The following is a 44,609-nucleotide window of genomic DNA, read 5'->3' on the forward strand; positions in this document are numbered from 1 at the left end:
CGCCCGCCAGGCAAAAATACGACGCAGTCAGCTTGCAGGACAAACACATGCACAAGAAAACTTATTCGAAACAGTCATATAGACAGATGGGTGTTGTGAAGCAGGATTGTACAATGCCGTCGGGCCCCACACCAGCCTCAATGGCATGACGCCGGAGGCTTTCGCCCAACACGCCGGCAAGGCATACAACAACCTACAGACCCTAACTCAGAACTGAGGGCACGTTGGGGGCAGGGTCACTTGCAAAGCAAGGAAGTTGCCGCACGTTTGGGCATGCATGAACACACGGTCGGCAAGTGGCGACGGCGGTTCGTCGAGAGTGGCGTTGAAGGTCTGACCGACGAATACGCGCCACGATGTCAGCCAGTCAAAAATATCTGCATTACCCAATTCAGAAGCGTCGGCGGAAGCGTCGCTATCTTCCTCCCGCAGCTTGTCCCTGCGGCTCGAAGTTATAATAACTGCATAGTCAGGCTGGCGCTTCGAAAAGCGCTGTCGTCCTGCGCTTCGTGTCCTCCCTTGTCGATACTGACCTGACAGCCGGAAGCCGTTAACGCGCCTGCCGCGACCTCAATAAAGAAGTGCCGAAACCAGGCCAGGCGTCTGTCCGCGTGATCAACCCGACGATAGAGCATCGAGATCGGCTCCACAGGCAGTTTCAGTGGCGGTGCACATACCTGGAGGCCATAGAGGCGCGCCATGCACCGGGCGACCGTCTCCGGGACGGTCGCGACGGCCGGGACGGCCTGGAGCACCGGCGCAACCGCCGCGAAGCGCGAGACACTGGCGACGATCTCGCGGCGCAGCCCCAGATTGTCGAGCAAGGCATCTATGCCCGTTGTCACATTTCCTTCTGACGACACCACGACATGCTGCGCCTGCGAGTAATCAGCCAGACTCAAGGGTGTCGCCACGCGGACTTGTTCAGGGTCATAGAGGCACAGCAGGTGTTGATCGAACAGAAACTCGCGCATGTGCCAAGACGCGGGCTCATCGTGAACTGCAACGCTGAAGTCATAAGCGCCATTTTCGAGGAACTGCACGGAATCCCGTTTCGTCGAGGCGACCGCGACGACGCGTGCGCGAGGCGCCGCCTTACGAAGGCGCGCCGTCAACGCACCGAAGAACGCCATCTCCAGATTATCGCACATTCCGATACGAAATTCGCCACACCATGTCGCCGGGTCAAAGGCTTCGGGCGCGCGAACGGCGCGTTCGATATTGGCGAGCGCATCCTCGATCGCCGGGGCAATCTCGAGCGCTCGTGGGGTTGGCTGCAATCCGCGCCCGACACGCACGAACAGTTCGTCTCCAAGCGCGTCCCGCATTCGTCGGAGCGCGCTCGAAAGACCAGGCTGACCGATCAGGAGCCGCTCGGCGGCGCGGCTGACGTTCTGCTCCTCCATCAGCACCGAGAAAGCGTGCAGGAGATTGAGGTCGAGGTTCCGGAGCGTGACGTCTCTTATCTTCATGAGAGATAGTTACCATTCTTACTATCAATTTGCAAATATATACCGACCGATCCATATTTTTCGGTGGAAAGCCTATGTTCAGGCAATCATGCGTGGGCGAGATCGGATTGCGATAATGACTCGAATTGCAGTGCTGGATGATTATCAGAGCGTGGCCCTTCAAAGCGCCGATTGGTCGGCTGTTCAAGCGCGAGCGGAAGTGGTCGTATTTGAGGATCATCTGGAGAATTCCGAGGCATTGATCGAACGGCTTCTGCCTTTCGACGCAGTGTGCGTGATGCGCGAGCGCACGCCGCTCACTGCGGAAATTCTGGAACGTCTACCCAATCTCAAATTCATCGGTTCCAATGCCTCACATAATGCGTCCATCGCCCTTGCCGCAGCAACGAAGCGCGGCATCGTCGTCAGCTTCACCGGCGGACGGGGGAATGGTGCGCCGGAACTGACCTGGACGCTGATTCTTGCCGCTGCACGCAATATGCAGGCGGAAACGGAATCCTTCCGGTCAGGCGGGTGGCAGACTGGTCTGGGTTCCGATCTCGAAGGGGCAACCCTTGGCATCATGGGGCTGGGGAAAATCGGCTCTCGCATGGCTGCCGTTGGCTGCGCCTTCGGTATGAAGGTCATCGCCTGGAGCGAGAACCTGACTGCCGAGACAGCGCAGGCGGCTGGCGCGACGCTGGTCGACAAAGCGACGCTACTTAGGGAGGCGGATTGGCTCACGCTTCATCTGGTCCTCTCCGAACGTAGTAGAGGCATCATAGGCGTCGAGGAATTGCGCCAGATGAAGCCAACCGCATGGCTTGTGAACACATCGCGCGGCCCCTTGGTCGATGAAGAGGCGCTCATCGACGCGCTTGCTCGTCGTGTCATCGCTGGGGCGGCGCTCGATGTCTACGATACCGAACCGCTGCCGCCGAACCATAAGCTACGCCGCCTCGACAACGTCGTGGCGACCCCGCATGTCGGTTTCGTCACCAAAGGCACCTACGAGGCGTTCTATGGCGAGACTGTGGAAAATCTTCTGGCGTGGATGGACGGTTCTCCAATCCGCGTCATGACCTGACCTCGCAGTTTCCTAACTCACGCACTCCCATCTCGCTCATGTTCACGCTCTTTGCTGGGTGGAAAGGAATGGTCATGCTTTCATTTTGCGTGATGCTTCGATTGCGGCATATCATCGGCAAGGCCATCCGATGACAGTCACGCGCACTGGCTCTCCATCTGCGCTGTCGCATTCCAATCAGCTCGGCCGTGGCCTGGTTGCGACCATGTCGGTCGCAACCGGCCTTGCTGCCGCCAGTCAATATTACAACCAGCCTGTGCTTGGGCTGATTGGTGACGGCTTCGCCGTCGGCGCCCATGTCAGCATCGTCGCGACAGCAACCCAGATTGGCTACGCGCTGGGGCTGCTTCTTCTGGTTCCGCTCGGCGATCGGGTCGATCGACGCCGGTTGATATTGCTGCAGTGCCTGGGCCTGACTCTCACGATGCTCGCCGCAAGCGCGGCTACTGAACTGAGCGCTCTCACGGTAGCCTCGGTGATGATTGGCGTCTTTGCGACGATCGCCCAGCAGATCCTTCCATTCGCCGCAGAACTCGCCCCGGCCGACGAACGCGAACGCGTGCTGGGAACGATTACAAGCGGATTACTGATTGGCGTTCTTCTGGCGCGCACCCTGAGTGGCTTTGTCGGCGCCTGGCTTGGTTGGAGGGCGGTGTTCGCAGTGGGCGCCGTCATCGCCGCATTGATGTTCGCAGGACTGGCCGCCCAGTTGCCGCGCAGTCGCCCGGAAACAAGCGAGCCCTACACGCAATTGCTGCTCTCTCTGCTTCGCGCGGCGCGGAATTCCCGCGTACTCCGACGCGCCACATTGACACAGAGCCTGCTGTTTTTTGGTTTCAGCGCATTTTGGACAATTCTGGCGCTGTTGCTGCAAGGGCCACGTTTCAATCTGGGAAGTGGTATCGCGGGACTGTTTGGCGCCCCGGCATTGCTTGGCGTCATCCTTGCTCCGCCCGCCATCAGAATCGCGGGGAAGAACGCTGTCCCTGTGGGTGTTGCGCTGGTCATTCTGAGCTTCATCAACATGGGTTTCCTAGCGAATCTCATCAGCATAGGCGTCGGCGTCGTCCTGCTGGTCGCCGGACTTCAGATCGCGCTGATCAGCAATCAGTCCCGCGTGTTCGCCGTCGCTGGCGCCGCGCGCGGCCGCTTCAATACCGTGTTCATGGCGACGCAATTCACCTTCGGCGCCGCAGGTTCAGCGGCGGCAAGCATTGCCTGGGAGGCCAGCGGATGGTCCGCCGTCATGATCATGGCCGCCGTGTCGGCAGCATTGGCGCTTCTCATGCAGATCGGGTCGCGTGCCTGATACCCCGCTTACCACTCAAGCCAACTTCCTTCACATGTCTGTTCCGACTCTCGAAGTCGCCATCTATGAACTGCGCAATCACGGAAAAAAAGATGATAGACAACATTCAGATCGGCGATTTTACATTCGCAACGCTGTTGGATGGCGTTTTTCCCTGCGGGCCGGAACTGATCCAGGCTGCCGCCTCCACGGAGGGAGAGCAGCTTTTTCTGGGCGCAGGTCTGCCTCCGATCGGACCATCTCCCGAACCGATCAATGCTTTTGTGCTGAAACGCGGAAACCGGCTCTGGTTGATTGACGCAGGGTGTGGCCGTCAGCTTGGGCCGGATTTTGGGAAGACGCACGCGGCCCTGGAAGCCTTGGGTTATAAAGCAGAGGACGTCGAGGCGATCGTCCTCACCCATCTGCATGAGGATCATATCGGCGGCCTGTTGACCGATGATGGCGCGGCCGCGTTCCCGAACGCCCGGATCATCGTGGTCAGTGAAGAGTTGGCGTTCTGGACTGACCCGACGTCACCAGCCAAAAATCCGGACGAAGCCCAAGCCAAGTTCGACGTGGTACAATCAGCGCTCAAGCCTTATGAGGGAAAAATAGAAAGCGTGCCTGCAGACTCCGCCATCGAGCCCGGGGTGCGGTTCGTTGCGCTCTTTGGTCATTCGCCGGGTCATTGCGGGGTCTTGATCGAGGGTGGAGGGCAGAAACTGCTCATGTGGGGTGACATTGCTCATTCAACGCTGTTGCAACTCGCCTATCCCCACTGGAGCATCGTGTTCGACTTCGACGAGGGTATGGCCGCCACCACCCGCAGGAAACTTCTGGCGCAGCTTGCCAAGGAAGATACGCTGATCGCCGGATCGCATGTTCGAGGCATCGGCAGAATCCGCAGCAAGGAAGACGGATATGTTCTGCAATTGATAGAGCCTGGCATCGCTTGATCTCAGGGCGTTCTGCTTCTGTCGGGTATCGGTCAATCCATATGTTATTGACTTATTGTTGCGCTCAGAGTTATTGATTGATCGATACATGGGTTGGTGCAAAATGCAGGCTCGCCATTATTGGCAACCGGATCGTACGCCTTTCATCCCGTTCCCAATGAGGTCCTCTAGTGACTGATCCCGACGGCAAATCAATCCTCGTAATTGGCGGTAGCCGTGGTATCGGGGCCGCTATCGTGCATCGCTTCGTTGCGGACGGCGCACAGGTTACCTTTACCTACGTCTCATCCCGCGTTGCCGCTGAGACATTGACCACCGAGACGGGCAGCAAAGCCCTGCAGGCGGACAGCGCCGACCGGGACGCCCTTATTGAGCTTATCACCGCACACGGTCCTTATCGATGTGTTGGTCGTCAATTCCGGGCTCCTTGGAGCAGGCGATCCGCTGGAAGTGGCGCCAGACGATATCGACCCGCCTGTTTCGTATCAACATTCACGCTCCCTACCACGCGGCCGTCGCTGCCGCCCGGCATATGCCGGACGGTGGTCGCATCATCTTCATTGGCTCGACGAATGCTGACCGCACGCCGATGAGCGGCCTCGCCGCCTATGGCGCCAGCAAGGCTGGCTCGAAAGGGAATGGCCAAAGGATTGGCGCGTGATTTCGGGGCGCGCGGCATCACCGTGAATGTCGTTCAGCCTGGACCGACCGATACTGACATGAACCCTTCGGACGGCCCTCTGAAAGACGTGATGCACAGCTTCATGGCGATCAAGCGCCACGCCACCGGCGCAGAGATCGCAGGTCTGGTGGCTTATCTCGCGGGCCCCGAGGCCAGCATCATAACAGGCGCCGCATACAGCATCGATGGCGGTTTTGCTGCGTGACTTCTTATTATTGGCGCAACAATTTTCTCAACTGGACGTAAAGCATGACCAATCCATCCAATAGCGCCGTAAAGTTCGGCACATTCAAGATAGGCGACGATATCGAGATCAATCGTCTCGGTTATGGAGCGATGCAGATCACCGGAAAGGGTATCTGGGGATCACCTGCCGACCCAGAGGAAGCTATTCGAACACTAAAGCGCGTTCCAGAGCTGGGCATCAACTTCATCGATACAGCTGACTCCTACGGACCAGACATTTCGGAGTGGTTGATCAAGGATGCGCTACATCCTTATGCCAAGGGCCTCGTCATCGCGACGAAGGGCGGATTGACCCGTAGCGGTCCCGATATCTGGCAACCGGTTGGACGACCGGAGTACCTCATCCAGCAGGTGCACAAGAGTTTGCGCAATCTGGGCGTCGAACAGATCGATCTTTGGCAATTGCACCGCATTGATCCCAAAGTTCCCGCTGATGAACAATTTGACGCCATCAAATCGATGATCGGTGACAAGCTCATCCGTAATGCCGGCCTGAGCGAAGTCTCTGTGCCTGACATCAAGGCGGCGTCGAAGTTCTTTGACGTCGTTACTGTTCAGAACAGGTATAATCTGATTGATCGCACGAACGAGTCGGTCCTCGATTATTGCACAGAGCAGGGCATCGGATTTATCCCATGGTTCCCGCTTGCCGCAGGCGATCTTGCAAGACCGGGCTCATTGCTTGACGCCATTGCTGCGAAATACGGCGCCACGCCGAGCCAAATCGCGCTGTCCTGGGTGCTGAAGCGCAGTCCCGTCATGCTGCCGATTCCCGGAACGTCCAAAGTCACGCATCTCGAACAAAATGTCGCCACAGCTAATATCGTACTGTCGGATGCGGATTTCGCTGCGCTCGACAGTGAAGGCCTGAAGGCATTCGAGGCTGCCGCCTGATATGTAGCGCTTCCCACCAAACCGATTACAGGAGCAGCAGAGATGACAGGTCGTTCAACTGACAAGGTTGCCATTGTTACGGGTGGATCACGAGGAATCGGTCGCGCGATCTGCCTTCGTCTGGCGCAGGAAGGCTGGTCCGTCGCAGTGGGTTATGTAACGCAGAAAGAGGCCGCCGACGAGGTTGTCGAGACGATACAGGCGTCAGGCGGACGAGCGGCGGCCATTCAGTCCGATATCGGCGATCCAGACGCGATCCCGCAACTGTTCGACCGTGCGGCCGAGGCGCTCGGCCCGCTCGGCCTCTTCGTCGCCAACGCCGGTATGACTGGAGATGCGATCCGCATTGACGAACAGACGCCTGAGAAACTTCGGCGACTGATCGATGTCAATCTGCTTGGCGCGATGCTGGGGGCTGGCGAAGCCGTCCGGCGTCTTTCGACCCGTCACGGCGGTGCGGGCGGCGCCATTATCCTGCTGTCGTCCGTGTCGGCGCGGCTCGGCGGGCTCTCGGGGCAAGTGGCCTACGCCACTACGAAGGGTGCAATCGAGACGTTCACCCGCGGCCTCGCCAATGAGGTTGGACCCGAAGGCATTCGTGTCGTCGCAGTGGCTCCAGGGCTGACGGCTACTGACATGCTGCCTGATGGCGCAGAGGCTATTGCACGGACGAGCGTGCCTCTGCGCCGGGTCGGGGAGGCGTCGGAAGTGGCGGAAGCAGTCGCCTGGGCTGCGTCGTCCGCTGCTTCCTATGTGACGGGCACGACAATCACAGTGTCCGGTGGACGTTAGATTCTCAACATTCGGCAAACAGGACGGTGACAAGAATGAGTCTGAAAGACAAGCGAGTTGTCGTGCTCGGCGGTACGTCTGGTATCGGTTTTGCGGTCGCCGCCGCAGCGGCGCGCGAGGGCGCGAGGGTGGTCATCGGATCGAGCCGCAGGCAGCGAGTTGACGCCGCCCTGTCAGAGCTGCCGGACGGCAGCGAAGGTCATGTCGTCGACTTGACTGATCACGGAGCGGTCGAGCGGTTTTTTAACGAACTGGGTGCGTACGATCATCTGGTTTACACCGCAGGTGAGCCCCTCTTGCTTCGCAGCCTCGCCACGATTGATCTGTCTGAGGCAAGGCGATTCTTTGAAACCCGTTACTGGGGCGCTTATGCGGCTGCCAAATTCGGAAGCGCAGGCGTCAGGCCGGGCGGATCAATCGTGTTGACGTCCGGAACCGCGAGCCAACGACCTGGCCCCGGTTGGTCGGCTGTCGCAGGTGCGCTGGCCGCAATGGAAGGACTATGTCGCGCTCTAGCGATAGAGCTTGCGCCTATCCGAGTGAACGTTGTCACGCCGGGCCTCGTCCGAACTGAGCTCTGGCGAGAGATGGATGAACTCGAACGCGACCAACTCTACAAAGGCGCATCCGAGAATCTGCTGGTCCGCCATGTCGGTGAGGTGCATGAGATCGCGCAAACCTATATATATCTCATGAATCAAACCTATGTCACCGGACAGACTATGATCACGGATGGCGGCGCCTCACTGGTGTGACGCGCCAACGACGGGTCGCTACCTCACAGTTAGGGGGGAGGGATTTCGGCCAGCGACGGTGCAGCCACAGCCAGGTGCCGGGGCGGGCGCGGACCCAGTGTTCCAGCCGGTCGTTGACCGCCTGCGTCAGGGCCAGGATGTCGGCCTGCCGGTCGCCGCTGTCGGGCAGGTCCAGCTTGGGTTCGACATGGATGCGCAGGCGGGCCGGGCCCAGCCGTTCGACATAGCCGGGGATGACGGGGCAGCGATAGCGCAGGGCCATGGCGGCCAGGGCCGGGGCGGTCATGGCCGGGAGGCCGAACAGCCGGGCCTCGATCCCGTCATTCATCTTTTGGTCCACCAGCATGCCCAGGCGGCCGCCCCGGGCGATATGGGCCAGCGCGCCGCGTGCGCCGCGTGCACCCTTGGTGAACATGGGTACCGGTTCGCCCCCCGTTGCCTTGTTCATGGCCGCCTCGCGCAGGGTGCGGATCATGTCGTCGACCAGCGGATTGCCGGCGGCGCGGTAGAACGAGGCGAAGGGCAGCCCGTGGCGGGCCACGCCGGGGGGCAGCATTTCCCAGTTGCCGATATGGCCGGACATGAAGATCACCGGGCCGTCGCATGCCACCTGTTCGGCCAGATGCTCGGCACCGACGACATCCCAGCCGGGGCCGGAGGCCGGATTTTCCGGCAGGGCGGCGAGATGCGGAAACTCGCCCACCGTGCGGCCCAGATTGTCCCAGACCGCGCGGATGACCGCCCGGCGGGCTGGGGCGTCGAGTTCCGGCATGGCCAGCCGCAGGTTGGCGTCGGCCACGCGCGAGACCGGCAGGAGCGGGCCGATGGCGCGGCAGAGCGCGCCGCCGGCATTCGAGGCCCGCACCGGACCCAGGCGGCGCAGCAGGGCCAGGGCGGCGCGTGCGGCGAAGGCTTCGATCCGCATCAGGCGGGTGATGGGGCGGGTTTCGTCGCGGGGCTGGGTCATCGGGGGGCGCTTTCCAGCCATTGGTCCAGCAGGCGTTCCGGTGCGGCGGGGTCGGCCCATGAGAGGCCGACGCCGACGGTGCGGATCCGGGCTCGGAATGCCTGGGGCAGGCGGGCTGCGTCCTTTGGGGTGGTCAGCAGTGCCGCGCCGTGGGTCGCGGCCAGCGCCAGCAGGCGCTTCAGGTCGCGGGGCGTGTAGGGGTGATGGTCGGCGAAGGGGACGCAGGCTGCCGGCGTGATGCCCTGGGCGCGCAACCCGTCGAAGAATTTCTCGGGCCGGCCGATGCCGGCGAAGGCGATGGCCGGCTGGCCGGCCAGCAGCGGGGTGGCGTCCTGCATGGCCAGGTCGGCGCGCAGGACCGGCAGGTGGCCCGGCAGGCGGGCGAGGGCGCGGGTGCGGTCGTCGCCGATCAGGATGGCGGCGTGGGCGCGGGCGGCGCCGGTCGCGACCGGTTCGCGCAGCGGGCCGGCGGGGATGACGCGGCCGTTGCCGAAGCCGCTGGCACCGTCGATGACCAGCAGCTTCATGTCCTGGTGGAGGCCGGGATTCTGGAACCCGTCATCCATCACCAGGCAATCCGCGCCCTCGGCGATCGCGGCCCGGGCGCCGGCGGCGCGATCGGCCGAGACATGGGTGGGGGCGAGGGACGCCAGCAGCAGGGCCTCGTCCCCGACATCGGCGGCGGTGTGGCGGGTGGGATCGACCCGCAGCAGGCCGGCGCGGCGGCGGCCATAGCCACGCGTGAGCACATGCACCTGCCGGCCGCGTGCGACCAGCCGTGCCACCAGATCGAGCGCCAATGTCGTCTTGCCCGCGCCGCCGGCTGTCAGGTTGCCGCAGCACAGGACCGGGATGGGCGCATGCCAGCCCGGCTGGCGGACTCGCCGGGCGGTGGCGTGGGCGTAGAGGGTGGCGGCGGGGGCCAGAAACCGGGCCGGCCAGTCGCCATCGCTATCGGACCAGAAGCGGGGCGCGCGCATCAGCGTGCGTCCATCAGGGCCAGCAGGCGCGTGGCCAGACGGGTGGGGAGGGTGGAATCGGCGCGGGTGGCGGCCTCTGCCCGGTGTCCGGCTTCGGCGCGGCGGGCGGGGTCGGCCAGCATGATGTGGATCCATTCGGCCAGCGCGCCGGCGTCGGGCACCACGCGTACCGCGTCTCCCAGCCGGGCGAAGGCGTCGAGGAAATTTTCCGTCAGGGGGCCGGTGGCCAGGGCAGTGCCGAAGCGGGCGGGTTCCAGCGGGTTGTGGCCGCCGCGCCGGCCGGGGCCGGGCAGGCTGTTGCCGATGAAGACGATCGGCACGACGCGATAGAACAGGCCGAGTTCGCCCAGTGTGTCGCAGATCCAGAAGCTGTCGTTCGGGCCGGGTTCCTGACCGGCCGCGCGGCGGGGGGCGTTGCCCAAAGTTTCGGCAATGGCCGGGCCGCGTTCGGGGTGGCGGGGGACGATGATGGTCAGCAGGTCGGGATGGCGCGCGCGGAGCTGCCGGGCGGCGTCGGCCACCTGCTCTTCCTCGCCCTCATGGGTTGCGGCGGCCAGCCAGACCGGGCGGTCGGCCAGCAGGGTGCGTAGTTGGTCGATCGTGTCCGGGTCGGCCGGCAGGGGTGGGGCGGCGTTCTTCAGGTCACCCGGTATGTCGATCCGCGTGGCGCCCAGTGCCCGGAGGCGGGCGGCGTCGAGGTCCGAGCGGGCGGCGATCCACGTGAAACGGCCCAGCATGCGGTCGGCCAGGCCGGGCAGGCGGCTCCACCCGGCGCGCGCGCGGTCGGACAGGCGGGCATTCAGCAGGGCCAGCGGGATGCCCGCGCGGTGGCAGGCCTCGATCAGGTTGGGCCAGAGTTCGCTTTCGGTCAGCGCGACGGCGTGGGGGCGCCAGTGGCGGAGGAAGCGGCCGATCCAGCGGGGGACATCCAGCGGCACGAACTGGTGGATCACTCGCGCGCCCTCCGCCGTGCCGGCCAGTCGCTGCTCCAGCAGGTTGGCGGCGGTGACGGTGGCGGTGGTGACCAGCACGTGCAGGTCGGGCGCGCGGGCCAGCAGCTCCGTGATCACGGGCAGGATCGACAGGGTTTCGCCCACGCTGGCGGCATGCAGCCAGACCAGCCTGCCGGCTGGACGGGGGCGGGCGGTCAGGCCCATGCGCTCGCGCTGGCGCCCGCGCACTTCCTTGCCCCGTGCCAGGCGGCGGTGCAGCAGCAGGGTCAGGGCCGGGGCGAGCAGGGTGGCCAGGCCGGCCCATACATGTTGGATTGCGCACGCGCGGGTGGGGGTGGCGGCGTGCATGGCGGCGTCGAGCGCGGTGGCGAGGTGGGCGGGGGCGGTGTCCTGATCCTCGCGGGTGACGGCGATCGGTGCGCCGCAGACGATCCGGCCGCGCCCGAAGGGCAGGGGGATCATCATGCGGTCCCAGCCGCCCAGCCGCCAGCTTGCGCACCAGCCGCCCACCGGTACGATCGGCGCGCCGGACAGGCGGGCCAGGCCGATGACCCCCTGTTCGACCTGCCGGCGTGGGCCCCGCGGGCCGTCGGGGGTGATGACGATCGGGTCGCCGCCCCGGATCAGGGCCAGCAGCTGGCGCAGTGCCGCCGCCCCGCCCTTGTCCTTGCCCTTGCGGTCGGTGGAACCGGCGATGGTGCCGGCGCCCCATGGTGCGATGATGTCGGCGATCAGCCGGCCGTCGCGGTTGCGGCTGATCAGGACATGGGGCCGGAGTGTCGGATTGCGGGCGGTGGACCACCAGAGCAGCGCCGGGGTCAGGGCCAGCGCTTCATGCCAGAACGCGACCAGAACGGAGTGTTCACCCTGCCCGGTCAGCAGCGGATAGGCGTCGGGGTGGATGTCGAACGTCCAGCGCGTGGTGCCGATCGCCAGCCGCAGATAGGAGCGCAGCAGGCCGATCGCCGCCGCGCGGGCCGCGCCCGTCGCCGTCAGGCGTTTCAGCATGGCGCGTCGTGTCATGGGTTCGGCGGTAGCATGCGCGACTGTTGGGCGGAAGGGGTGCGCGGGGGATGAGCGTTTCTTCTTTTTCTGAAGAAAAAGAAGCAAAAAGACTTTGATTCGTTCAGGAGCCTTGTGCCGGGGGCACACGATGTCCCTGAACGAAGAGAAGTTTTTTGGTTCTTTTTTCAAAAAAGAACAGAGAGATCAGAGCACTCGGCGCAATGTCGCGCCTTCGGCGCGCTCGCCCAGCACCGAGGGCTGGTAGGCGGTGCGGAAGCGTGTGTGGGCGCGGGCCCAGACTTCCGGATCGCTGCCGGGAGGCAGGTCGACGGTCGAGACGCCGCAGCGGAGCAGGAACTCGTACTGGTCGGGCAGGGGCTTGCCGGTGGCGCGGATTTCGCCGGTGAAGTGCAGGTGTTCGCGCAGGGCGCGGGCCTGGCTGAAGGCGCGGCCGTCGCGGAAGATCGGGAAGGTGACGGCCACCAGCGACAGGCGGGGCAGGACGGTGCGCAGCGTGTCGATTTCCGTGTCCTGCGGGATCGCGACGCCCAGTTTCTCGCCGGGCGCGCGGGCTAGCCCTTCTTCCAGCCGGGAGAGCGGCACGATGACCGGGCCGGTGGCGGGGAGGGGGGATTCGGCGTCGAGGGTGGTCCAGGCGTCGGGGACGAGCCGTCCGTTTTCAAGCAGTGGCCCATTTTCATGCAGTGGCATAGACGGCATCCTTGAACAGGGCGGCGCCCAGGCGCCGGTAGGTATCCAGGAAGCGCTCGCCCCCGGTGCGGTGGACCAGATAGGCATCGACCAGGCGGGCGATGGCGTCCACGGTCGCGTCCTCGGGCAGGGCTGGGCCGAGGATCTGGCCGACCGAGGCGTCGCTGCCTGGCGAGCCGCCCAGCGTGAGCTGGAAATATTCCTCGCCCTTCTTGTCCACGCCCAGGATGCCGATATGGCCGGCATGGTGGTGGCCGCAGGCATTGATGCAGCCCGAGATCTTGATCTCGATCGGGCCGATCGTCTCCTGCAGTTCGGGGCTGGCGAAGCGGGCGCTGAGCTTCTGGGCGATCGGGATCGAGCGCGCATTGGCCAGCGAGCAGTAATCGAGCCCCGGGCAGGCGATGATGTCGCCGATCAGGCCGATATTGGCCGCGGCGAGGTCGGCCCCGCGCAGGGCCTGCCAGACGGCATAAAGTTCGTCCTGCCGCACATGGCCCAGCACGAGGTTCTGCATGTGGGTGACGCGGATTTCGCCGAACGCGTAGCGGTCGGCGAGGTCGGCGATGAGGTCCATCTGCGCTGACGTGGCGTCGCCGGGGATGCCGCCGGCGGGCTTGAGCGAGATGACGGCCGAGATGTAGCCGGGCGCGCGGTGCGGATGCGTGTTGGTGCGGACCCAGCGGTCGAAGGCCGGGTCGGCGCGGCGGGCGCGGTCGAACTGGGCGGCCGCATCGTCGGGCGCATGCAGGTCGGGCGTGCCGAAGCGGGCGCGGATGGCGGCGACGGTTTCGGGCGGCAGGCGGTAGCGGGCGCGGTTCATGGCTGCGAATTCGGCATCGACGCGGGCGCGGTAGCCTTCGGTGCCCAGCGCCTGGACCAGGATCTTGATCCGCGCCTTGTAGATGTTATCGCGGCGGCCGTACTCGTTATAGACGCGGACCATGGCCTCCAGATAGGCCAGCAGGTCTTCTTCCGGCAGGTCGTCGCGCAGATGCACGCCGACGATGGGGGTGCGGCCCATGCCGCCGCCCACGAAGACGTCGAACTGCGTGCCGCCGTCCGGCGCCGGCTTGGCGACCAGGCCGATATCGTGGAAGCGGGCGGCCACGCGGTCGTTCGGGCTGCCGCTGATCGCGATCTTGAACTTGCGCGGCAGGAAGGTGAATTCCGGGTGCAGGGTGGACCATTGCCGCAGGATTTCGGCATGGACGCGCGGATCGACCAGTTCGTCCTTTGCGGCGCCCGCGAACTGGTCGCAGGTCACGTTGCGGATGCAATTGCCGCTGGTCTGGATGGCGTGCATGTCGACATCGGCCAGGCGGGCCAGGATGTCGGGCGTGTCTTCCAGCTTGATCCAGTTGAACTGGAGATTCTGGCGAGTGGTGAAATGGCCGTAATCGCGGTCGTAGGTGCGGGCGATATGGGCCAGTTCGCGCAGCTGGCGGGAATCCAGCACGCCATAGGGAACGGCGATGCGCAGCATGTAGGCGTGGAGCTGCAGATACAGGCCGTTCATCAGGCGCAGGGGCTTGAACTCGTCCTCGGACAGGGTGCCGGCGATGCGGCGGGCCACCTGGTCGCGGAACTGCTCGACCCGGTCGGCCAGGAAGGCGCGGTCGACCTGATCGTAGCCGTAATGCCCGACGGGCAGCGCGGGTGCTGGGATGGTGTCAGGCATGGGCTTCGAGCTCGGCTGCGGGCGTGAAATCGGGATGGACGGTGGGGCCGAAGGCGCGGATGCGCTCGCGCACCGTCACGGGAGTCGGCGTTGCGGCCTCGGGATCCACCTGCACGCCATAGACGCCGACCAGCCCGTCGGCCTGCTGGCGGCCGGCGGCGTGGGCGATCGCGGCCTCGATCTCATCATTGGGGATGATCCCGGCGTCGTCGATCAGCGTCGACCATGTGCCCTCTTCCACCTGCCAGACGATGCGCCCGTCCAGCAGCCGGTTGGCGGTGATCACGCTTGAACCGCCCGCCTCGCGGCGGTTGTTCCTGACATCGCTCACTGGTCAGTCCTCTTTTACCCGATCCGGCCGGTGCCGACAGGATGTCGCCCTGTTCTACAGGGTCATTAGGGGTTTCGTGGGGCCAATACAAGAGGAATGCACGATTATTAATCGTGCATTACACTCTTCGTATGGGGCCGCCCTCCGGCTAGGAGCGGCGGCGGGTGCCCTCGGCCAGCACGACGCTGTCGGCCACGTAGGCGGCCAGACGATCCGCGACCTCGCCCACGCTGCCCGTGCCGGTGGGCAGGTGCAGGTCGGGGCTGGCGGGGGTGTCGTACGGGGCGTCGATCCCGGTGAAGCCGGTGATGCGGCCGGCGCGGGCGGCCTGGTACAGGCCCTTGGGGTCGCGGGCCTCGCAGGTCGCCTGGTCGGCATCGACGAAGATTTCGTGGAAGCCTTCGCCCACCACCTGGCGCGCCAGCTCGCGGTCGGCGGCGCGCGGCGAGATCAGCGCCACCAGCACCACCTGGCCGGTTTCGGCCAGGATGCGGGCGACGGCGGCGGCGCGGCGCACATTCTCGGTGCGGTCGGCCTCGGAGAAGCCCAGATCGGCGCACAGGCCGGCGCGCAGCGTGTCGCCGTCCAGCACCGAGACGTCGATCTTCTGCCCGAACAGGCGGGATTCCGCCGCGCGGGCGATGGTGCTCTTGCCGGCGCCGGGCAGGCCGGTCATCCAGAATACGCCGCCGCGATGGCCGCGTGCCTGTGCGCGGTCCCACAGCGAGACGGTGCTGTCGGTGGGGTGGATGGCCTTGGTGCCGCTGGCGATGTCTGCCGGGCCGATCAGCGGCGCGCCGCCGACGATGCGCTGGTGACGGTCGACCAGGACGCCGCGCCCGTCGGTGGTGCCGGGGGTGAAGGCGTCGAACAGGATGCTTTCCGACGCCGCCAGGGTGATCTCGGCGAAGCCTTCGGGCGGGACGTGATCGGAGGCGTGTTCCGTCAGATCGTCCAGCCGCACCACGGAGTCGATGGAGGCGATTGTGACCTGATGCTCGGCGGTGGCCAGGCGCAGGCGGAAGCTTTCGCCCACGCGCAGCGGCTCCTGGCGCAGCCAGAACAGGCGCGAGCGGATGCGCGCGGTGCGGATCGGCGCTTCTTCCGGCCGATGCAGCAGGTCGCCGCGATCGGGGATCACGTCCGGTTCCAGCGTGATGGCGACCGACTGGCCGGCCACGGCGGAGATCTGCGGCGCGGTGTGCCAGCTTTCGATCGAGGCGACGCGGGCGGTGGTGCCGTGGGTGCCGATGACCAGCGTGTCGCCGACCGTGATGCGGCCGCGCTCGATGCGGCCGGCGACCACGCGCTTGCTGTCGAAGCGATAGACATCCTGCACCGGCAGGCGCAGCGGCAGGTCGGCGCGGCCGGCGGGCGAGGGCACCAGGGCCAGGGCCTCGGTCAGGGTCGGGCCCTTGTACCATGCCATCTGCGGCGAGCGGGAGGCGATATTGTCGCCCTCGCGCGCCGAGGCGGGGATGAACAGGCTGGGTTCGATTTCGAGCTGCTTCAGCAGTTCGGCGACCGACTGTTCGGAGGCGGCGATCTTCTGCTCGTCATAGTCCAGCAGATCCACCTTGTTCATCAGCACGATGACGTGGCGGATGCCGATCAGGCGCAGCAGCATGGCATGGCGGCGTGTCTGTTCCTGTGCGCCCTCGGCGGCGTCGACCACCAGCACGGCGGCTTCGGCATCGGCGGCGCCGGTGATCATGTTGCGCAGGAACTGGCGGTGGCCCGGCGCATCGACGATCACGAACTGCCGGTTGCCCAGCAGGAACGGGATGCGGGTGGAATCGACGGTGACGCCCTGGTCGCGCTCGATCTGCAGGCTGTCGAGCAGGAAGCTCCATTCCACCTTCAGCCCGCGCTTGCGGCTGGATTCGATGATCTGCGCCACCCGGCCTTCGGGCAGGTTGTCGGTGTCATGCAGCAGGCGGCCGATCAGGGTGGATTTGCCGTGATCGACATGGCCGACGATGACGATGGGAGTGGCCGCGTCCTGGCGGAGGATATCGTTGCTCATGGTGTGTCTCGATCCGTCCGCTGGGTTCACAGATAGCCGGCGACGCGCAGCCGCTCGAACGCATCTTCCGATTCATGGTCCATGGCGCGGCCGGCGCGCTCGGACGTGCGAGTGGTCTGCAGTTCGGCGATCACTTCGGCCACCGTCGCGGCGTCGCTCTCGATCGGGCTGGTGATGTCCTGGTCGCCCAGCGAGCGGTAGCGCTTGCCGTTCCTGGAGAAATACAGGTCGACCAGCGGGATGCCCTCGCGCTCGATATAGCGCCAGATGTCGATCTCGCGCCAGGACAGCAGCGGGTGGACGCGGATATGCACGCCCTCTTCATGCGGGGTGGCGTACTGGTCCCAGAATTCGGGGGGCTGGTTGCGGACGTCCCATTTATGGCTCGACCCGCGCGGGCTGAAGACGCGTTCCTTGGCGCGGGTGGCCTGCTCGTCGCGGCGGATGCCGGCGATGACGCCTTCCAGCTTGTATTTCTCGATCATCGTCGCCAGCCCTGCGGTCTTGCGCGCGGCGGAGCGCGCGGCCGGGGGCAGGGTCGGGTCGATCTCTTCGACCGGCGGGCAGTCGCCCAGCAGCAGTTCAAGCTCCCACTTGCGGGTATATTCGTCGCGGAAGCGGTACATCTCGGGGAATTTCTTGCCGGTATCGACATGCATCACCGGGAAGGGCACCCGGCCGAGGAACGCCTTGCGCGCCAGCCACACCATGACGTTGGAATCCTTGCCCAGCGACCACAGCATCGCCAGCGGCTTCAGCTTCCGGTACGCCTCGCGCAGGATGTAGATGCTCTGGGCTTCGAGTTGGTCGAGATCGTCCATGGTGGGCGCTACCTTGCAGGTTCGGCAGAAAAGGGTTCGGGGTCGTCGCGGCTGGGCTCAGACGTGGATGCCGCATTCGGTCTTGGCCATGCCGGCCCAGCGGCCGGCGCGAGGGTCCTCGCCCTCGCCGACCGGACGCGTGCAGGGCGCGCAGCCGATCGAGCGATAGCCCAGGTGGCTGAGCGGGTGGCGGGGCAGGTCGCGGCGCGTCATTTCCGCATCCAGTTCCGCCGCCGTCCAGCGTGCCAGGGGGTTGATCTTGAAGCGGCCATCCGCCTGGGGCTCGAGCACCGGCAGGTGGCTGCGCGTGGCAGCCTGGCCGCGCTTGCGGCCGGTGATCCAGGCGTCGAAGGGGATGATCGCCTCGTCCAGCGGCTCGACCTTGCGCAGGGCGCAGCAGGCATCGGGGTCGAAGGCCCAGAGCTGGCCCTGCGGGTCGCGGGCTGCGATCTGCGCCGGGTCGGGGTGGATGTTGCGCACGCCGGTCAGGCCCAGCCGTTCGATGAGCTGGTCACGATAGGCCAGCGTCTCGGGGAAATGCTGGCCGGTTTCCAGGAACAGCACGGGGACCGACGGGTCGATCTCGGCCGCCAGGGCCAGCAGCACGGCGGATTCGGTGCCGAAGGAGGAGACGAGGCCGATCCGCCCATGCGGGATGCCGGTCAGCGCCGCGCGCAGGATCGCCGGCGCGTCTTCGCCGGCAGCTTGGATAGCATGGATGATCGTCGGCTCGATATGCACGGTGCAGACCCATATCCTCGGAGGCTGCTTGCAAAGTCACCCTGCCGGCGATCCGACGCGCATTTGCGGCACTTCGGTGCTCACGGCCATCAAGGCCGCTCCGCTCCGATGCTCAAAAATGCACGCCGGCCGTGCCGCCATGCGGCACTCTCGCTCGGCAGGCCGACTTTGCAAGCAGCCTCTCAATGCACGAGAGGTTATCGTGCTTTGAGGAGGGATCTAACCATTCTTCGATCGATATTCAAGTGAAATATACGTCTTATTGGCGTGGTATTTTTGGCATGGCACCTATGATGAGGAGGATCAGCGGCTCATCAGCACCGGGATTTCGGCATTCTCCAGAACATGGCGTGTGACACCGCCCAGGATCAATTGACGCAGGCGGGAGTGGGAATAGGCGCCCATGGCCAGCATGTCGGCACCGAAATCGCGGCAGGCCGCCAGCAGGCTGGCGCCCACCGTCTCGTCCGGGTCGCCGAATTCCACCAGGTCGGCGTGGATGCCGTGGATGGTCAGGTAGTCGGCGGCATCGCGGGCTTCGGGGCCCCGGCGCTGATAATCGCCGGAATAGAGGATGCGCACCGCCTCGGCCTCGGCCGCCCAGGGCAGGATGTGATGCAGGGCCGCCGTGGCTTCCGACGTGCCGTTCCAGGCGATGCAGATGCGCCGCCCGGCTGTGGTGGGGGCACGGCGGGGGGCGATGACGACCGGGCGGCCGCTGTCGAACAGGATGGCGTGCAGGGTCTCGGACGACGAGATTTCCTCGCCCGAATCCGGATGGGGGACCACGGTGACGTCGGACAGGCGGGCGCGGTAGGTCACGACCTCGTGCTCGCGGCCCATCATGGTGACGAGGCTGGCCGAGGCGCTGCCGATCGGGTTGCCGTGGAAGGGCGGGATGGCGTCGGTGACCGTCACGCCGTTATCGGTGGTGAACTGCGCGAACACCTCGCGCACGGCCAGCGCCCGGCGTGCGCCCTCGCGCTCGGCGGCGGACATCATGTCCTCGACCATCGCGCCGGACAGGCCCTCGCCGGCCAGGGGGGCGACGTCGCGGCTGTCGGCGCGCACATGCAGGGCGGCGATATGGCCGCCGAACTGCCGCGCGAAGAGCAGGCCGGTGGCCAGGGCGGCCTCGGCATTGGACGTCCCGTTCAGGGGTAGAAGGATTTTCTGTATATTCTTCAATGTTATTCTCCAGAATCCCAGGAACGTCGTCAGCGGGAAGGGTCAGGGGTAGAGGCGCGTCGTCTCCCACCCCGCATCCTTGCCCGTGCGGCGCCATACCGCCCGGTCGTGCAGTCGGTGCGCGCGGTTCTGCCAGAATTCGATCCGCTCCGGAATCAGGCGGAAGCCGGACCAGTCGGCCGGTCGCGGAATCGGCGTGCCTTCCGGATAGCGGGCCTCTTCCTCGGCCAGCCTCTGTTCGAACACTGCCCGGTCGGCCAGGGGGCGGGACTGGTCGGAGGCGATGGCGCCCAGCCGCGAGAGGCGCGAGCGGCTGGCGAAATAGGCGTCCGCTTCCTCGTTGGTGACGGGTTCGACCGGTCCCTCGATCCGGATCTGCCGCATCAGGCTCTTCCAGTGGAACAGCAGCGCGGCCTGCGGGTTTTCCAGCAATTCGCCGGCCTTGCGGCTTTCAAGGTTGGTATAGAAGACGAAGCCGCGCCGGTCGGCGCCCTTGAGCAGGATCATCCGCACCGAGGGCTTGCCGTCGGGCGTGGCGGTGGCCAGCGCCATGGCATTGGCATCGTTGGGTTCGGCGGCTTCGGCCGCGCGCATCCAGTGGGCGAACAGGGCGAAGGGATCGGACCCCAGGTCGATCAGTGGCGTGGTCATAGCGGTCGGTCCCATTCTGGCCGGGCGGGGGGTGGAAACATGGCCGGCATGCCACGCATTCGGTGAAACCGGGGCTGCTTCGCCGCTCGGATCTTGTCCGACGCGCGCGCTTGTGCAACCACGGCGCCATTCCGATCATGCCATATTCCATCCATTCCGAGGATTCTATCATGTCAGACGGCGCGTCCAAAGCCCCGGCCACCGGTACCCTGATGAAGGGCAAGCGCGGACTTGTGATGGGTGTGGCCAATGACCGCTCGATCGCCTGGGGCATTGCCAACGCCGTGGCGGCGCAGGGCGGCGAGCTGGCCTTTACCTATCAGGGCGAGGCGCTGGGCAAGCGCGTCCGTCCGCTGGCCGAGCGTGTGGGCTCGTCGCTGGTGCTGCCGTGCGATGTGTCGGACGACGCCGCGATGGACGAGGCCTTCGCCCGCATCGAGGAAGAGTGGGGCACGCTCGACTTCCTGGTCCATGCCATCGGCTGGGCGGACAAGCAGTTCCTGCGCGGGCGCTATGTGGACACGCCGCGCGATGCGTTCCTGACCGCGATGGACATTTCCTGCTACTCGTTCACCGCCGTTGCCCGCCGGGCGGCGCGGCTGATGACGAATGGCGGGTCGATGCTGACCCTGTCCTATCTCGGCGCCGAGAAGGTGATGCCGCATTACAATGTCATGGGCGTGGCCAAGGCGGCGCTGGAGGCCTCGGTGCGCTATATGGCGGCCGATCTGGGCCGGGACGGGATTCGCGTCAATGGTATCTCTGCCGGGCCGGTCATGACGCTGGCGGCCAACGGGATCGGCGATTTCCGCTATATCCTGAAATGGAACCAGTACAATGCGCCGCTGGAGCGCAATGTGGCGCTGGAGGAAGTCGGCGGGGCGGGGCTGTATATGCTCTCCGACCTGTCGGGCGGTGTGACCGGCGAGATCCATCATGTGGATTGCGGCTATAATATCGTGGGCATGAAGAACCCCACGGCGCCAGACATCAGCGTCGCCAGCGACTGAAAACCTGCCCGGAGATGCGCGCTGGTGGCGATCCGGCGCGCGTTTCCTGTGCTCCGATGCTCACGGCCATCAAGGCCGCTCCGCTTCGGTGCTCGGAAACACACGACGGGCGCGGCCCGTTGGGCCGCTCTCGCTCACCAGCCCACATCTCCGGGCAGGTTTTGCGGGCGGGTTGGGTGGTAGTGAAGGGATTATCGGGTCATGTCGGATAACAGTTTCGGGCATCTGTTCCGGGTGACGACCTGGGGGGAGAGTCATGGGCCGGCGATTGGCTGTGTGGTCGATGGCTGCCCGCCGCGCATCGCGCTGTCCGAGGCCGATATCCAGCCCTGGCTGGACCAGCGGCGGCCCGGCCAGTCGAAATTCACCACCCAGCGGCAGGAGCCCGATTCCGTCGAGATCCTGTCCGGTGTGTTCGAGGGACAGACGACCGGCACCCCGATCTCGCTGCTGATTCGCAATGTGGACCAGCGGTCGCGCGATTATGGCGATATCGCCGAGCGCTATCGGCCGGGCCATGCCGATGTGGCCTATGACCTGAAATATGGCATTCGCGACTATCGCGGCGGTGGGCGGTCTTCGGCCCGGGAGACCGCGATGCGGGTGGCGGCGGGTGCCGTGGCGCGGCAGGTGCTTGGCGCGGGCGTGCGCATTCGCGGCGCGCTGGTGAAGATCGGCACGCATGACGTCGACCGGGCGCGCTGGGACTGGGACGCGGTTGGGGACAATCCGTTCTTCTGCCCCGATCCGGAGATGGTGCCGGTGTGGGAAGAGTATCTGGGCGCCGTGCGCAAGGCCGGGTCTTCGGTCGGTGCGGTGGTCGAGATCGTGGCTGAGGGCGTGCCGCCGGGGCTGGGGGCGCCGATTTACGGCAAGCTCGATTCCGATCTGGCGATGGCGCTGATGAGCATCAATGCCGTGAAGGGGGTCGAGATCGGTGACGGGTTCGCTGCTGCTGCCCTGACCGGCGAGGAAAATGCCGACCCGATGCGGATGGAAGATGGGCGGCTGATCTTCGGCGCCAACCATGCGGGTGGTGTGCTGGGTGGGATTTCCACCGGCCAGCCTTTGGTGGCGCGGTTTGCGGTGAAGCCGACCAGTTCGATTCTCACGCCCGTTCCCTCGGTGACGCGGAGTGGGGAGAATGTCGAGGTCTCGACGCGCGGGCGGCATGATCCGTGCGTGGGGATTCGGGCTGTGCCGGTCGGTGAGGCGATGATGGCGTGTGTGCTGGCCGATCATCTGCTGCGTCACAGAGGACAGACCGGGCACGATCCGCGCGCCTGACCCAAAATGCGCGCTGGTGGCGATCAGGCGCTCACCAGCGCGTTTTTGGTCAGGCCTTCAGCGTCGCTTCCAGCGTGATTTCGGCCTTGAGCAGTTTGGAGATCGGGCAGCCGGCCTTGGCCTTGGCGGCGAGGTCCTGGAACTGTTCCTCGGTCGCGCCGGGGATGGTGGCCGTGAGGGTCAGGTGGGCGGCGGTGACCGCGAAGCCGTCGGGCTGCTTTTCCAGCGAGATGACCGATTTGGCGTCCAGCGCGGTGGCGGTGAGGCCGGCGCCGCCGAGGATGCCCGACAGGGCCATGGCGAAGCAGGCGGCATGGGATGCGCCGATCAGTTCCTCGGGGTTGGTGCCGGCCACGCCTTCGAAGCGGGTGTTGAAGCCGTAGGGCAGGGCGGACAATGCGCCGCTTTCGGTTGAAATGGTGCCCTTGCCGTCCTTCAGGCCGCCTTCCCAGTGGGCGGTGCCGAATTTCTTGATGGTCATGGCGTCGGTTCCTTCGATGGTTGGCGGAGTGCCCGACCATAACGCGGTGCCGCGTGGGAGGGACCTGCCGGAGCGCACACGATCCGGTGAAAGAGGCTGCTGCAAAAGCCCCGCTGGCGGCGGCCTGACGGCGGTTTCCTGCGCTTCGGTGCTCTCGGCCATCAAGGCCGCTCCGCTCCGATGCTCAAAAACCACCGCCAGACGCGTGGCTGGCGCCACGCTTCCGCTCACCATCGGAGCTTTTGCAACAGCCTCTGCGCATGGGATAATGGATTTGGGCGCAGCCTCCTGTTGCGTGTGTTCGGCGCTGGTGCCATAGGACGACCGACCGTGACGGGGATGTTGCCCGCGCCCTGCAATCGTTCATGACGGAATGCCTGCCCGCGCAATGGACCAGACAACGCCCACCCAGATCGAGCATGCGCACATGCTGTTTCCCGAGGGGATGCAGCTTGAATGCGGTTTCCGGCTGGCGCCGGTGCGGGTCGCGTATCGGACCTATGGCACCCTGTCGGCGGCGCGGGATAATGCGATCGTGGTCTGCCATGCCCTGACGGGCGACCAGTATCTGGCCGAAACCCACCCGCTGACCGGCAAGCCGGGCTGGTGGAGCCGCATGGTCGGGCCGGGGCTGCCGATCGATACCGACCGGTTCTTCGTCATCTGCATGAACGTGCTGGGCGGCTGCATGGGCTCGACCGGGCCGCGCGATCCGCGCCCCGACGTGGCGGGCGAGCCGTGGGGCACCGATTTTCCGCCCATCACCATCCGCGACATGGTGCGCGCGCAGAAGCTGGTGGTCGATGCGTTGGGCATTGCCCGGCTGTTCGCCGTGGTCGGCGGCTCGATGGGCGGGATGCAGGTGCTGGAATGGGCTGCCACCTTCCCCGACATGGTCTTCGCCGCCATGCCGATCGCGACCTCGCCCTTTCATTCGGCGCAGAACATCGCCTTCAACGAGGTGAGCCGGCAGGCGATCTTCGCCGATCCCGACTGGCATGGCGGGCGCTACTGGGAGCAGGACGCGGTGCCGGCGCGCGGGCTGGCGGTGGCGCGGATGATGGCGCACATCACGTACCTGTCCGAAGAGGCGCTGACGCGGAAATTCGGCCGCCGGGTGCGGCGCGACCCGTATAACCAGGCGGGGGCGATGTCGCTGTTCGGCGAGATCTTCGAGGTGGAGAGCTATCTGCGGCATCAGGGATCGTCGTTCGTGCGGCGGTTCGATGCCAATTCCTATCTGACCATCACGCGGGCCATGGATTATTTCGACCTGGGCGCCGACCATGACGGGGACCCGTCGCGGCCCTTCCATGGCACGCGCACGCGCTTCTGCATCGTCTCGTTCACCTCCGACTGGCTGTTCCCGACCTCGCAGGCGCGGCTGCTGGCCCGGGCGCTGAACCGCGCGGCGGCCAACGTGTCGTTCGTCGAGATCGACAGCGACAAGGGGCATGATGCCTTTCTGCTCGATGAGCCGGATTTCGACCGGACGGTGCGCGGCTTCCTGTCCGGCGCCGCCGAACATGCACGGATCGGCTGACCCATGCGCCTTGACCAGCGGCTGATTGCCGACATGATCCGTCCCGGCACGCGGGTGCTCGACATCGGCAGCGGTGACGGGGCGTTGCTGGATTACCTGTTCCGCACCCGAGGCTGCGATGCGCGGGGGATCGAGATCGACATGCGCGAGGTCACGCGCTCGGTCGCCCACGGGCTGCCGGTGATGCATGGCGATGCCGACCATGATCTGGCGCATTATCCCGACGAGGCGTTCGATTATGTGGTGTTGCAGCGCACCTTGCAGGCGGTCGAGCGGCCGCGCGAGGTGCTGCGGCAGATGCTGCGGATCGGACGGCATGCCATCGTCTCGTTCCCCAATTTCGGCCATTGGCAGTTGCGGCTGAAGCTGTTGACGAGCGGACGGATGCCGATGACGGCGGTGTGGCATACGCCGTGGTACCAGACGCCGAACATTCATCCGTGCACCATCCTCGACTTCCTGATGCTGTGCCGCGAGGAAGGCTATGTGGTCGAGCAGTGGATGGCGGTGGACGAGGATGGTGAGCGCGCGCCGTGGCGCCGCTCCATCCGGCTGGCCAATCTGTTCGGTGAGCAGGCGCTGTTTCTATTACGCCGCCGGGGACATTGAGCTGTTGCTACAGACACTGACGGACCTGTCGTGACGGGCGGCCCTGCCGTTCTGGTCGGGATCGACGGGGGTGGGACGCGGGCGCGCCTGCGGCTGGCGACGCCGGAGGGTGTTCTGCTGGCCGAAGGGGAAGGCGGACCCGCCAATATCGCCACCGATGCCGGGCAGGCGTGGGATTCGATTGGTCAGGCGCTGGATCTGGCGCTGTCGCGGGCGGGCCTGTCGGGTGCGGAATGCCGGCTGGTTGCCGTGGCTGGGCTGGCGGGGACCGAGGTGAGCGGGGCCGTGGCGCGGTTCCTGGCCCGGCCGGCGCTGTTCGCGCGCCTCGATATCGTCTCGGATGCCTATACGTCCTGCGTCGGGGCCCATGCGGGCGAAGACGGGGCCATGATTGCGGCCGGAACCGGGATGGTGGGGCTGGCTATCGTCGGCGGGGCCACCCGGCGGGTCGGGGGGTGGGGCTTTCCGCAGGGGGACGAGGGTGGCGGGGCCTGGATCGGGCTGGAGGCTGTCCGGCTGATGCTGCGCGCGGGTGATGGCCGGGCGCGGCCCACGCTGTTGAGCGAGGCGGTGCGCGCGCGGCTGGCGGATGAGGGGGCGGAGCCGATGCTGTGGGCGGTTGGTGCGCGGGCTGCAGATTTCGCCCGGGTGACGCCGCTGGTCTGCGCGCTGGCGGAGCAGGGGGACGTGCAGGCGCGGGGGCTGCTGGCCCGTGCCGGGGCGGAGGTCGAGGCGCTGCTGGCCGCCCTGCGCGCGGCGGACGGTTTCGGGGCGCTGCCCTGCTGCCTGCTGGGCGGGCTGGCGCCGGTGCTGCTGCCTTATCTTTCCGCCGGTGCGCAGGCCGGTCTGTCGGTGCCGAGGGGGCATGCGATCGACGGTGCGATGCTGCTGGCGCGGCGGCTGCATGAGGCCGCCCCGGAGGCGCCCGGAGACAGCCAGCCGGAATAAGGACTTGCGGTGGGGAGCGCATGCGGGTAGAAGCCTCGCCCGTGGACGGTCCCCGCCTGTCCCGTATCTGGACTTGTACGCGCGTGCCTTATTGATGCGGGGGGCACGGACTGGACGGACAAGAGACCCTTTCTGACCCACGGATTACGGTGAATGACAGCGTGCCCTGCCAGGCAGGGGCGCGAACCGTGCGTCGTGTTTTCCTTTCAAGTCTTTCCGGATGCTCATCCTGTCGTGAGGAATCCGGCCATTGCCGAGTGCCCGGAGGCGCTTCATTTCATGACGACTTTTGCCGACCTTCAGCTTGCCGAGCCGTTGCTGCGCGCGCTGAACGAGGAAGGATACACCACCCCGACCCCCATCCAGGCCGGGGCCATCCCGCACCTGCTGGCCGGGCGGGACCTGCTGGGCCTGGCGCAGACGGGCACCGGCAAGACGGCGGCCTTCGCGCTGCCGATCCTGCATCGGCTGCTGACCCATCATCGCCGTGCCGCCCCCAAGGGCGCGCGCGTTCTGGTTCTGGCGCCGACGCGCGAGCTGGCATCGCAGATCGATGAGAGCTTCAAGGCCTATGCCCGCCATATGCGCCTGAGCCATGCCGTGATCTTCGGCGGTGTCGGCCAGGGCCGGCAGGTCGAGGCGATGCGCCGTGGCGTCGACGTGCTGGTTGCCGCCCCCGGCCGTCTGCTGGATCTGATGGGCCAGGGCCATATCGACCTGTCCGGGCTGGAAGTGCTGGTTCTGGACGAGGCCGACCGGATGCTGGACATGGGCTTTGTCCGCGACATCCGCCGCATCGTGGCCGAGCTGCCGCGCGACCGGCAGACGCTGCTGTTCTCGGCGACCATGCCGCGCAGCATTGCCGAGCTGGCGCATGGCCTGCTGCGCGACCCCGCGACCGTGCAGGTCACGCCGCCGTCCAGCACCGTCGACCGTATCCGCCAGGCGGTGATGTTCGTCGATACCGACAAGAAGCGTGACGCGCTGCAGATGCTGGTGGACTCGCCCAAGGTCGAGCGCGCCGTGGTGTTCACGCTGATGAAGCATGAGGCCAACAAGGTCGCCGCCTTCCTGAACGACCACGGTATCGTGGCCGAGGCGATCCATGGCAACAAGTCGCAGGGTGCGCGCGAGCGGGCGATGTCGGGTTTCCGTTCCGGTGCCGTCAAGGTGCTGGTGGCGACCGACATTGCGGCGCGCGGCATCGACGTCGATGACGTCACGCACGTCTTCAACTACGACCTGCCCAACGTGCCGGAGAGCTATGTTCACCGGATCGGCCGTACGGCCCGCGCCGGGCGTGAGGGCTGGGCGGTGTCGCTGTGCGATGCCGAGCAGCGGGCGTGGCTGCGCGATATCGAAAAGGCGATCGGCAAGCCGATCCCGGTGGTGATGGAGCATCCGTACCATTCCGAGGCGGCCGAGAAATCGACCATGCGGCCGCCGGTATTGGGCGGCGGCGGTGGCCGGGGCCGTGGGGGTGGCGGCGGTGGCCGCAACCAGTCCCGCTCGGGCGGCGGGCAGCATCGTGGCGCTCCGCGTCGCGTTGCCTGATTGAAGGGGGCGCTCCGTTGGAAGACGGGGCGCCCTTTCTTCTTTGGGGGGAAGGTCTCTTCTTTTTCTGAAGAAAAAGAAGCAAAAAGACTTTTATTCGTCTTGGGTCATCGTATGGCCCAGCAAAAAACTCCTGAACGAATCAAAGTTTTTTGGTTCTTTTTTTCAAAAAAGAACATCCTGTCAGAATACCCATGGCCGGCATGATCGCGAACAGCGCGAACACCCAGAATGCCGCCCTTTCGGCCCCCACCATGCCGCCAGGGTCTGCCAGGCCGGCAATGTTGGCGATCATGCCGGCCCAGGCACCGGCCAGTGCCGTGGTGTAGAGCTGCACCGTGGTCAGGGAGGCCGAGGCCAGGTCGCGGTCGGCGGGCTGGGCGGTGAGCAATACGCGCGTCAGCAGATGCGGCCACGCCGTGCCGACGCCCAGGCCCACCATCAGGAACGTGACGCAGACGGGCGCCATCGCCTGCCATGCGCCATCGGTGGGCACGGACAGATAGAAGGCCAGGAAGAGAATGCCGGCCAGCCCCAGCGCGGGGGCGGCGACCAGGGCGCATGCGACGCGGGCAGGTGGGGCGCCGGCATTGAGGATCGAGCCTGTGGACCAGCCGGCGGCCATCAGTACCGACAGATAGCCGGCGGTAAGGGGGGGCTGGCGGTGCAGATCCTGCAAGAAGAGCGGCGCGAAGATCTCGATCACTTCCACGGTCAGGGCCAGGCAGCCCATCAGGGCGTATAAGGGGGCCAGACTGGAGCCCCAGACCAGCGCGCGTGCGGGCAGCAGGCGCGTGCCGCCCTGCCGTTCGAGATGGGCGAGGCAGGCGAACAGGCCCAGCACGATCAGGCATCCGGCCAGGTTTTCCCATCCATGCGGGCTGGCGCCGGCCACGGCCAGGCACAGCACCGAGCCGACCATCAGCGCGATCTGCCGCCAGGCGATGCCGGGGAAGCTGCCGGCTTCGACACCGGTGGTGCGCGGCAGCACGCAGGTTGCGAGCGTGGCGAACGGGATCGACAGCGCCGCCAGCGTCCAGAAGGCGGCGCGCCAGACGCCCAGCCCCGCGAACAGGCCGCCAATGGCCGGCCCGATCAGCGTGGCGACGCCCCACATCGAGGACAGCATGCTCATGGCCCGTGGCCACAGGCCGGGCGGGAAGACCAGCCGGATGACGGCATAGGCCATCGAGACCAGCAGGCCCGAGCCGACCCCCTGCATCATGCGCCCGGCCAGCATCACCGGCATGGCGGGAGCGGTGGCGCACAGCACGGCGCCGGTGGCGAAGATGGCGACCGCGATTGCGTAGGCGGTGCGGGGGCCGAAACGGCCCAGCGCGCGCGCCGACAGCGACGAGCCGACGATCGAGGCCGCGACGAAAAGCGATGTGTTCCACGTGTAATAGCGCATGCCGCCGATATCGCGCACCGCCGAGGGCAGCACGGTCATGGCCATGTACAGGTTGATGGCATGCAGCACGACGCCGGCGGAGAGGGTGATGGAGCGCGCCGCGTTGCCGCCGGAAAACAGGGCCCCCCAGCCGGTCGCGGCGCGGGCCGGCCGTGCCGCGGAATGGGGGAGGGGTGTCCCCGACGGGGTATCAGAGCTCATGAACGCTGCCTGTTACTGTCCGACAGCCCACTGTGCAACCTGCGGGATGGGAGGGATGCGGCTGCTATCCGTGGCTTTCGTCGTGGATGGGCCAGTAGATCGGCGGCTGGAGAAGCGGGCCGGGCCGGGCGAACAGATAGCCTTGCCCGTAATCGCAGCCCAGTTCCCGCAGGATGGCGGCCTGGGCCTCGGTCTCGATTCCCTCGGCGACGACCTGCTTGTGCAGGGCCTTGCCGAGCGAGATGACCGAGCGGACGATCTCGTGCGCGTTGCGGGCCGGCATCGTGAGCTGGCGGACGAAGGACCGGTCGATCTTGATGATGTCGACGGGGAAGCGCAGCAGATGCACCAGCGACGCGTAGCCGGTGCCGAAATCGTCGAAGGCGATGCGGATGCCGGCCGTGTGCAGGACGTGCAGGGCCTCGGCGATCTCGTCGGACGCATGGTCGAGGGCGATGCCTTCCGTGACCTCGACGCAGAGCCGGTGGGGCGGGACCCCGGCCTCCTGCAGGCGATTGAGAATGTGCCGCCCCGCCGCCGCCCCGCGCAGATGCACGCCGGTGAAATTGACCGCGATATAGGCCAGCCCGTCGCCGACATCGGACAGCGCGCTCAGGGCGATGGAGATGACTTCGTCCTGCAGCCGGGGGCCGATCGTCTCGTCCATCAGCAGGATCTGGAAATCGGGCGGCGCCAGCAGGCCGAGTTCCGGATGGTTCCAGCGCAGCAGGGCTTCGTTGCCGCGTTGGCGGCCGGTCTTCAGATCGATCAGGGGCTGGTAGTAGAGCGTGAATTCCCCCGCCGCGAGGGCGTGGGGGGCGTCGGCCAGCAGCCGCGCGGCCAGGCTGTCGGCGCGGTCGAATTCCGCGGTGTAGGGCTGCCTGCGCCCGCCGCCGCGCTGCTTGGCCCAGTACAGCGCCCGGTCTGCCCGATGCATGGCGGAGACCGGGGAGCCGTTGCATTCCGTCTGTCCCACGCTGAACCAGAGCGACAGGGTGCGGCCGGATTGGGACCAGGGTTCTCCCTGAAGGGCATCGAGCCTTTCGAGCAGCGCCTGTTCCACCGATCGGGGCACGAGGATGCCGAATTCGTCGCCCCCCAGCCGGGCGAGGGCGGTGCCGTCGGGAACGATCTGGCCGAGGCGCATGGCCATGTGACGCAGCAGATTGTCGCCCAGCTCCTGACCATAGGAATCGTTGACCGATTTCAGGTGATCCACGTCGATCAGCAGCAGCGTGGTCAGCGGGTCGGCCTGGTCGAGCGCCGCCTGGAACGCGGCGCGATTGTCCAGCTGGGTCAGATGGTCGGTCATTGCCGCGCGGCGCAGCGTTTCGGCTTCGGTCTGCATCACGGCCATCGCGCGAGCTGCCCTGTCGCGCGCGCGCCCGATATCGCGCAGCCGACAGGCGACGGTGACCGACAGCGCGACCGCTTCGAAGGCGATGCAGGCGAATGTCGCCATGTCGATCGTGTCGCTCTGGGGCAGGAAGCCCATATTGCGGGCCAGCCGCACCATGAAGACCGCAATGACGGGCAGCCAGCCCAGCAGGAAGAACCAGATGATCCGGCTTCGCCTGCGGATGGCGACGGCAATCGTCGCGGCAATCCACACGACGTCCAGGATCAGCACGGCATTGAAGACGCGATCGGTCCATACGGGCGGGAGCAGCGTGTCGGCCGCCGCGGCGAAGCCGGCGAGGGTCGAGAGAACGGTCAGGACATAGCCTGTCCACAGCAGGTATTTGTGGCGGGCCTCGAACTCGATGAGGGTCAGCAGGAGCATGGTTCCGGCGGCGACCGTGGCACCCAGGAAACAATCGCTGAGCCTGACCGCCAGCGGGCCGGTCAGGCGGTCGTCGAACAGGCCGAGGAAATTCGTCCAGGAAAGGCAGTAGCCCAGCGTCAGCACGGTCCACACGGCATACCAGATCTGGAAACGATCGCGGCGCCCGTTATAGGTGGCCAGGTTGTAGACCATCGCGGAGATCAGGGCCCCGATCAGCACCCCGATCAGGATCAGCCAGGCCATGCTCCGCGCGGCTTCCTCATCAGGGGTGCGGGCTTCGATCTTGCGGATGAAGATGGCGCCGTCGAGATGATGAAAGCCGATCGACAGGCTGGAGATTTCGACACCGGGGGAATCGAAGGCGAATCGCAGCAGGCCGCCGGGGGCCCAGTCATGGCCGACCCCGCCGTCGGCATAACTGTAGTTCTGGATGCTGCCGTCGCTGTTCGTTGCGGCGACGGTTATGCGATCGAAACGATTCTCGTCGAGAAGCAGCGCCCAGCCCGCAGGCAGGTCCTTCAGCACGGACGGGTCGGAGAGATGCAGCCAGACCCATCCGTCCGTCCTGGGCGGCGTTGCGCAGCCCCGGATGCTGTAGGCAGACCGGGCCAATTGCTCCACCATGCCGGCGGCGCCGTCCAGGCAGATGGACGGGTGCAGGTCCAGAGGGTCGGCATGGGCCGGCACGCCCAATGGCGAGATCAGCATTGACAGCAGGATCGCCAATGCACCTTTGAGAGCCCGTTTGGAAATGCGCGCTGGAGGCGGTCCGACGCGCGCGTCCTGCGCTTCGGTGCTCACTTCCATACAGGCCGCTCCGCTCCGATGCTCGGAAACATACGCCGGGCGCAGCCCGTTCCAGGCCGCTTTCGCTCACCAGCGCGCATTTCCAAACAGGCTCCGAGCATCAGAAGGTCTTTATCCGTATTGCGGCTTCCGCCGTAGCCAGGGGGAGGACAGGCTGATTGATTCCCACGATTGACCTTATACTGAGTGTTGAGGTGCGGTATCGTGTGTGGTCCTGAGACGTCAGGCAAGGTCCATATGGACGATTCCTGCCTGGTTCATTGTTCGTGAGCGGCAAATATAACTAAAGAGCCGCAACAGCATATGCGCTCGGCGTGCGCTGGTCGAGAGGCGAGTGAGGATGGCTTGCCGGGCCGCCGGCCGATGATCATGCGCCCCGTGGGGAGGCCTGTGCCTGTACCCTGGCGCGCCTTTATTGTATCGGGTGTGGAATTTTTATCCTTTTGCATCCCGTCCGGTGATTCAGGGCCTTTTCATGTTCGGGATGGCATTTCATCGCTGCCAGGCGATATGCGTGCTCTCCAGCGGGATCGCCACGCCGCAATGGGCCGGGATGACGCGCACGGTATAATCCGTCGCCGGCCGGTCCAGCCCGGTCGTTACTGTATAATGGGTCATGCCGTTCGCGTCGGGGCAGCCGTCGAGGGGGATGGTCGTGACGAAGGGCGGGCCGCCATCGACGGGGTTGGCGTAGAGCTGCACCTGGATCGCGTCGGGTGGAATGTGCCCGAGGAAGAGTGATACCGCCACGTGGCGCTGCCCGTCCTGTTCGGAGATCGTTACCGATTCGATGCGCATCTGGGGCCAGCATGTGTCGAGCATGTCCTGCCATTGCAGGATGTCGTGCGCCGCCTGTCCGCCATTGGCCAGGCGTGCATGGTAGCGGGTGGCCGCCGGCAGGTAGAAATGGTCGGTATAATCGCGCACCACGCGGTTGGCGGAAAAAAGTGGTGTCAGGCGCGCCATGCTTTCGCGCATCCGTGCGACCCATGCGGCGGGAATGCCCTGGGCATCGCGGGCGTAGAAGGACGGAGCGATTTCGGATTCGAGCAGGGTGTACATCGCATCGGCCTCAGCCGCGTCCACCGCCGGGTCCTCGCCATGTTCGCGCCCGTCGCCCAGGGCCCAGCCGAGTTCGGGCGCGTAGGCCTCGGCCCACCAGCCATCCAGTTCGGACAGGTTCAGCCCTCCATTGACCAGCACCTTCATGCCGCTGGTGCCGCTGGCCTCCCACGGGCGGCGGGGGGTGTTGATCCACAGATCGACCCCCTGGACCAGGATTTCGGCCAATGCCAGGTCGTAATCGGTCATGAAGACGACGCGGCCGCGGATATCTGGCCGTTGCGAGAAGGCGATCCAGTGGGTGATGAGCTCCTGCCCCGCGATGTCGGCGGGGTGGGCCTTGCCCGCCAGCACCAGCTGCATGGGCCGATCGGGGTGGGACAGCAGGCGGGCCAGGCGGTCCGGATCGTGCAGCAGCAGGTCCGGCCGCTTGTAGGTCGCGAAGCGGCGGGCGAAGCCGAGCGTCAGCACGTCGGGGCTCAGGGCCGGGACCGGCCGGCCCGACAATCCGGCGGCGTCGGCATAGCTCTGCCGCTCGGCATACAGGGCGGAGATCTTGCCGATGAAGGAGCTGCGCGCCTGACAGCGGGTGAACCACAGGATGCGGTCGTCCAGTGCGCGGATGCGGTCGGCCACGCCTTCCTGCGTGCCGCGCCAGCGCTCGGTGCCGGCGGCTTCGGTCCAGAGCGCGTCGGCCTCGATCGAATCCCAGCTTGGTGTATGCACGCCGTTGGTCACGTGGCCGACCGGGACCTCGGATTCGGGCCAGCGGGGGAAGAGGGGCGCGAACAGGCGGCGGCTGACCGCGCCGTGCAGGCGTGACACGCCGTTGACCGCGCCGCTGGCGCGGATGGCCAGCCAGGTCATGTTGAAGGGCTCGCCCTGATCGTCAGGATTGGCGCGGCCGAGGGCCAGCAATGTGTCCAGTGGAATGTCGAGCTGGTTCTTGGCGTAATTCGAGAGATAGGTCCGGAGCAGGTCGGCCGGAAACCGGTCGAAACCGGCCGGTACGGCGGTATGGGTGGTGAACAGCGTGCCCGCCCGTGCGATGGTCAGGGCCTGGCGGAAGGGGATCTGCAGCCGCTGCATCAGGCCGTGCGCGCGTTCCACCGCGGCGAAGGCGGCGTGGCCCTCGTTGAGATGGCAGACATCCGGCTGGTAGCCGAGCATGTCGAGCAGACGCCAGCCCGCGATGCCCAGTGTGAGTTCCTGGCGCAGCCGAAGGTCGTCGTTGCCGCCATAAAGCTGGGTCGTCACGCAGCGCACGGCCGCCGGATTGGCCGGGTCGTTGGTATCGAGCAGATAGAGCGTCGCGCGCCCGACGATGGCCTTCCAGGCCCGGACCCAGACATGCCCCTGGCCGAAACGGAACGGAATCCGCAGCACGTCGCCATCTTTCGTCAGGACGGGACTGACGGGCAGTTGGGACGGGTCGTTGAAAGGATAGAGCGCCTGCTGCCGCCCGCCCGGTGTCAGTTCCTGCCGGAAATAGCCCTGGGCGAACAGCAGGCCGACCGCCACCACGGGCACGCCGAGGTCGCTGGCCGCCTTGAGCTGGTCGCCCGCCACGTTGCCCAGCCCGCCCGAATAGATCGGCAGCGCCTCGCTGAGCATGTATTCCATGCTGAAATAGGCCACGCAGGACAGGGCGGATGTGTCGTGCGTCTGGGCGAACCAGGTCGGGCGGCGCAGGCGTTCGGCCTGGGCGGCCATGGCATCGCCGACCGCGCGGCGAAAGGCGGGCTTGCCCAGCAGTGCCTTGAGATGCGCGCGCGAGGCGTTGTTCAGCGTCGTCCACGGATTCCGGGTGTGGGCCCAGCAATCCGTGTTGATCTGGTGCCAGAGCGCGTCGGTCGCGTGGTTCCAGCTCCAGAGCAGATCCAGCGCGAGGCTGTTCAGCGCGCGTTCCGCCGCGCGTGGGGTCAGCGTGGGACTGTCGGCCGCCATGTCACCTCTCCGTAGCTGTGGTTCCTGCTATTCCGTGATCGTGTCGTGCCGCCCGCGCAGTAGGACGCGGATCGAGCGGGCCTGTGCGGGCAGGCGCGCCATGTCGCCGACCGGCGGTGCCGTTTCGGCGGCGAGAATGTCGGCGGGCGGGGCGGCGGCGGTGTCGATGAGGCTGCGCCATGGCGCGCCGCCCCGTGCGGCCTCGGGCAGGGCGAAATGCAGCGTGTCGTCCCAGCCGTTGATGAAGACATAGAGATCGTCATCCTCCATCGCCGTGCCCCGCAGGAAGAAGGCCAGGCTGCGCGAGACCGGGCGCAGATCCGGGTCGCCGCCATCGACGCCGTGCCACGAGACATCGTCGCGCCAGCCGACGCTGCGCGCGATCGAGGGGTGGGCGGTGCGAAAGGCGATCAGCATGCGTACGAAACGCAGCAGGGCGCTTTCGTTTTCCGTCAGGCGCCAGTCGAGCCAATTGGTTTCGTCATCGCGGTCATAGGGGTTGGGGTCGCCGCCCCGGCTGTGGCCGAATTCGTCGCCCGCCTGGAACATCGGCGTGCCGTTGGCCATCATCAGCAGGCAGAAGGCGTTGCGCGTCTGGCGGCGGCGCAGGGCCAGGACCTGTTCGGGCGCGCCCTCGGTGCCTTCATGCCCGCAATTGGCGGCGATCTGGCCTGGATCGTCGAACGAGAACAGGTCGCGCAGCGTCAGCCCGTCATGGCTGGCGATGTAATTGACGCTCTGATAGGGGCGCGCGGCATGGGCGCGGTCGTCGGGGAACAGGTCGGTGCTGCCGTAGAGGCGGGTCATCAGCACCGGCACGCAGCCATCGTCACCGCGCAGGAAGCAGCGGATATCGTCGCGGAAATGGGCGTTCCATTGCCGCCAGCTCCGGCCCGGAAAGGCCCGGCCCAGTTGCATCAGCGAGCCGTCGCCGACCCAGGGTTCGGCGATCAGCCGTGTCTGCCACCATTGGGATGCGGTGGACAGTTCGGTGATGATCGGCGGTTCCGCGAGATTGACGCGGCCGTTTTCGTCGACCGAGAACATCGAGGCCAGGTCGAAGCGCAGGCCGTCGATGCCCATCTCCGCGATCCAGAACCAGGCGCTGGACAGGATGAGCTGCCGCACCACCGGCGCCGCCACGTCCAGATCGTTGCCGCAGCCGCTGCGATTGGTGGGGCGGAACGGGGTGCCGGGTGTGCTGGAATAATAGCTGGGATTGTCGATGCCGCGATAGGACCAGACCGGGCCGCCCGGATGGTCCTCGGCGGTATGGTTGTAGACGACGTCGAGAAAGATCTCGATCTCGGCTTCATGCAGGGCGGCGACCATCGCGCGGAATTCGCGCCATGCCGTATCGACCGCGCCGTCCGAGGCGTAGCCCGCGTGGGGCGAGAAGAAATTGAGCGGCATGTAGCCCCAGAATGTGCCGTGGACCGGGTCGCGCTGGAAGACCGGCATCAGTTCCACCGCCGTTATTCCCAGCGCCTTGAGATAGGGGATGCGCGCCGTCAGCGCGGCGTAGCTGCCGCGCTGCGCCTCCGCCATGCCGGAGGAGGGGTGGCGGGTGAAGGCGCGGACGTGAAGCTCGTAGATGATGAGGTCGTGATCGTGGCGACGGGGGCGCTGGATGGCGGGCGGGCTGGCGCCGGTGCGATCGGGCAGGACGCCCAGCGGTGCGCGGCCGGCCGTCGGCCCCGGCCGGCAGGCCGCCGCGCGGTCGAAGTCGGGCGGGAAGAACACGCCGCGCGCATAGGGGTCGAGCAGCAGTTTCTCGGCGTCGAACAGCAGCCCCTCTTCCGGCCGGTGCGGGCCGGCGACGGAATAGCCGTAATAACAGGCGTCGCCGGCCTGCCCGGCCGGTACGCGGGCATGCCACATGTCGCCCGTCTTGTTGTGCGGCATGCGGACGGGCAGGCGCAGGCAGGGGGTGATGAGGTCGTCCGCGCGATAGAGCAGCAGGGTGATGGCGGTGGCGTTGCGCGAGAAGAGGCTGAAATTGAACGCCTGTTCCTCGGGCAGCCAGACGGCGCCGGGCGGGAAGGGCGCGCCATCGGCCGAGGTGAAGCTCCTGCTGACCGGCAACGGCGCGTTCGGCATGGCCCTGCTCGCCACGGATGGGGTTCGCGCGTAGCTTAGCGGGATCGGGGCGGAAAGGCGAGAAAATCCGGCGGCGAGCGGGAATGTTTTCCGGTTTTTTCTGTTGTTATATCGTGATGAAAGATCATTAAAAATAAAGGGAAATATTGGAGTTTGTTTTGAATGTGTGAAAAATCTTGAATTTTCCTGATAATTCCTGTTTAATTGATTTTACTAATAAAGCTTATGGAGGTTGATGTTTTGCGATTGAGCCGTTCCGCATTATCCAGTCTGCCCGCTGCCGTCTACAGGCCGCAATTCGATCCGGCCCTGTTGAAATCCGGGCTTTTGCATCTGGGATGCGGAAGTTTCCATCGCGCGCATCAGGTCGCGGCGACGCAGGCGGCCATCCATCACGCAGGGGAGGACGGGCTGCGCTGGGGCATTGTGTCGGCCACGATGCGTCGGCCGCTGCTGGCCGAGCAATTGCGGGAGCAGGAGAATTGCTACACGCTGCTGACCCGCGAGCCGGACGGCACGGTGGCCTCCGTGATGGCGGCGATCTCGGAAGCCGTTTTTGCCGGGGCCGATCCGGCGGCGTTGATCGGCCGGATTGCCGATCCGCTGATCAGGGTGGTGACGCTGACGGTGACGGCCAGCGGTTATCATATCACGGCCGAAGGACGGCTGGACCCGGAATCCGCCGCCATTCGCGAGGATCTGGAGCGGCCGTTTCCCCGGACCGCGCCCGGCATCCTCGTGGCGGGGCTGGATCTGGTGCGGCAGCGCGGGGGCGTGCCGCCCGTGGTGCTGAGCTGCGACAATGTGGCCGAGAATGGCGATACGCTGCGGCAGGTGGTGATGGATTACGCATCGCTGCGCGGCGACGATGCGCTGTCGGCGTGGATTGGCGCGCATGTGGTCTTTCCCAACACGATGGTCGACCGGATTACGCCGCCGTTCCAGGAGGCGGATCTGGACGATGCGCGGCTTCTGCTGGGGGGCGTGGAAGATGCGATCCCGGTTTCGGCCGAGCCGTGGTTTCAGTGGATCATCCAGAATTTCGACGGTGAGCGGCCGGTCTGGGAGGCGCATCCGGGCACCCGTTTCGTGCGCGATGTCAGCGTGTTCGAACGGGCGAAACTGCAGATGCTCAATGGCACGCACATGATCCTGGCCTATGCCGGGGGGCTGGCGGACCTGCCGACGGTGGCAGAGGCCGCGACCGATCCGGCGCTGGGGACGATCGCCACGCATTTCATGCGTCATGAGCAGTCGGCCGGGGTCGATCTGTCGGACGAGGATCTGGATTCCTATGCCGCCGGGCTGATGACGCGGTTTCGCAATCCGGGCATCGCGCATGATGTGGAGCGGATCGGGCGCAACGGGTCGGCGAAGATGGCCGCGCGGGTGATTGCGCCGATGCGCGAGAATCTGGAGGCCGGTCGCCCGGTGACGGGGGCCGTGCTGCTGATTGCGTGCTGGATCCGCTGGTTTGCGCTGCATGAGCAGGAAGCCCTGGAAATCGGCCTGACGGACCCGCGTGCGGATGTGCTGCGGCAGATCTGCGCCGATGCGCGGGACGATCATCGGGCGCAGGCGGAAGCGTTTCTGGCGATGGAGGAAGTGTTCGGGCCGCCTCTGCCGGATCATGACGGGCAGGTTGCGGCCATTGCGGACATGCTGCGGCGCCTGACGGATGGTGATGTGCGGGCTGTGCTGCGTGAGGTTGCGAAAGCCTGTTCGTAAAGGTGCCTGAATCCATCCCGGTTATGATGATAGCCGGGATGGAAAGCGTGCGTGTGCCGGCGGCTTTGGGCGGCCTCCCGTATTCAGGACGATGGATCGGATTTTCCGCCCACACGCACGATGCTGGCCTGGGAGCCGTTTACGCCTTCGCTCACGACCAGGTGTACCGGACTGCCGACCCGCAGGCGATCAAACCCGTCGTCGGCCACGCTATGGCGATGGAAATAGACCTCTCGCCCGTCATGCGTCGTAATAAAGCCGTGATCCGCCTCGGCGACGAACCGGGCAACGTGGCCCTCCAGCCAGAGGGGCTCGTGGTGCTTGACCTGGGTTCCGCGGATGCGGACATGGTCTTCCAACTGCCGGATGGCAGCGTCGAACGCATCCCGCACGGCGACATAGGCATCTTCATGTGCATGATCCTGCGACCCTTCGCGCCCGACGACGATGTCGCCTCCTGGCACGGTGATGACCAGTCTCACACGATAGAGCTGGCCCTGACGATGGTGCCGGTGGGGGATCTCGACCGTCACGTGGCATCGCTGGATATCGTGCTCGAACCGCGCCAGAAGTGACGCCTTTTCGCGGATTCTGGCTTCCAGCGTCGATGAGGGCGCCATATTCCTGAACGTAATCAGCACGGGAATGGTCATGACATCGTTCCTTTGACAGACTTGAACGTGCTGGAACCAGACCGGTTTCGGGCATGATCTTCGGAGGTCGGCGGCCAGGGATAGGTTACGGCGCGCGCACTCCTGACGGCTGCCCCTCCTTGATCCGGACATGCAATGCGCCAGTTCGCGTTCTGTAGAACGGACATGGATCGATGCGTTCAGCGTGAGCGTCTGAAATGATTCTTCTGTCCCCAATAAAATTCAGCTGAGGCGCGCGACGCGGCGCCCGGGGTGCCGTTATCGCGGCGTGCGGCATACGCGAAGGGTCAGGCGATGGTCGAGGCGCTGGAAGCACGGTGACGCGGGTGGGTCTCCGCCGGGCCGGCGTGGTCGGGGTCGTGCTGTTGCTGGCGGCGGTCCTGTGGTGGGGGCTGTCGTGGCGTGCGGTGCCGATGACGTTGCAGGGCTATGTCGATGCGGATTTCGTAAGGATCGGTCCGACGCAGGCCGGGCTGCTGACCGGGCTGCATGTGATGCGCGGCGATCAGGTGCGGGCGGGGCAGGCGCTGTTCGACCAGGACGATGTGGCCGAGCGCGCCGCGCGTGACCAGGCAGCGCGCCAGGCCGAGGAAAGCGCGCGCCAGTTGGCAAACCTGCAAGGCCCTGCCCGCGAGACCGAAATCCGCCAAGCGGCGTCGAACCTGGCGGACGCCGAGGCGACGCGTGACCGCGCGCGGGCCGACCTGCGCCGGCTGGAGGCGGCGGCCCCGGCTGGCGCCGCGACGATGCAGGCGCGTGACGCCGCCCGCGCCGCCTGGCGCTCGGCCGAGGCCCGCGTCGCGGGGCTGCGCGCCGCGCTGGACCAGGCACGCGCTCCCAGCGGCCGAACGGAGCAGATCTTCGCCCAGGCGGCGACGGCGGCGGCGGCGCGCGCGGCCCTTGCGATCATGGACTGGCGATTGTCGCAGCGCCATGTCGTGGCGCCCGATACCGGCGTCATCGCCGATATCATGGCCTGGCCGGGCGAAGTGCTGGACGCCGGCACGCCGGTCATCTCGCTCCTGCCGCCGGGGCATATCGTGATCCGCCTGTTCGTGCCGGAGGGCATGCTGGCGCGCATTCATCCGGGTGACAGGGTGGGGCTGGCTTGTGATGGCTGCCCGTCCGGGCTGGAGGGGTATGTGGATTTTATCGCGCCGCATGCCGAATACACACCGCCGCTGATCTACAGCGACCAGAGCCGGGCCAAGTTGGTCTATATGGTCCAGGCGCGGCCGCGCACCGGCCAGGCGGAGATGCTCAATCCGGGCCAACCGGTGACGGTCAGTCCGCCGTGGGCCACCAGGCGGGGGAATGGGCGATGAACGGCCCGAAGCCCGAGGATTACGTCATAGACGTCCATGACCTTCGCAAGGATTTTGGGACGCTGCGCGTGGTCGACGGGCTGAGCCTGCGCGTGGCACGGGGCGAGATCTGCGGCTTCCTGGGCGCGAATGGCAGCGGCAAGACCACGACCATTCGCATGTTGTGCGGGCTGCTGGTGCCCGATGCGGGGCGCGGGACCTGCCTGGGGCTGGACATCATCCGCGATGCGCCGCGCATCCGCCGGCAAGTCGGCTACATGACGCAGCGCTTCAGCCTGTATGAGGACCTGACGGTGCGGGAGAACCTGGAGCTTGTCGCCGGGATCTATGAACTGTCGGACCCGCGCGGCGCGGTCGATGCCATGCTGGACCGCATGGAGCTGCGCGGCCGGGCCAGCCAGTTGGCCGGCCAGTTGTCGGGCGGCTGGAAGCAGCGGCTGGCGCTGACGGCCTGCGTGCTGCACCGGCCGGCGCTGCTGCTGCTGGACGAGCCGACGGCGGGGGTGGATGCGCGGGCGCGGCGCGCATTCTGGGACCTGATCCACGACATGGCCGGCGGCGGGCTGACGGTGCTGGTGTCCACCCATTACATGGATGAGGCGGAACGCTGCGCGCGCGTGGTCTACCTGGCCGGCGGGCGCATCGTCGTCCAGGGCAGCGCCGGGGAGTTGCTGGCCCGTGTCGGGCTGGTGACGTTCGAGGGCACGGGCGACGGGGTCGAGGACGCGGTGCGGCGGCTGCGCGAGGCGCCCGGGGTCGAGGCCGCGACCGTCTTCGGCCGGGCGCTGCATGTCGCGGGGATGGACCGCGCGCGGCTGGAGGAGGCCATTCATGCGCAGGGGGGCGGGCTGGCATGGCAGGAGGTGCCGCCCCGGCTGGAGGATGTGTTCATCCATCTGCTGGGGCAGGAGGACGGGTGATGGGCATGCTGTCCGCCCGCCGGCTGCGCGCGCTGCTGCGCAAGGAATGGCTGCAGGTGCGGCGCGACCCGATGACCCTGCGGCTGATCATCGCGCTGCCGGTGATGCAGTTGCTGATCTTCGGCTACGCCATCAATTCCAACCCGCACGACCTGCCGACCGGGGTGTTGATGGCGGAGCCGTCGCGTTACGAGCGCACCATCGTCGCCGCGCTGCGCAATACCGGCTATTACCGGACCCGCCTTGTCGGGTCGGAAGCCGAGGCGGAGGCGGATATCGCGGAAGGGCGGCTGCTGTTCGTCGTCGACTTCCCGCCGGGCTTCGACCGTGCGGTGGACCGGGGCGAGGCGCCGTCGGTCCTGGTCGATACCGACGGCACCGACCCGACGGCGGTGGGCTATGCCACCGCCGCGCTGTCCGGCCTGGGCGACGTGCTGGCGCGCGACCTGCCGCCGGCAAGGCGGGGCATGGCGTTGCCGGTGCCATTCCGCTTCGTGGTGCATACCCGCTACAATCCCGAGCAGTTGACGGTGTTGAACGTGGTGCCCGGGCTGATCTGTGTCGTGCTGATGATGTCGACGCTGATGCTGACCACGCTGGCCATCACGCGTGAGCGCGAGCGCGGGACGATGGAGAACCTGCTGGCCATGCCGGTGCGGCCGGTCGAGGTCATGCTGGCGAAGATCGCGCCCTATATCGGCATCGGCTACCTGCAGGTGCTGGTCATCCTGCTGATCGCGGTGCTGCTGCTCCACCTGCCGGTGCATGGGTCGATCCTCCTGCTGTTCGGGGTGCTGGGGGTGTTCATCGCCAGCAACCTGGCCTTGGGGATCACCTATTCCACGCTGGCGGCCAACCAGATGCAGGCGCAGCAGATGGCGCAGTTCACCATGCTGCCGTTCATGCTGCTGTCGGGCTTCGTCTTTCCCTTCCAGGGCATGCCGCGCTGGGCGCGCGTGATCGGCGAAGGGATGCCGACGACCCACGCCATGCGCATCGTGCGCGGGGTGCTGCTGAAGGGAAACGGGCTGGCGGAGATCCTGCCCGACCTGTGGCCGATCGTGCTGTTCACGCTCTGCACGGTCGCGGTCGCCGTGCGCTTCTATCGGGAAACGCTGGATTGATGCGCCAGGCCGTCCGGGCGGGGTGCGTCGCGGGCCTCGCCTGGGTGGGGGGCTGCACGGTGGGGCCGGCCTTCCACGCCCCGCGCGCCGAGGTGCCGGCGGCGTGGCATGATGTGTCGGCCCATGGCGGTGGTGTCGCGTTGGTGGCGCGGCCCGATCCCGGCTGGTGGCGGATGTTTCACGACCCGGTGCTGGACGCGTTGGTGGCGCGGGCCATGGCGGGCAATCCGGGTTTTCAGGAAAACAGGGCGCGCATTGTCCAGGCGCGGGAGCAGGAGGCCGCCCAGCGCGCCGCGGGCCTGCCGGAGCTGGGAACCTCGGCGCGCTATACGCGCGAACGGCTGGGCGAGGCGGGATTGTTCTCGGTGCTGGGGGGCGCGGGCAGCGGCACGGGGCAGCCGGCATTCCTGGGCGGGATCGGCGGCCTGACGCAGGGGACGGACCTGTATCAGGTCGGGTTTGACGCATCGTGGGAACTGGACCTGTTCGGCCGGGTGCGGCGGTCGGTGGAACAGGCACGGGCGCAGGTGGCGGTGCAGACCGCCCGCCAGGGCGATGCGCGGCTGACGCTGCAGGGCGATGTTGTGCGGACCTATCTGCAATGGCGGGCGACCCAGGCGCTGCTGGACGCGGCGGGCGAGGTGGCGGCGGCGCGGGCGCGGACGGCGGCGCTGCGGGCGTTCCAGCGCCGACTGGGGCTGGCAGACGGCACGGATGTCGACCTGGCCGGCGCGGCGCTGGCGCGGGCGCAGGAGCAGGCGGCCGGATTCCAGCGACAGGCGGGACAGGCACTGAACCGGCTGGCCATCCTGACCGGGCAACCGCCGGGGGAGCTGGATGGCCCGCTTGCCGCATTGCGTCCCCTGCCGGACCCGCCGCCGCGCGTGCCGGTGGTGCTGCCGGCGGCGCTGGCCCGCCTGCGGCCTGATATTCGCGCGGCCGAGGCCGATCTGCACGCCGCCACCGCCGGGGTCGGCGCGGCGGTGGCGCAGCTTTATCCCGACATCACGCTGTCCGGGCAGGTCGGCCAGCGCACGCTGACGCTGGGCAGCCTGGCGGACTGGGGCAACACGTTCTACCAGTTCGGCCCCGCGATTTCCCTGCCGCTGTTCCAGGGCGGGCGGCTGCGGGCCGCGATCCGGTTGGCCCGCGCACAGCAGCAGGAGGCCGCCCTGACCTATCGCCAGCGCGTGCTGGACGCGCTGGGCGAGGTGGAGGATGCCCTGGTCGCACTGCGCACCGACCGCGCGGCGCGGGAGAGCGACCGGGCGGCGGTGGCCAGCATCAACGCCCGGCTGGCCCTGGCCCGAACCCGCTATCGCGACGGGACCGGCGACGCGCTGGCGGTGCTGGACGCACGGGCTGATCTGAGCACCGCGCAGCAGGACGACATCCAGGCGCGGCTGGCGGTGCTGCTGGACGTGGTGGCGCTGTGCAAGGCGACGGGCGGCGGCTGGCCGGAGGCCGGGGGCTAGCATCCTTTCGGATGGGGGTTTTCAGCGGACACGCACATGATCCTGGCCTATGCCGGGGGGGGGGGGCGGATCTGCCGACCGTGGCAGATCTGCGCCGATGCGCGGGACGATCATTGTGCGCAGGCGGAAGCGTTTCTGGCGATGGAGGACGTGTTCGGGCCGCCTCTGCCGGATCATGACGGGCAGGTTGCGGCCATTGCGGATATGCTGCGGCGTCTCACGGATGGGGATGTGCGGGCTGTGCTGCGTGAGGTCGCGAAAGCCTGTTCGTAAAGGCGCGCGCGACCGCGGCTATGGCCGGGGAAGAACGAACCCGCTGCGCGGGAATGGTGTAGCGTGGCTGTCTGTCACCACGGCGTGAAACAGGTGTTTTATTTGAAGCTGACCTGATGGTCCGCCGCACTCTGGCTTGTGTCCAACACAAGGAGC

Annotated in this window: 37 protein-coding genes and 1 pseudogene; 20 read left to right on the forward strand and 18 right to left on the reverse strand. The window is 66.6% G+C overall.

The window, feature by feature from the left end; genetic code table 11:
* Nucleotides 1-240: 240 nt before the first annotated feature.
* The gene (locus tag HLH29_RS20065; protein WP_408871986.1) at nt 241-537 is read left to right on the forward strand and encodes a helix-turn-helix domain-containing protein; all 297 of its coding nucleotides are present in this window, start codon (nt 241-243) and stop codon (nt 535-537) included.
* Here the strand turns inward: HLH29_RS20065 and HLH29_RS16555 are convergent.
* Nucleotides 453-1,472 carry a LysR family transcriptional regulator gene (locus HLH29_RS16555; RefSeq protein ID WP_182968492.1) on the reverse strand — a complete coding sequence of 340 codons (1,020 nt, stop codon included), beginning with the start codon at nt 1,470-1,472 and terminating at the stop codon, nt 453-455. The two genes, HLH29_RS20065 and HLH29_RS16555, sit on opposite strands and share 85 nt — an antisense overlap.
* Between HLH29_RS16555 and HLH29_RS16560 the strand changes: the two genes are divergently transcribed.
* The 7 genes and pseudogenes from HLH29_RS16560 (at nt 1,453) to HLH29_RS16590 (ending at nt 8,154) form a co-directional block, all read left to right on the forward strand.
* Nucleotides 1,453-2,538: a D-2-hydroxyacid dehydrogenase family protein gene (locus HLH29_RS16560; protein WP_338030273.1), complete on the forward strand. Its 1,086-nt coding sequence runs from the start codon at nt 1,453-1,455 to the stop codon at nt 2,536-2,538. The genes HLH29_RS16555 and HLH29_RS16560 overlap by 20 nt on opposite strands.
* Nucleotides 2,539-2,668: 130 nt before the next feature.
* On the forward strand, nt 2,669-3,847 hold the full coding sequence (locus HLH29_RS16565; protein ID WP_182968493.1) for an MFS transporter: 1,179 nt from the start codon (nt 2,669-2,671) through the stop codon (nt 3,845-3,847).
* A gap of 92 nt (nt 3,848-3,939) precedes the next feature.
* A complete protein-coding gene (locus tag HLH29_RS16570; RefSeq protein WP_182968494.1) occupies nt 3,940-4,785 on the forward strand; it encodes an MBL fold metallo-hydrolase in 846 nt (281 codons plus the stop codon).
* Between the two features lie 170 nt (nt 4,786-4,955).
* Nucleotides 4,956-5,672, forward strand: a pseudogene (bdcA, locus tag HLH29_RS16575) (SDR family oxidoreductase).
* 44 nt (nt 5,673-5,716) lie between these two features.
* Nucleotides 5,717-6,607, forward strand: a complete 891-nt coding sequence (locus tag HLH29_RS16580) for an aldo/keto reductase (RefSeq protein WP_182968495.1) — start codon at nt 5,717-5,719, stop codon at nt 6,605-6,607.
* Nucleotides 6,608-6,649: 42 nt separating this feature from the next.
* On the forward strand, nt 6,650-7,399 hold the full coding sequence (locus tag HLH29_RS16585) for an SDR family NAD(P)-dependent oxidoreductase (RefSeq protein ID WP_182968496.1): 750 nt from the start codon (nt 6,650-6,652) through the stop codon (nt 7,397-7,399).
* A 35-nt stretch (nt 7,400-7,434) separates the two neighbouring features.
* Nucleotides 7,435-8,154, forward strand: a complete 720-nt coding sequence (locus HLH29_RS16590) for an SDR family oxidoreductase (protein ID WP_182968497.1) — start codon at nt 7,435-7,437, stop codon at nt 8,152-8,154.
* Here HLH29_RS16590 and HLH29_RS16595 read toward each other — a convergent pair.
* From HLH29_RS16595 to pdxH, 11 genes are all read right to left on the reverse strand, one after another.
* Entirely contained in the window at nt 8,126-9,121 is a 996-nt protein-coding gene (locus HLH29_RS16595) for a lysophospholipid acyltransferase family protein (protein ID WP_182968498.1), read from the reverse strand. The two genes, HLH29_RS16590 and HLH29_RS16595, sit on opposite strands and share 29 nt — an antisense overlap.
* Nucleotides 9,118-10,101 carry a tetraacyldisaccharide 4'-kinase gene (gene lpxK, locus HLH29_RS16600; protein WP_182968499.1) on the reverse strand — a complete coding sequence of 328 codons (984 nt, stop codon included), beginning with the start codon at nt 10,099-10,101 and terminating at the stop codon, nt 9,118-9,120. Before lpxK ends, HLH29_RS16595 begins: the two co-directional genes overlap by 4 nt.
* Entirely contained in the window at nt 10,101-12,062 is a 1,962-nt protein-coding gene (locus HLH29_RS16605; RefSeq protein WP_182968500.1) for a glycosyltransferase N-terminal domain-containing protein, read from the reverse strand. Before HLH29_RS16605 ends, lpxK begins: the two co-directional genes overlap by 1 nt.
* Before the next feature lie 201 nt (nt 12,063-12,263).
* The gene (locus HLH29_RS16610) at nt 12,264-12,770 is read right to left on the reverse strand and encodes a DUF934 domain-containing protein (protein ID WP_182968501.1); all 507 of its coding nucleotides are present in this window, start codon (nt 12,768-12,770) and stop codon (nt 12,264-12,266) included.
* On the reverse strand, nt 12,757-14,451 hold the full coding sequence (locus tag HLH29_RS16615; protein WP_182968502.1) for a nitrite/sulfite reductase: 1,695 nt from the start codon (nt 14,449-14,451) through the stop codon (nt 12,757-12,759). The genes HLH29_RS16610 and HLH29_RS16615 overlap by 14 nt, the downstream gene beginning before the upstream one ends.
* The gene (locus tag HLH29_RS16620) at nt 14,444-14,782 is read right to left on the reverse strand and encodes a DUF2849 domain-containing protein (RefSeq protein ID WP_182968503.1); all 339 of its coding nucleotides are present in this window, start codon (nt 14,780-14,782) and stop codon (nt 14,444-14,446) included. Before HLH29_RS16620 ends, HLH29_RS16615 begins: the two co-directional genes overlap by 8 nt.
* Before the next feature lie 148 nt (nt 14,783-14,930).
* Nucleotides 14,931-16,808, reverse strand: a complete 1,878-nt coding sequence (gene cysC, locus HLH29_RS16625) for an adenylyl-sulfate kinase (RefSeq protein ID WP_182968504.1) — start codon at nt 16,806-16,808, stop codon at nt 14,931-14,933.
* A 26-nt stretch (nt 16,809-16,834) separates the two neighbouring features.
* Nucleotides 16,835-17,629: a sulfate adenylyltransferase subunit CysD gene (gene cysD, locus HLH29_RS16630; protein WP_182968505.1), complete on the reverse strand. Its 795-nt coding sequence runs from the start codon at nt 17,627-17,629 to the stop codon at nt 16,835-16,837.
* 57 nt (nt 17,630-17,686) lie between these two features.
* Nucleotides 17,687-18,370: a phosphoadenylyl-sulfate reductase gene (locus HLH29_RS16635; protein WP_182968506.1), complete on the reverse strand. Its 684-nt coding sequence runs from the start codon at nt 18,368-18,370 to the stop codon at nt 17,687-17,689.
* Nucleotides 18,371-18,673: 303 nt separating this feature from the next.
* Nucleotides 18,674-19,558 carry a universal stress protein gene (locus HLH29_RS16640; protein ID WP_182968507.1) on the reverse strand — a complete coding sequence of 295 codons (885 nt, stop codon included), beginning with the start codon at nt 19,556-19,558 and terminating at the stop codon, nt 18,674-18,676.
* 42 nt (nt 19,559-19,600) lie between these two features.
* Complete coding sequence (gene pdxH, locus HLH29_RS16645; RefSeq protein ID WP_182968508.1) at nt 19,601-20,209, reverse strand: pyridoxamine 5'-phosphate oxidase; 609 nt, start codon at nt 20,207-20,209, stop codon at nt 19,601-19,603.
* 170 nt (nt 20,210-20,379) lie between these two features.
* On the opposite strand from pdxH, the gene fabI reads away from it, so the two are divergent.
* Both fabI and aroC read left to right on the forward strand, forming a co-directional pair.
* A complete protein-coding gene (gene fabI / locus HLH29_RS16650; RefSeq protein ID WP_182968509.1) occupies nt 20,380-21,219 on the forward strand; it encodes an enoyl-ACP reductase FabI in 840 nt (279 codons plus the stop codon).
* A 201-nt stretch (nt 21,220-21,420) separates the two neighbouring features.
* Nucleotides 21,421-22,506, forward strand: a complete 1,086-nt coding sequence (gene aroC, locus HLH29_RS16655; protein WP_182968510.1) for a chorismate synthase — start codon at nt 21,421-21,423, stop codon at nt 22,504-22,506.
* Between the two features lie 49 nt (nt 22,507-22,555).
* Here aroC and HLH29_RS16660 read toward each other — a convergent pair whose 3' ends face one another.
* Nucleotides 22,556-22,987: an OsmC family protein gene (locus HLH29_RS16660; RefSeq protein WP_182968511.1), complete on the reverse strand. Its 432-nt coding sequence runs from the start codon at nt 22,985-22,987 to the stop codon at nt 22,556-22,558.
* 388 nt (nt 22,988-23,375) lie between these two features.
* On the opposite strand from HLH29_RS16660, the gene metX reads away from it, so the two are divergent.
* The 4 genes from metX (at nt 23,376) to HLH29_RS16680 (ending at nt 27,641) form a co-directional block, all read left to right on the forward strand.
* On the forward strand, nt 23,376-24,530 hold the full coding sequence (metX, locus tag HLH29_RS16665; protein WP_182968512.1) for a homoserine O-acetyltransferase MetX: 1,155 nt from the start codon (nt 23,376-23,378) through the stop codon (nt 24,528-24,530).
* Nucleotides 24,531-24,533: 3 nt separating this feature from the next.
* The gene (gene metW, locus HLH29_RS16670) at nt 24,534-25,139 is read left to right on the forward strand and encodes a methionine biosynthesis protein MetW (protein WP_182968513.1); all 606 of its coding nucleotides are present in this window, start codon (nt 24,534-24,536) and stop codon (nt 25,137-25,139) included.
* Nucleotides 25,140-25,169: 30 nt separating this feature from the next.
* Nucleotides 25,170-26,087, forward strand: coding sequence for a BadF/BadG/BcrA/BcrD ATPase family protein (locus tag HLH29_RS16675; RefSeq protein ID WP_182968514.1), 918 nt, complete (start codon nt 25,170-25,172; stop codon nt 26,085-26,087).
* A 279-nt stretch (nt 26,088-26,366) separates the two neighbouring features.
* Nucleotides 26,367-27,641, forward strand: a complete 1,275-nt coding sequence (locus HLH29_RS16680; protein WP_182968515.1) for a DEAD/DEAH box helicase — start codon at nt 26,367-26,369, stop codon at nt 27,639-27,641.
* A gap of 142 nt (nt 27,642-27,783) precedes the next feature.
* On the opposite strand, the gene HLH29_RS16685 is transcribed toward HLH29_RS16680, so the two are convergent.
* From HLH29_RS16685 to HLH29_RS16700, 4 genes are all read right to left on the reverse strand, one after another.
* Nucleotides 27,784-29,253, reverse strand: coding sequence for an MFS transporter (locus HLH29_RS16685; RefSeq protein ID WP_182968516.1), 1,470 nt, complete (start codon nt 29,251-29,253; stop codon nt 27,784-27,786).
* A gap of 64 nt (nt 29,254-29,317) precedes the next feature.
* Nucleotides 29,318-31,846: a putative bifunctional diguanylate cyclase/phosphodiesterase gene (locus tag HLH29_RS16690; protein WP_182968517.1), complete on the reverse strand. Its 2,529-nt coding sequence runs from the start codon at nt 31,844-31,846 to the stop codon at nt 29,318-29,320.
* 492 nt (nt 31,847-32,338) lie between these two features.
* The gene (gene glgP / locus HLH29_RS16695; protein ID WP_182968518.1) at nt 32,339-34,855 is read right to left on the reverse strand and encodes an alpha-glucan family phosphorylase; all 2,517 of its coding nucleotides are present in this window, start codon (nt 34,853-34,855) and stop codon (nt 32,339-32,341) included.
* Between the two features lie 27 nt (nt 34,856-34,882).
* On the reverse strand, nt 34,883-36,955 hold the full coding sequence (locus tag HLH29_RS16700; protein ID WP_182968519.1) for a glycogen debranching protein: 2,073 nt from the start codon (nt 36,953-36,955) through the stop codon (nt 34,883-34,885).
* 312 nt (nt 36,956-37,267) lie between these two features.
* Between HLH29_RS16700 and HLH29_RS16705 the strand changes: the two genes are divergently transcribed.
* Nucleotides 37,268-38,683 carry a mannitol dehydrogenase family protein gene (locus HLH29_RS16705; protein WP_246374347.1) on the forward strand — a complete coding sequence of 472 codons (1,416 nt, stop codon included), beginning with the start codon at nt 37,268-37,270 and terminating at the stop codon, nt 38,681-38,683.
* Nucleotides 38,684-38,766: 83 nt separating this feature from the next.
* Here HLH29_RS16705 and HLH29_RS16710 read toward each other — a convergent pair whose 3' ends face one another.
* Nucleotides 38,767-39,468: an HPF/RaiA family ribosome-associated protein gene (locus HLH29_RS16710; RefSeq protein WP_338030274.1), complete on the reverse strand. Its 702-nt coding sequence runs from the start codon at nt 39,466-39,468 to the stop codon at nt 38,767-38,769.
* Between the two features lie 185 nt (nt 39,469-39,653).
* Between HLH29_RS16710 and HLH29_RS16715 the strand changes: the two genes are divergently transcribed.
* Genes HLH29_RS16715 through HLH29_RS16735 form a run of 5 tightly spaced genes read left to right on the forward strand, consistent with a single transcriptional unit; the run spans nt 39,654 to nt 44,453 of the window.
* Nucleotides 39,654-40,661, forward strand: a complete 1,008-nt coding sequence (locus HLH29_RS16715; RefSeq protein WP_338030275.1) for an HlyD family secretion protein — start codon at nt 39,654-39,656, stop codon at nt 40,659-40,661.
* Nucleotides 40,658-41,581 (forward strand): ABC transporter ATP-binding protein, encoded by a 924-nt coding sequence (locus tag HLH29_RS16720; protein ID WP_182968522.1) that lies wholly within the window; start codon nt 40,658-40,660, stop codon nt 41,579-41,581. Before HLH29_RS16715 ends, HLH29_RS16720 begins: the two co-directional genes overlap by 4 nt.
* Nucleotides 41,581-42,705: an ABC transporter permease gene (locus HLH29_RS16725; RefSeq protein WP_182968523.1), complete on the forward strand. Its 1,125-nt coding sequence runs from the start codon at nt 41,581-41,583 to the stop codon at nt 42,703-42,705. Before HLH29_RS16720 ends, HLH29_RS16725 begins: the two co-directional genes overlap by 1 nt.
* Entirely contained in the window at nt 42,705-44,180 is a 1,476-nt protein-coding gene (locus tag HLH29_RS16730) for an efflux transporter outer membrane subunit (RefSeq protein ID WP_182968524.1), read from the forward strand. Before HLH29_RS16725 ends, HLH29_RS16730 begins: the two co-directional genes overlap by 1 nt.
* A 36-nt stretch (nt 44,181-44,216) precedes the next feature.
* Nucleotides 44,217-44,453: a hypothetical protein gene (locus tag HLH29_RS16735; protein ID WP_246374348.1), complete on the forward strand. Its 237-nt coding sequence runs from the start codon at nt 44,217-44,219 to the stop codon at nt 44,451-44,453.
* The last annotated feature ends 156 nt before the right edge of the window (nt 44,454-44,609 follow it).

It is taken from the genome of Gluconacetobacter tumulicola, from assembly GCF_014174215.1.
GTDB classification, from domain to species: domain Bacteria; phylum Pseudomonadota; class Alphaproteobacteria; order Acetobacterales; family Acetobacteraceae; genus Gluconacetobacter; species Gluconacetobacter tumulicola.

Excerpts from the sequence above, each read along its gene's own strand:
- metW (WP_182968513.1), top strand. The coding sequence starts at position 24,534 with ATGCGCCTTGACCAGCGGCTGATTGCCGACATGATCCGTCCCGGCACG.
- glgP (WP_182968518.1), bottom strand. The coding sequence starts at position 34,855 with ATGGCGGCCGACAGTCCCACGCTGACCCCACGCGCGGCGGAACGCGCG.
- aroC (WP_182968510.1), top strand. The coding sequence starts at position 21,421 with ATGTCGGATAACAGTTTCGGGCATCTGTTCCGGGTGACGACCTGGGGG.
- HLH29_RS16590 (WP_182968497.1), top strand. The coding sequence starts at position 7,435 with ATGAGTCTGAAAGACAAGCGAGTTGTCGTGCTCGGCGGTACGTCTGGT.
- HLH29_RS16680 (WP_182968515.1), top strand. The coding sequence starts at position 26,367 with ATGACGACTTTTGCCGACCTTCAGCTTGCCGAGCCGTTGCTGCGCGCG.
- HLH29_RS16570 (WP_182968494.1), top strand. The coding sequence starts at position 3,940 with ATGATAGACAACATTCAGATCGGCGATTTTACATTCGCAACGCTGTTG.
- HLH29_RS16690 (WP_182968517.1), bottom strand. The coding sequence starts at position 31,846 with ATGGAAGTGAGCACCGAAGCGCAGGACGCGCGCGTCGGACCGCCTCCA.
- HLH29_RS16735 (WP_246374348.1), top strand. The coding sequence starts at position 44,217 with ATGATCCTGGCCTATGCCGGGGGGGGGGGGCGGATCTGCCGACCGTGG.
- HLH29_RS16615 (WP_182968502.1), bottom strand. The coding sequence starts at position 14,451 with ATGCCTGACACCATCCCAGCACCCGCGCTGCCCGTCGGGCATTACGGC.
- HLH29_RS16585 (WP_182968496.1), top strand. The coding sequence starts at position 6,650 with ATGACAGGTCGTTCAACTGACAAGGTTGCCATTGTTACGGGTGGATCA.
- fabI (WP_182968509.1), top strand. The coding sequence starts at position 20,380 with ATGTCAGACGGCGCGTCCAAAGCCCCGGCCACCGGTACCCTGATGAAG.
- HLH29_RS16710 (WP_338030274.1), bottom strand. The coding sequence starts at position 39,468 with ATGTCCGGATCAAGGAGGGGCAGCCGTCAGGAGTGCGCGCGCCGTAAC.
- HLH29_RS16610 (WP_182968501.1), bottom strand. The coding sequence starts at position 12,770 with ATGCCACTGCATGAAAATGGGCCACTGCTTGAAAACGGACGGCTCGTC.
- cysD (WP_182968505.1), bottom strand. The coding sequence starts at position 17,629 with ATGGACGATCTCGACCAACTCGAAGCCCAGAGCATCTACATCCTGCGC.
- HLH29_RS16580 (WP_182968495.1), top strand. The coding sequence starts at position 5,717 with ATGACCAATCCATCCAATAGCGCCGTAAAGTTCGGCACATTCAAGATA.
- HLH29_RS16555 (WP_182968492.1), bottom strand. The coding sequence starts at position 1,472 with ATGAAGATAAGAGACGTCACGCTCCGGAACCTCGACCTCAATCTCCTG.
- HLH29_RS16725 (WP_182968523.1), top strand. The coding sequence starts at position 41,581 with ATGGGCATGCTGTCCGCCCGCCGGCTGCGCGCGCTGCTGCGCAAGGAA.
- HLH29_RS16730 (WP_182968524.1), top strand. The coding sequence starts at position 42,705 with ATGCGCCAGGCCGTCCGGGCGGGGTGCGTCGCGGGCCTCGCCTGGGTG.
- HLH29_RS16685 (WP_182968516.1), bottom strand. The coding sequence starts at position 29,253 with ATGAGCTCTGATACCCCGTCGGGGACACCCCTCCCCCATTCCGCGGCA.
- metX (WP_182968512.1), top strand. The coding sequence starts at position 23,376 with ATGGACCAGACAACGCCCACCCAGATCGAGCATGCGCACATGCTGTTT.
- lpxK (WP_182968499.1), bottom strand. The coding sequence starts at position 10,101 with ATGCGCGCGCCCCGCTTCTGGTCCGATAGCGATGGCGACTGGCCGGCC.
- HLH29_RS16605 (WP_182968500.1), bottom strand. The coding sequence starts at position 12,062 with ATGCTGAAACGCCTGACGGCGACGGGCGCGGCCCGCGCGGCGGCGATC.
- HLH29_RS16660 (WP_182968511.1), bottom strand. The coding sequence starts at position 22,987 with ATGACCATCAAGAAATTCGGCACCGCCCACTGGGAAGGCGGCCTGAAG.
- HLH29_RS16595 (WP_182968498.1), bottom strand. The coding sequence starts at position 9,121 with ATGACCCAGCCCCGCGACGAAACCCGCCCCATCACCCGCCTGATGCGG.
- cysC (WP_182968504.1), bottom strand. The coding sequence starts at position 16,808 with ATGAGCAACGATATCCTCCGCCAGGACGCGGCCACTCCCATCGTCATC.
- HLH29_RS16565 (WP_182968493.1), top strand. The coding sequence starts at position 2,669 with ATGACAGTCACGCGCACTGGCTCTCCATCTGCGCTGTCGCATTCCAAT.
- HLH29_RS16700 (WP_182968519.1), bottom strand. The coding sequence starts at position 36,955 with ATGCCGAACGCGCCGTTGCCGGTCAGCAGGAGCTTCACCTCGGCCGAT.
- HLH29_RS16720 (WP_182968522.1), top strand. The coding sequence starts at position 40,658 with ATGAACGGCCCGAAGCCCGAGGATTACGTCATAGACGTCCATGACCTT.
- pdxH (WP_182968508.1), bottom strand. The coding sequence starts at position 20,209 with ATGACCACGCCACTGATCGACCTGGGGTCCGATCCCTTCGCCCTGTTC.